The following is a 44,092-nucleotide window of genomic DNA, read 5'->3' as shown; positions in this document are numbered from 1 at the left end:
CAAGCCCTGGCCGCACTTCGCATCAAGAAACCGACCATCGACACCCAACTGACCCTGCTGTAGTGGCAATTCCGAAGGGCCAGCCTATACGGATCAGGCACTTACGGCGGTTGGTGTCGAACTCGGGCTCACTCGTCTTGCGGACCGCGCCGTCGCCGAGCCCGCAGGGGCTCGCCTCGGTGCTCACTCCCCTTGCAGGGCGCGCCGTCGCAGAGCTCCGGCCACTCGTGAGCCGTCGTCGAGCCCGCAGGGGCTCGCCTCGGTGCTCACTCGTCATCGCCGCCCAGGAGGCCGCCGAGCAGGCCGCCGGCCGCAAAGCCGCCCAGCACCGAGCCCTCTTCCTTGTGGCCGCCCGTCTGCGGCGCCGCCGCGAAGATGCGCGAGGCCAGGCGCGAGAACGGCAGGCTCTGCAGCCACACCTCGCCGGGGCCTGTCAGCTTGGCCAGGAACAGGCCCTCGCCGCCGAACAGCGCCGTCTTGATCTTGCCGACGTACTGGATCTCGAAGTTCACGTTGGGCGTGTAGGCCACCACGCAGCCGGTGTCCACCATCAGCGTCTGGCCGGGCTGCAGCGAGCGGCGCACGATGGTGCCGCCGGCATGCACGAAGGCCATGCCGTCGCCGTCCAGCTTCTCCATGATGAAGCCCTCACCACCGAAGAAGCCGACACCCAGCTTCTGCTGGAAGGCGATGCCCAGCGACACGCCACGCGCCGCGCACAGGAAGGCGTCCTTCTGGCAGATCAACGTGCCGCCGAGCTGGCGCAGGTCCATCGGGATGATCTTGCCCGGGTAAGGCGCGGCGAACGCGACGCGCTGCTTGCCCGTGCCGTGGTTGGTGTAGACGGTGGTGAACAGCGACTCGCCGGTCAGCAGCCGCTTGCCCGCGCCCAGCAGCTTGCCGAAGAAGCCGCCCTGGTTCTGCGAGCCGTCGCCGAACACGGCATCCATCCCGATGGCCGAGTCCATGAAGAACATCGACCCCGCCTCGCCGATGGCCGCCTCGCCGGGATCGAGCTCGATCTCGACAAACTGCATCTCGGCACCCTTGATCTCGAAGTCAACAACATCCATGGCCATGTGGCGCTCCCAGGCTGAAAAAACGGGTCGCATGATAGGCAAAGAAGATAGCGGGCCGGGCAGTCGGCGGCGGCACGGGCGAGGATTGGGGGCGGCCGGGGCTCGTGACCGTCGAAGACCCGGCGGCCAGCCCCGAGGACATTCAGCTCAAGCCGATGACCGTTGGCCTGACCGTTGCGACGCGTGGCGGGCAGTGACTTGATTCGACCCTTGGCAGTCTTCGCCTGTGGCGACCTCGCCCCCCTCCCCCCCGAAGCGGCCGTTCAACGTTGGAATTCAGCCGACCGTCCAGCGCAGCTGGACAGGGGCGGCTGCAATGACGGGTTATGGATCAACCGCACGGTCCACGCTCCAGTGAAATACGGAACAGCCCGAAGTATTCAGTGGCCGAACCAGGCAGGCTTAGATAAAACGGAGCTGCCGCCGCCTCGACGACGTAGTACCCGCAGACTAAAGCGCAAAAGAAAACAGCCTTGCGGCGGAGTGAATTTAGCGAATTGCTTGGCAGCAAGAGCGCAGCCCCGACTACGGCAAAAGCGACACCATAAAACATTGTTTTGTGCCAGGCATAGCCACCGCAAGACATCAAGCCAAACCATATGGCGCCGAACAAGACCACGGCGACGGCCGACCAAGGCAGCACGTTGCTTGCGACGGGCTTGACGCCAGTCCGCATATCGGCGGCCTCAGTAGTCCTCATGTCGTTGCGAGCTTGATCCATAACGTGAACGCTCAGCGGACGACGAAAGCCGTCCGCAGCAGAGAAAGGCTGGGCGTCAAGTGCCTGACTGCCCGCTTGGAGAGCGCGATTGAGCTGTGCATTGCTATGGAGAAGCGAACTGTCCGCTAAGAACAATGACCCATTGGACGCCAACGAAGAAACAAAACAGACCAAGCGCACGAAGAAGTTTGGCCCGATATACGTTGCCTTCACTGGTGAAGAATGACGGCATGAAGAGGGAAAAAGGAAGGTACTGCCCCCACCGGCGCTCGGGATGAAGGCGGCGAATGGTCTTGATCATGTAGTAGGCGGCGAAGCACCAACTGAGGAATGTCCCGACCCAAAACAGCGCGAGCAGAGAGATAGCGACGTAGCCTAAGAGCACATGCGGTTCCATGACGCTCAACGTTTGACGTTTGACGTAAGGGGCTGGCCACAGGCCGGCCCCCTTGACGAAGCGGTTAGGCGACTCGTGAAAGAGGAACTCCATAGCTATAGCCCCAGAGCAGCGTTTGCATGGCTTCGCCGAACGACCCATGCAACTGGTACAGGCGTTCGTCGGGATCGGTGAAGACAAAGTATGTGCCCGTGTCATTGACAAACAGAATCATGTGATCGTTGTGTGCTGTGCCAAAGGCTGCGCATTCACCGACTTGCGGCTTCCAGGGCAAAACAAGCGCGCTGACCTCCGGTCGATGCGACGAATAGAAGCTGACATCGCTTGCCACCTGCTCCGTGCCCGCGCCACTTTGCCCGACCCGCAGCCCACCGAAGTGCTTGAGGATCTCCGTCACTATGCGTTGAGCCGACATCAAATTCGATTCGTCGACTTCCTCGGACCCTGGCTTCCAGCCGGCATTCACGAAAAGCGGTTCAATCAGTTGCGGTAATGGAAACATGGCTCTCAAGCCGCCTAACAGTCAGCGTTTATCTGCCGCAGCTCGGTAGGTTGGGCCAAACGAAGTGAAGCCCAACAAATTTCGTCAGCCCAGCTGCTGGCATTCCCCTAGCCTGCCGAGCTAATGCTGCGATTCAGGCCATGCAATCGTTGGCGGCAGATTTAATCCCACCCCACAAATCTTGAGCCCTCACAAAGAACCGCCCCACCAAAATCAACAAATAACAACAAGGCCGCCAAGACCCACTGGTTCAATCGAGCAACACACAAAGACGAGCCTCGAAAAACAAGAAGCCCTCAGGTCATTCAATTTTTAACCAATTCCACATCATTTAATTTCATTCTCCACTCAGCCCCCACCTTGTGCGGCGACTCAACCACTTCAATGCGAACATCGTTCACACGCCCCTGAATCTCATGATCGTTGATTCGCAAAATAGGCACATTGACAAACCATTCAGCCAGACGCTGGGGCGTCGCCTCTCGAGAAAAAGACATCACCCCATGGGGATTGACCTTCAACTCAACCCCCTTTGCCACCCACCTACCTATATAAGCTTCATGCCCCTGCAGAACAGGAGCCACTCGATTCATTAATCGATCGCCAACAAACCACACACTCCCAACAATCAACAGCGCGAAAAATATTTTATTCAGCCCCATTAAATACCCTCCCGATGCATTGATTATTTATCCAGCCTGAAAAGCAGCCATCCCGCTGGGATGGGCGAAGTATCACACCGCATGCGGAAGGAAATATTCACCTGACGGAGCACAGACACTGTGCGCCACACCTGGTCCACCGCCACAGCAACGACCACGTGCCGCGAGCACGTTTTCAGAGCATTTCTGCTGTTTTGATGTCGCAACCTCGAAAGAGCCGAGGCTCGATTTGCGCAGCCTGAAGTTGCAAACATTCGCCACCATGCGGTGCCATCCGTTCCACTTAACGATACAACTCGTAGGTCATGCTACCCAGCAACGAATATTTCTGCCTAGCCATCAATTTATCGCCACGAGCGATGTGCTCCCAAACTTCTTTTTCCACGCAAATTCTTCGCGGCGAGGGAATGGCGCGCCCCTCGACTTCCACCGAATAGCTGCAGCGGCGCGCACTCCAACCACCATCACTCTTCCGGACGACAGTCAATTCCTCAACTCGTTCTTGGCCAAACAGTTGAGTAAAAGCGGCTGGCCCGCCGAGGGTCAAACCAACCCACACAAACCCGCACATCATCCCAAACATCAAGATATACATGAGCGCGCGACGAATGATGCCAAGGGACGGGATCTTATTTGCCGGATGCCGATCCCTGAAAAATGGAATAAACAACGCGATGGCGACAGGGATGGCCAAATATCCAGCCACAGACTCCACCGCCGGCTCTGCAACAAAGTGGTTTGAGGTGCCAAAAACAACCAAGCCACACAACCCAACAAGTGTCGACGTGTATATTTTTTCGTATCGAGACGCATTGGAACGGAAAAGCAATGGCATGGGGAGACGGTGAATTTTAGAAAGGCTCAACCCGAGACAAGCCGTTTGAGATCAACAAGCACATCACCAGTGCCCAGTGGTTCGCTTCAAAAAACGGCCAAACTCGGTAGGTTGGGCTGCACGAAGTGAAGCCCAACAAATTTCGTCAGCCCAGCTGCTGGTATTCGCGCACTCATCCCAATGGTTTTTTTGCAAAAACGCTAGCGGCCGCATAACTCATCCCAGCCTGCCGAGCTCAACCCGCATGCTAATCACACAAGCGACCTCAGCGGAGATCATCCCCACGGCAGCCAGCTCGGACAGCTTGATCGATGCCGGACCAAGTGAATTTTACCTCTGGAACTTCATCCGGAATGATCGACGCAGTGCGCCACCAAACACCATCTCTTTTTAGCAAGAGAACTTCACCGCCCTCCCAGCATCTTGCCCTGACTGCAAATGGACCTTCCCCCCGAATTTCGAAATCCCCCTTTCTCTGGGCAAGGTCTTGCTTAATCGTGGTCACAAATATGGTAGGCGCACATTGCGTCTTGTCATTCACAAAACCATCAAGATCAACAGTATTGAAACAGTAGTATGCGCCACCATTCGATGTTTCTTTCTTCACAAGCGATACGATCTTTGTCATTGGCATTGATGCGCCCGTACATGCGCCGACCAAGATTTTCCTTAGTAGCAGAGGCTGAAGTTCCTCATCACCCCTGGCTGAAGCGATGTTTACAACATCCATTTCGTCGGGACATGACATGTGCCCCTGCTTGAGAATGTACGAATCCAGATCAGCACAATGAGCCGAAAAGCAGCATCCAAGAAACAATATACAGGTGACTCCACGAAGTATGGCACACACGTAAGACATAACACAACGCGTCGACAAAATTAAATGTTAAGCGGCGGTGATGAAATCAATCTGGCGCAGTCAAAGCGTGCCATAGATCAATATCCTTTCCAAACTCGATGCAGCTCGGTAGGTTGGGCTGAATGAAGTGAAGCCCAACAAATTTCGTCAGCCCAGCCGCTGGTATTCGCGCACTCATCCCAATGGATTGTTTGCGAAAAAGCTGGCGTTCGTATAACTCACCCCATACATGGACGCCCCGTTTGCCAAGCGATCTTTCGGTGGCGGCGGAGAGGAAAAGATTGCCATACATTCGGGCTTCGAGTGAGCACAGGCGTCCAGCGACCAAAGGGAGCGAGGTTGAGCGCCATGTTAGTAATCACGAAACATGACCGCGAGCGAATCCAAGAAATGATATTTCTCTGGCCGCAGCGTATTGAAACTGCGACCACCATCACTTTCGGTCTTGATATTGAAGTTGCCGGCTCTCAATTCCTCAACCATCCAATCAACAAATGCGCCAACGCTTGGTGCGATCGCAATCTTTCTTTCTTCGTCGCGCCCGAAATTGATGACTTGACCGAAAGTACCTTTTTCATCTGGATCAAGATCCAGGCCTATGTGATTGCCCGCCCCATCATGTGCGAAAGGAATCCATCGATTGTTAGCATATAAACAGCGGACAAAACCCAGTGGAACGGACGTAGAACTATTGTTTAGGGAGGCGAGTGACTCTGGGCTTGACTGGCGAATAACATCCTCCCAAGACAGCCACTCCGATAGGACCCGACTTAACGGCATGAATATCAGCCCATACCACGGACCAGTATGAATTTTCATTTTCTGACCGTTGTGCCATCGATATAGCTCAAGGAACCCAGCCGGCAACGTCACATTTAACGCAGCTGCGAAAGTGCGTAATTCATCCTCAGTAGCGCCCGGATTCAGATCCGAGAGTACCTCGGGAAGGTTAATTGCAAGCCATTCTTCGAGGGCATTGAAAGACGACATTAGATTCCTAACGTGTTGTAGACCGCAGGACGGCACGGTTTATCACGCCAACCCGCGCCGCAACGGGTCGCCCGGCGGCCGGGCCAAGTGCTTGTTGCATATGAATTTCCTCCGCTCCGCCGCGCTGCTAATCGGGTGCTATTTTTCAGACCAAATGCCGCGCTGGGTACAAAGCTGTCGAGGGATGACGCCGGCCTGCGGGCGCAAAGATGTTGCCATTGCCAGTAGCCCGTCGCTCACGCGGAGAACCCTGGTGCCAGGTCGTCGCATCAGGTCGGCTTCGGCGGTGGCGACGCCAACTCGATAGCTGGTGCGCGAGCCGCAAGCCGCGGGGCCGCCATGGAGCAGTCCGTCGTCACCGGCCGCTCCTGGCCGACTGCCGCCCTTCCATCCAGGCACCCTCAACACCACCGCGCCGCGCCGGCTGCCCCGACCTGCACGCTCAGCAAGTCAGAGCAGTCGCCAAAATTTCTCTGTTGACAGAAATTTCAGACGCCGTAAGCTACACGCCATGGAACTCACCGACATCAGCCGCCGCTTCATCGTCCACTGGGGCGAGATGGGCACCAACTGGGGCGTGAACCGCAGCGTGGCGCAGATCCATGCGCTGCTCTATGTGCATGGCCAGCCACTGCACGCCGAGGACATCGCCGACACGCTGGCGCTGGCGCGCTCCAACGTCAGCAACAGCCTGAAGGAGCTGCTGAACTGGCGGCTCATCCGCGTGACCCACGTGCTGGGCGACCGGCGCGATTACTACGAGACGTCGGGCGATGTGTGGGAGCTGTTCCGCATCATCGTGCGCGAGCGCAAGGAGCGTGAGTTCGACCCCACCGTGGCGCTGCTGAAAGACCTCGCCGCCGACCCGGCGCTGGAGAAGGAATCGCCCGCCATGCAGGACCGCCTGCGCAGCACGCTGGAACTCATGCAGACGCTGGGCAGCTGGAGCGACGAGATGCTGCGGCTCACGCCGGCCACGCTGGAGAAGATCCTGCGGCTGGGCGCGCAAGTGCAGCGCTTCGTGCGGCCGGCCAGCCCTGTAGACGCGCCGGAGCCCGCCGCCGCCAGCGTCTTTCCCGTCACGCCGCCCATGCCGCCGATGGGCTGATCTGCCCGGGGCCGCCACGCCGCCCCTTTTTTTGCCTTGCAATTTCTCTTTTTACTGAAACAACCGCAATGACTGCAAACAACCCTACCCTCACGGTCTACTACGACGGCGCCTGCCCGCTGTGCCGCAGCGAGATGGGCCTGCTGATGCGCCACAACACGGCCGGCCGGCTGCGCTTCGTGGACATCGCCCAGCCCGGCTTCGATGCCGCTGCGCTGGGCGTGACCCAGGCCGCGCTGATGGCGCGGCTGCATGTGCAGCAGCCAGACGGCAGCTGGCTGGTGGGCGTGCCCGCCGTGCAGGCGGCCTATGCCGCCACGGGCCACCACCGCATCTCCCGCTTGCTGGCCCACCCCACCGTCGCCCGGCTGGCGCGACCGGCCTACGACTGGCTGGCCGACCACCGCTACCGCCTGCCGCGCTGGCTGCTGAAGGCCGCACACCTGCACACCGGCAGCTGCGCACCCGACGGCGCCTGCCGCAGCCGCTGACTTCAACCCCAGGAGAGCCACCATGTCCGAACTGAACTTCGTCATCACCCTCGCCATCGCCGTGCTCGGCCCCGTCATCGCCCTCAGCTACCTGCGCCCCATCCTGCTGGTGGTGCTGGACTCGCTGTGCGTGGAGCCGCTGCCCGGCAAGGTCGGCGCGCACTTCTGGGTGCGCAGCGCCTACGTCCTCGCCATCGCCGGCACCCTGGTGCTGGCGCTGAGCTTCGGCAACTTCGACGGCAGCCTGCTGGACGCCGTGCACCGCGCGCTGTGGCTGGCAGCGGCCGGCTGCTTCGTCAGCATCGCCGTCATCACGCGCCGCGTGTGGGCGCCCGTGCAGGCGCGGCTGGCCAAGCCCGGGGTGGCGGTGCACCGCGCGCCGGCCAACACCACCGCGGCTGACGACCGGTGGGTGTGAGTCATGAAGATCCTCGTCATCGGTGCCGGCGGCTTCATCGGGCGGCAGGTCTGCCAGGCGCTGGCGGCCAACGGGCACGAGGCGGTGCGCGCCGCCCTTCGCCCGGTCACGGCCTGGGACCAGCCGGCCGCCTGGCAGCCGCTGCTGGCCGGCGTGCAAGGCGTCGTCTACGCGGCCGGCTGCCTGCGCGACCAGGCGGGCGGCGTGAGCGACCTGCTGGACCTGTTGCATCACCGCGCGCCTGCAGCACTGGCCGACGCCTGCGCCGCCGCAGGCGTGCCGCGCCTCGTGCATGTGTCGGCGCTTTGTGGCGGCATCAGCGCCTACGCCCGCAGCAAGCGCGCCGGTGAGGTGGCGCTGGCCGGGCGGGCCTGCATCGTGCGGCCCAGCCTCGTGGTGGGGGTGGGCGGCGTCAGCAGCCGCCTGCTGGACCAGCTCGCCCGCCTGCCCTGGCTGCCGCTGCCGGCCGAGGTGGCGCGCTGCCAGGTGCAGCCCATCCGCGTCGAAGACCTGGCCGACGGCATCGTCGCGGCGCTGGCGGCACCGGAGGCGGCGGCGTCATGGACGGCCGTGGGCCCGGAGGCGGCCCCGGTAGCCGGCTGGATCGCCCGCCGCCGCGCCGCACGCGGCCTGCCTCCCGCACGCGAGCTCGTGGTGCCGGCCGCACTGACCCGCGCCTCGGCCCGCCTGGGCGACCTGGTGGCGCTGGGGCCCTGGTGCAGCACGGCGCTGGAACTGCTGGCCCACGACAGCCTCGCGGCACCCGCCGCCACGCCGCTGGGCCGCCCGCTGCGCAGCGCGCTGGACGGGGCCTGGGCATGAACACCCACCGCTTCGCACAGGCGTCGCTGGTGCTGCTGTGGTGGGGCACGGTCGCGGCCAGCCTGCACGACGGCGGCGCCACCGGGGTCAAGCTGCTGCAGGACGCCACCGGCATGGGCGCCGCCCCCGCCCTGGCCCTGGTGCTGCTCGGTTGCGCCTGGGATGCCGCCATCGGGCTGCTCCTCCTGCTGCGCCCCGGCGCCGCCAGCTACCGGCTCGCCGCCGTGGGCGTGCTGGGCATGACGGCGCTGGCCACGCTGCTCGTGCCGACGCTGTGGCTGGACCCGTTCGGCGCGCTGCTGAAAAACCTGCCGGTGCTGGCGCTGCTGGCCGTGCTGGCGAACAAGGACGCGAAACCATGACAACCTATCTGATCGTCAAATGGCTGCACGTCGTCTCCAGCGTGCTGCTCGTCGGCACCGGCTTCGGGTCGGCCTTCTACCTGTTCTTCGCCAACCGCTGCGCCAGCCTGGAGGCCCGCGCCGTCGTTGCCCGCCTGGTGGTGCGGGCCGACTGGTGGTTCACGACGCCGGCCGTCATCGTGCAGCCGCTCAGCGGCGCCTGGCTCGCCCACACGGCCGGCTGGCCACTCAGCGCGCCGTGGCTGGCCGCGTCGCTGGCGCTGTACCTGCTGGCCGGCGCCTGCTGGCTGCCGGTGCTGGTGCTGCAGTTACGAATGGCACGGGAGCTGGAAGCCGCGCTGCACGAAGGCCGCCCGCTGTCGCCGCGCTACCGCCGCTGGCAGCGCGGCTGGGAGGCGCTGGGCTACCCCGCCTTTGCCGCCATGCTGCTGGTGTTCTACCTGATGGTCGCCAAGCCGATGCCCGGCTGAACACGCCGGCCCAGCCGTTGCAAGACGTCAGCACGGGCCGGCAATCCCGGGCATTTGTTTCGTGATGCGTCAGCCCACGGCAGCGCTGAAGCATCACGATACAGATGGCAGTAGCGCGCGCCGCGATGGCGACCCACACTGCATCCATGGACCTCCAGATCGACTCCCAACTGCCCGCCCTGACGCAAGACCAGGCCCTCACCGGCTGGCGACGCGAGTTCTGCATCGAGCTCCTCGGGGCCGGGCAGGCGCGCGTGTTCACGCGTCTGGTCTTGACCCCCTCGCACAAGGCGGCCGAGCTGCAAAACGGCGTGCTCTTCCACCGTGTGGGTGCTGCCTTCGGCGACCTGAACAGCTTCCTGAAGCTGGCGGCCGAGCCGATGCGGCAGCTGGTGGAGTCCGCGACGCGGCAGCAACCTCGCCGGGACAACCTGTTCGCGGCCGTGGTCTACGACAACCGCGCCTGGGAGCGCGTGATGGACGCGCTGGACCAGTGGCAGCGCCGCCCGCACGCCTCGGCCCGCATCGTCATGGCGCCGCAAGGCCTGCGGGCCACGCCGCGCCAGCTGTCGGTGCTGACCCGCCGCTCAGCCCATATGCAGGCCGCCGTTGCACGAGAAATCAGCGCCCGTCGTGAAGCCGCTGTCCTCGCCGGCCAGCCAGGTCACCACTGAGCCAATTTCCTCCGGCGTGCCCAGGCGCCGCACGGGGATGGTCGCGACGATCTTCTCCAGGATCTCGGGCTTGATGGCCTTGACCATGTCGGTGCCGATGTAGCCGGGGCTGACGGTGTTGACCGTCACGCCCTTGCTCGCGAGCTCCTGCGCCAGCGCCATCGTGAAGCCGTGCATGCCGGCCTTGGCGGCGGAATAGTTGGTCTGCCCGGCCTGGCCCTTCTCGCCGTTGACCGACGAGATCTGGATGATGCGGCCCCAGCCCTTCTCCACCATGCCCGGCACGACCTGCTTGGTCACGTTGAACATGGAGTTCAGGTTGGTGTCGATGACGGCCTTCCAGTCGTCGGGCGTCATCTTCAGGAACATGCGGTCGCGCGTGATGCCGGCGTTGTTCACCAGCACGTCGATGTCGCCATGCTCGCGGATGGCCTTGGCGAAAGCCTCGACCGTGGAGTCCCAGTCCGCCACGTTGCCCACCGAGGCGTGGAACGTGAAGCCCAGCGCCTTCTGCTCGTCCAGCCACTTCTGGTAGTCGCGGCTCGGGCCGCAGCCCGCGATGACCTTGAAACCCGCCTTGGCGAGCTTCTGACAGATGGCGGTGCCGATGCCGCCCATGCCGCCCGTGACGTAAGCAATCTTCTGGCTCATGGATGTCTCCTTGTCGTGGTTGCAGGTTGGGGAATGTGGTTCAACGCTCGATGGTCAGGGCCACGCCCATGCCGCCGCCGATGCACAGCGAGGCGATGCCCTTCTTGGCGCCGCGCCGCGCCATCTCGTGCAGCAGCGTAACGAGCACGCGGCAGCCGCTGGCGCCGATGGGATGGCCCAGCGCGATGGCGCCGCCATTGACGTTGACCTTGCTCGTGTCCCAGCCCATCTCGTTGTGCACGGCACAGGCCTGGGCCGCGAAGGCCTCGTTGATTTCCAGCAGATCGAGGTCGGCGGCCTTCCAGCCCGCGCGCGCCAACGCCTTCTGCGCGGCCGGCACGGGGCCCATGCCCATCAGCGCCGGATCCAGGCCCGCCGAGGCGTAGGACGCGATACGGCCCAGCGGCGTGAGGCCCAGCGCCGCCGCCCGCGCCGCCGTCATGACGACCACACCCGCCGCGCCGTCGTTCAGGCCCGAGGCGTTGCCCGCTGTCACGGTGCCGGCCTTGTCGAAGGCCGGCCGCAGCCCGGCCAGCGCCTCGGCGTTGGACTTGCGGTTGATGAACTCGTCAGCGGCAAACACGACGGGATCGCCCTTCTTCTGCGGCAGGCTGATCGGCACGATCTCGTCCTTGAAGCGGCCGGCGTCCTGCGCGGCGGCGGCCTTTTGCTGGCTGCCCAGCGCCAGCGCGTCCTGCTGCTCGCGCGTGATGCCGTACTTCTTGGCGACGTTCTCGGCCGTGATGCCCATGTGGTACTGGTTGTACACATCCCACAGGCCGTCGACGATCATCGAGTCGATCATCTTCCAGTCGCCCATGCGCTGGCCGTCGCGCGAGTTCGGCAGCACGTGGGGGCTCAGGCTCATGCTCTCCTGGCCGCCAGCGATGACGATGTCGCTGTCACCGTCGCGGATGGCCTGCGCGGCCAGCATGACCGCCTTCAGCCCCGAGCCGCAGACCTTGTTGATGGTCATGGCCGGCACCACCTGCGGCAGGCCGGCCTTGATGACCGCCTGGCGCGCCGGGTTCTGCCCCACGCCGGCCGTCAGCACCTGGCCCAGGATCACTTCGCTGACCTGGTCACCCACCAGCCCGGTGCGGCGCAGCAGGTCCTGGATGACGGCTGCGCCCAGCTCGCTGGCGGGCGTCTTGGCGAGCGTGCCGCCGAACTTGCCGATGGCGGTGCGCGCCGCGGCGACGATGACGATGTCTTGCTGGCTCATGCTTGGGTCTCCTTCAGTGATTGAATATCAGGCGGGAATTTCCTCGGGCCGAGCGCCGGGCCGCCCCAAGCCGGCCCGTCGGGCGATGTGCTTGCGGCTCGATGCCGCAAGCATCGCCGTCCCCTCGGGGGCTGAGGCCGGACTCAGGCCGTCCAGTGGACGGACTGTGCCTGCCGAAGCGTTGCGGCGCGAGCCGCAAGGCGGTCCCAGACTGGGCTTGCCGGCGTTCAGCCGGGGCAAGACCGGGCGAGGGGCTGTCCATGTCATGCCTTCACCTTGACGTAGCGTCCGGGCGCGGGCTCGATCGCCTTGAACTTGCGGTTGCCGGGCGCCTTGGGTGCCGGCTTCAGCGCCCCGGCGTGCGCGGCCAGCCAGGTGGACCAGTCCGTCCACCAGCTGCCCGGGTATTCCGTCGCACCGCGCAGCCAGGCCTCGGGCTCGGCGGGCAGCGCCGGGCTCTTGGCAATCCAGTGGCTGCGCTTGCCCTTGGCGGGCGGGTTGATGACGCCCGCGATATGGCCCGAGGCGCCCATGACGAAGCGCGAGCGGCCCGCGAAGAGCTGCGTGCTGCGGTAGGCCGCCTGCCAGGGCACGATGTGGTCCTCGCGCGAGCCGTAGACGTAGACCGGTGCGTCGATGGCGGTCAGGTCCAGCTTCTCGCCGCAGACGGTGAGCCGGCCCGGCAGCTTCAGCTCGTTTTGCAAATAGGTGTGGCGCAGGTACCAGCAATACATGGGCCCGGGCAGGTTGGTCGAGTCGCCGTTCCAGTACAGCAGGTCGAAGGCCGGCGGCGCCTCGCCGCGCAGGTAGTTGCCGACGACATAGTTCCAGACCAGGTCGTTCGGGCGCAGGAAGCTGAAGGTCGTGGCCAGTTCCTGCCCGTGCAGCAGTTGCGGCCCCTTGGGCGAGTCCAGCCCCAGCGTGGCCTCGCGCAGCCGCACGCTGGCCTCGTCGACGAAGAGATCCAGCACGCCGTTGTCGGCGAAGTCCAGCAGCGTGGTCAGCAGCGTGAGGCTGGCCGCCGCCTGCTCGCCACGCGCGGCCAGCACCGCCAGCGCGCACGCGAGCAGCGTGCCGCCGACGCAGAAGCCCAGCGTGTTGATCCTGTCCTCGCCCGAGATGGACTGCGCGACGCGGATGGCCTGGATCACGCCGCTCTCGACGTAGTCGTCCCAAGTGAGATGACGCACCGACGCGTCGGGGTTGCGCCAGGACACGACGAACACCCGGTGCCCCTGCGTCACGGCGTAGCGGATCAGCGAGTTGTCGGGCTGCAGGTCGAGGATGTAGAACTTGTTGATGCAGGGCGGCACCAGCAGGAAGGGCCGTGCATGCACTTGCGGCGTCAGCGGCGCGTACTCGATGAGCTGGAACAGCTCGTTCTCAAACACGACGCTGCCGGCCGTCGTGGCGACGTTGCGGCCCACCTCGAACGCGCTCTCATCGGTCTGCGACACATGGCCGCGCTGCACGTCGGCCCACAACAGCTGCAGGCCGCGCGCCAGCGTTTCACCGTGGCTGTCGAGCGCGAGCTGCTGGGCCTCGGGGTTGAGCGCCAGGAAGTTGCTCGGCGAGGCCGCGTCCACGAACTGCTGCACGGCGAAGCGGATGCGCGCCTTGGTCTTGTCGTCGGCCTCGATGGCAGCCGCCATCTGCTGCAGCGTGCGGCCATTGAGCAGGTAGAGCTGCGTCATGAAGCTGGCCGCCGGGTTGGCCCGCCAGGCCGGCGCCGCGAAACGCCGGTCGCTGACGGCCGGCGCCTCGCCCTGGCCCAGCGCCGAGTTCCACAGCGCCGTGGCCTGCTTGAGGTAGTCGGACTGCAGATCGGCCAGCGCCGTGGGCGAGATCTGCGGCAGGTGCGCCATCTGCTGCATCAGCTCGGCAAACGGCGCGCTCTCCGTCGCCGGCGGCGCCTCGGTCTTCTTGCGGGTGGCCATCGATCTCCTTCGAATGCGGTCGTCTGCGTGGACCTGCCTAACCGTTGCAATAAGCTTGCCACATCCCGCCGTCCCGGGCTTCTACCTTCGGGCGTTGACGCGCCTATGACATACCCCAAGCACGCCCATGTACCTCATCGCGATCGCCTGGGCCTACGTCGCGCTGATGATGGCCGCCGCTGAAGCCACCAGCCCCCAGGGCTCGCTGCTCGGCGCCGCCATCACGCTGCTGCTCTACGGCATCCTGCCCCTGGGCCTGCTGCTCTACATCCTCGGCACGCCGGGCCGCCGCCGCAGGCAGCGCGCCGCAGCCCTAACGGCCGAGGCTGATGCAGGCAGCCATCCGCCCGCGGGGCCGGCCCAGGGACTCGCCCCGGAACGAGAAGAAGCGTGAATCATCCGTCAGCGTGCACCAGCCGCCACCGCTGATCTGCGAGACCTTGATCGACGTCAAGCGTTCGCGCGCCAGCCAGGCCAGGTCGGCACGCCAGCGTGGCGCCGGATTGGGCCGGTAGAGAAACCCGGGCTGGTCTGCCGTCAACGGCTCCCGGCCGAAGGCGGCCACCACTTCCGGCCCCACCTCGAAGGCCTGCGGCCCGATGCAGGCCCCCAGCCAGGCCTGCACGTCGCCCGGCGCGCAGCCGGTGGCCCGGCACAGCTCGGCCACCGTGTTTTCCAGCACCCCGGCCGCCAGGCCGCGCCAGCCGGCATGGGCGCCGGCCACGCCGCCCGGCGCCTTGAACAGCACGGGCAGGCAGTCGGCCACCAGGATGGCGACGGCCAGATCCGGGTCGGTCGACACGGCCGCGTCCGCCTGCGGCGCGTTGTCGTCGTGCCAGTCGGGGCGCAGCCGCACGGCCGTGGCGCCATGCACCTGGTCCAGGAAGATGGGCCGCGCGCCGAGCCGTTCGGCCAGGTCGGCGCGGTTGGCCTGCACCTGGGCCGCGTCACCGGCCTTGCGGCCGAAGTTGGGGCCGCGCGTCGTCATGAAAGCCGTCACGCCCGGCCAGGCGGGCGTCAGCCAGGTCTCGTCAGGCAGCATCGGGGCAGGCGCTCGGGTGGGTTTGGGCGAAGGCCGGGTGGGCCAGGCAGGCGGCGTTGATGCGCATGACGGTGGGGTACTCGTCCATCGGGCACTCGAAGCGCTGGGCGTTGTAGACCTGCGGCACCAGCAGGCAATCGGCCAGGCCGGGCGTGTCGCCGACGCAGAAAACACCCGCCGTGGCCGCCAGCCGCTGCTCGACGACGGCCAGGCCGGTCGCGATCCAGTGCCGGTACCAGCGGTCCACGGTGTCCTGGCCCTGCCCGAGGTCGTTCTTCAGGTAGCGCAGCACGCGCAGGTTGTTCAGCGGGTGGATGTCGCAGCCGATGTCCTGCGCCAGCGCGCGCACCTGGGCCCGCGCCAGCGGGTCGCGCGGCAGCAAAGGTGGCTCGGGGTGGACCTCATCCAGATACTCCAGGATGGCCATGGACTGGCTCAGCCAGCGGCCGTCGTCCAGCACCAGCGCCGGCACCAGGTGCGAGACCTGCTGGTTGGCGAAGGGCTCGGCGAACTGCTCGTTCTTCGCGAGGTGCACCGCCGCATAGTCGTAGTCCAAGCCCTTGAGGGCCAGCCCGATGCGCACGCGCCAGGAGGCCGACGAGCGGAAGTAGTTGTAGAGCTTCATGGGCCGGATTCTGACCCTCTATAAACTGCCCCGCATGCCCTTCCCCAGCCGCTTCAAGCATTGCCCCCACTGTGGCGCCGCCGTGGACTACCGCGTCCCGCCCGACGACAACCGCGAACGGGCTGTCTGCACGGCCTGCGACAGCATCCACTACCAGAACCCGCTGAACGTGGTCGGCACGCTGCCGGTGTGGGAGGCCGATGGCCGCGTGCTGCTGTGCCGCCGGGCCATCGAGCCGCGCCTGGGCCTGTGGACGCTGCCGGCCGGCTTCATGGAGCTGGGCGAGACCACCGCCGAAGGCGCGCTGCGCGAGACGCACGAGGAGGCCGGCGCCCAGATCGAGCTGCTGGGCCTGTACTCGCTGCTGAACGTCGTGAAGGTGGGGCAGGTTCACTTCTTCTACCGCGCCCGGCTGCTGTCGCCACGTTTCGAGCCGGGCCCGGAGTCGCTGGAGGCGCAGCTGTTCGCCGAGCATGAGATTCCCTGGGACGAGATCGCGTTCCAGACCACCCGCGAGACGCTGACCCGGTACTTCGACGACCGCCGCCACGGCCGCGCCTTCGCGCTGTTCAGCGCCGACCTGCACTGAGCCTCAATAGGCCGTCAGCGGCTGCGTGTCGCCAGCCAGCCGCAGCGGCAGCCGCACGCGGAAGACGGCGCCACCGCCGTGGCGGTTTTCGGCCGAGATCTGGCCGCCATGCACCTCGACGATCTTGCGGCTGATGGCCAGGCCCAGGCCCGTGCCGCCAGAGCCGTCCTTGGTCTGGCTGGACTGCACGAAGGCCTCGAAGATCGACTCCAGCTCCGCCGGCGGAATGCCGGGGCCGCGGTCGGCGACGCTGAGCGTGAACTCCTCGGGCGAGGTCGCCACCGCCTCGATCTCCAGCGGCGCGCCCTCGGGAGAAAACTTGATCGCGTTGGCGATGACGTTGCGGATGGCCTGGTGCATGCGCATCGGATCGACGCGCGCGGTCAGCGGCTCCTCGGCGATGCGCAGCACCAGCCGCAGGTCGCGCTTGGCGAGCAGCGGGTCCAGCTCGCGCAGCACGGCCTGCACCAGCGCGCGCAAGTCGCAGCGCTCCAGGTCGAAGGTGCCGACGGTGCTCTCGATCTTGGAGACATCCAGCAGATCATTCACCAGCGCCAGCATGCGCTGCCCGGAGCGATGGATGTCGGCGAACATCGCCGCCAGCTTGGGCCGTTCGCTGCCGCGCGCCACGCCCAGCTCCGAGAAGCCGATGATGGCCTGCAGCGGCGTGCGCAGCTCGTGGCTGATGTTGGCGACGAACTCCGACTTGGCGCGCGAGGCCTCCTCGGCCGCGTCGCGCGCCTCCCGCGTGGCGCGCTCGGCGTTGCGGAACTCGCTGACGTCCACCAGCGTGCACAGGATGCCGGCCGGCCCGCCTTGCCGGTCGGGCACCAGCACCTTGATGACGACCATGTCGCGGCGCGAGCCGTCGCGGTGCGTGACCTGGGCCTCGTAGCGCAGCCGCCCGCCCTGAGCCAGCAGGCGCGCGTCCTGGTCGGCATGCAGCTGGGCGTCGGCCAGCGACAGGAAATGCCCCACCGGCTCGCCGATGACTTCCGCGCGTGGCCGGCCGGCAAACTCCTCCCAGGCCTGGTTGACCAGCACGTAGCGCCCCTGCGCATCGAACATGGACACCGGCTGCGGGCTGATCTCCAGCAACAGCCCGGAGAACGCGAGCTGGTGCTGCAACTGCTGGTCGGCCGCGACGCGCTCGCTGACGTCCACCGCACTGCCGGCGAAGCCGACGATGCGGCCCTCGCCATGCAGCGGCACCACCGCCAGCTGGAAGTGCCGCGGCCGGCCATCGGCCGCCGGGATGCAGACCTGGGCCTGGCGCACGCCGGCCCGGTCGTCGAGCCGGAACAGCGCCGCGGTGCGCTCGCGATCGGCCGGTGCGGCCATGTCCACGAAGCGCTGGCCGCGCGCCCGCTCCACCCCCTCTTCGCTGATGGCCGCCCAGCGCGCATTGACGAAGGTGATGGCGCCATCGGCGTCGGTGCGGAAGATCAGCTCCTGCACGCTCTTGAGCAGCACGCTGAGCTCACGCTCGCGTTGCGCCACCTGGTCGTGCGCGCCGTCCAGCTCGTGCCGCGCCTGCTCACGGGCATTCATCTCGCGCAGCAGTGTGACCAGGCCGCCGCCGATGGCCAGCAAGGCGAGCAGCCCCAACCCGACCAGCCAGCGCAGCCGCTCGGACCAGGCCCGCAGCACGCTGGACTCGGCCAGCTCGACGACGACCACCAGCGGCCGCGTGCGCGACGCACGGAACGCCACCACCTGCGGCCCCGGCTGCACACCCGCGCCGAGGTATTCGCCGTGCTCGCGCGCCGGCAGCCAGCTGTCGAACACCGGATGGCCCCGGAGCCGGTTGCCCGGGTTCAGGGACAGCCCGTCGTTGGCCGCTACCAGGCGGCCGTCCAGGCTCGCGAGCAGGGCCACGCCACCTTCGTCGGACAGCGCCACCTGCTGGAAGTTGGCCAGCGCACCCGGGTTGATGAGGGCGACCAGCAGCAGCCGCTGCCCGCCCGGCCCACGCACCACGCGCAGCAGCGGCAGCATGTCCACGCCAGCGGCCTGCGGGCGCGCCCCGGGGTTCGCCAGATCGCCCAACGTCCGGCCAGCTACCAGCGGCAGCAGCGCGTCGCGCCCGTCGCGTGGCAACTCGCCCAGCCGCTCCAGCGGCACGCGCTGCCCTTGCTCGGCGGCGATGCTGCTCGCCAGCACGCGGCCTTGCTCGTCCAGCACGGCGGCGCCACGCAGGAAGGGCAGGCTGGTCAGCAGGCTCTGCCCGAGCAGCGGCTGCAGGCGCGCTGGATCGACCGAGGTCTGCCGCGCGACGCCCTCACCCAGCGTCTGCAGGATGAGCGCGGCCGATTCGACGGTACGGGTGACGTGGTCTTCCAGCGTCCGCGCGATCAGCTCGGCGCGGTCCTGTGCGTTCTCCAGCGATTCGCGCCGCTCGAAGCCGGCCAGCGCCGACAGGGCCGCCACCACCGCCAGCGACAGCAGCGCCGCCAGCAGCCGCACCAGCAGACGGGCGCGGCCCAGCAAGCCTCCCGGCTGCCAGGGCTGTGCGGAGCTGTGGTGCTGCGGCATGGCATCAGCGCGTGACGACGATGTCGGCGAGCCCGTGCCGGCGGGCGGCCGCGAGCAACCGGCCATCGTGCTTGATGGCGGCGACGAACTCGTCCAGGCGGGCCAGCCAGCGCGCATCGCCACGCTTGATGGCGTAGCCGTAGGGCAGCACGAAGAACGGCCGCGGCGGCGCGACGAGGCGGGCCCAGTCGGCGTTGTCGAGCAGGCGCCGGCTGTAGGGGTAGTCGGTCATGAAGACATCCACGCGGCCGGCCTCCAGCTCCTGCTCGCGCGTGGCCGGCGGGCGGATGACGACCATCTGCGCCTGCTTGAGCGCCTCGCGCATGACCGGCTCCATGAAGGTGCCGGCCTGCACGGCCACGACGACGCCGGGCTGGTCGATGTCCCCCCACTGCCGCACGGTGCGGCTGGCGCGCGTGGTCACGCCGTAGATGTCGCTCTGCAGATAGGGCTCGGTGAAGGCCAGCTGCTCCTTGCGGCTGGCCAGCATGCCGACGGCGAACATCGCCACGTCGCAGCGGCCACCATTCAGATCGGCCACCAGCTGCGGGAACGACGACTCCACATACTCCGGCCTGACGCCGATATCACGCGCCAGCTCGCCGGACAGGTCGATGTCGATGCCCCCCAGCAACCCGGTGCGCGGGTTGCGGTAGGTGATGCCGTAGTAGTCGGGCCAGATGCAGACGCGCAACGTGCCGGCCGAGCGCACCCGTTCCAGCGTCTGCGCCACGGCACCGGCCGATGCGATCCCAAGGGCCAGGCCAGCCAGGGCACCGGCGAGTCTGCGAAGCAGGGTCATGGATGTTCTCCCGGGGTTCGCGGTGTTCATTCGAGGGCCGCCAGTTCCTCGAAACTCGGCGGCTGGCGGTTGATGCGCTCGCGCAGCTCGATGAGCGCAGCGAGGTTGCCGACGAAGGTGTCGACGATGGCGGGCTCGAAAGCCGCGCCGCGCTGCTCCAGCAACATGGCCAGCGCCACGTCGTCGGGGAAGGCCTTGCGATAGCAGCGGTCCATCGTCAGCGCGTCGAAGAAGTCCACGACCGCCACGATGCGGCCCGAGATCGGGATGCCCTCACCCGCCAGGCGACGCGGATAGCCCAAGCCGTCCCAGCGCTCGTGATGGGTCAGCGCCACTTCCGCCGCCAGCTGGAACAGCGGCACACGCGAGCGCCCCAGGATGTAGGAACCGATCTCGGCATGCCGATTCATCTGCTCGCGTTCCTCGGGCGTGTAGGCGCCCGGCTTCTTGAGCACCGCGTCGGCCACGCCGATCTTGCCGACGTCGTGCATGGGCGCGGCGCGGCGCAGCATGGCCGCGAACGCTGCCGGCTGGCCCAGTGCCAGCGCGAGCGCCTCGGCCAGATAGCCGATGCGCACCATGTGCACGCCGGTGTCGTCGTCGCGGAAATCGGCCGCCATCGCCAGCCGCAGCAGCACCTCGTGGTGGGCCCGGGTCACCTCGCGCAGCGCCTCGTTGCGCTCGTGGTACATGCGCCCCAGGTCGTGCACGAAGCACTCCATCTGCGCCGTGGCGGCGGCGTCGAAGCGGTGGTCGGTGCTGGTGGGGGCGGCGCGCCGGCGCATGGCCCGCTCCTCAGGCCGCTGCCCAGAGGCCCGAAATGCAGTCGATCAACTGCAGCGGGCTGAACGGCTTGACGAGATAGACGTCAGCCCCCGCCTGCAGCCCCGCCTCACGGTCGCTGGCCTGGCCACGGGCGCTGAGCATGATGATCCGCGGCGGCTGCCCGGCCGGCACGCCCTGGCGCAGGCGCTGGCAGACGTCCAGCCCGTTGAGTTGCCCCGGCATCATGACGTCCAGCAGCACCAGATCCGGCCGGAACTCCTGGGCGATCGCCAGGGCGGTCTCGCCGTCAGACGCCTCGCGGATGTCGTACTCCTCGAACTCGAGGGTCAGGCGGATCAGCCGGCGGATGTCGGCATGGTCGTCGACGATCAGGATGGATTTCATTGTTTCAGTCCCCGTGAAGTCGGGTATCGACAATGAAATTATCATTTATATCGAATAAGAACTCCAGCTTCGCGGGCCGACTGCAGCGGCCGGGCAGGCAAAAGTTCTCGCTCGCAGCGGCGGAAAGTGCCCAGGCGGCGCCAGCAGCGGCAACGCCGGCCGCGAGCAGCCGGCACGACGCCTCAGCGTTCGAGGCATATCAAAAATATCATCTGAATTCGATCAAGACGATGATCGTTTGAGTGGCCGCACTCACCCGGCCTACCGGCCGCCCAGCAGCCGCGCCGGCAGCATGACGAGGGCTCGCAGCAACGCAAAGACGCCCTCCACGGCAATGCCCAGCACGCGAAAAGGCAGCGTCACCAGCCACACCAGGGGCCACAGCAACAAGGCCAGCAGCGCCAGCGGCCAGCAGACGATGAAGAGGACGACCCAGAACAAAAAGGTGAGCATGGCGGGCTCCGTTGAGCGATGCCGCCACCTTAGGCGCCGCCGCCGCGCGCCGCCCGCGCCATGCGACGGAGCGGCGTTCGGCCGGCATGAAGCGTCGCGGCCGTGTCAGACGCGCTGGCGCCCCGCCACGTAGCAGGCCGCCAGGTTGCGCTCGTCGGCCAGCGTCATCCAGGCGAACACGCGCTCGTGCAGCTCGCGGGCCACGGCGTCGCGCGCCTCGGCCACGCCGCCGCGCGCCCAGTCCCACACGCAGATGTCGGCGGCCTGCCCTACCGACAGCCCGCCGATCTCGTCGCCCAGCCGCAACGCCTCGGCTGCGCCGCGCGTGGCGGCATGCAGCGCCACCCAGGCGGTGAGGCGCTCGCCGCGCAGCGCCTGCACCTTGTAGGCGTCCAGCATGTTGCGCGGCAGGTTCAGCGACGTGCCCCCGCCGACGTCCGACGCCAGGCTGACGTTGAAGCCCGCGCCGGCCCAGTCGAACAGCCCGCTGCCGAGGAACAGATTGCTCGACGGGCTGTGCGCCACCTGCGCGCCCCGTGCAGCGATGAGCTGGCGGTCGTGTTCGTCGAGGTAGATGCCGTGGGCCAGCACGGCGCGCTCGTGCACGAGGCCGACACGCTCGTAGACATCCAGGTAGCTGCGCGCCTCGGGAAACAGCTGGGCCACCCAGGCCACCTCGGCGCGGTTCTCGGCCACATGGGTCTGCATGTAGAGGCTGGCGTCGGCCCGGCACAGCGCGCCGGCCATGGCCAGTTGCTCCGGCGTGCTGGTGGGCGCGAACCGCACCGTCACCGCGTAGGCCAGGCGGTCACGGCCATGGAAGCGCCGGATCAGGTCCAGGCAGTCCTGCTCGGCCTGCACGACGTCGTCTCGCAAGCCGTCGGGCGCATGCCGATCCATCAACACCTTGCCGGTGATGAGCCGCATGCCGCGCGCCGCCGCGCCCTCGAACAAGGCCTCGGCCGAGGTCTTGTGCACGGTGGCGAAGACGACGGCCGATGTCGTGCCGCTGGCCAGCAGCGCGTCCAGGAAGACCTCCGCGCCCGCCCGGCTGCGCGCCGGATCGGCAAAAGCGCATTCGCTCGGGAAGGTGTAGCGCTCCAGCCAGTCCAGCAGCTCGGTGCCATAGGAGCCGATGACCTCCAGCTGCGGGCAGTGGACATGCGTGTCGATGAAGCCCGGCAGCACCAGCTGGCCGGCATGGTCCTTGCGCACCCAGCTGTCATCCGGCGCCTGCGCCTGCCGCTCGACGATGCGCCCATCTTCGATCAGCAGCCAGTGGTCGCGATCGAAGCGCACCACTGGCGACTCGGTCTCGCCCCAGCCTGGTGCAGCCGTGAAATCCAGCAGATCGCCCCGCAGCGCCCAGCGGCGCGGCGAGTCCGCAAAGTTTTTCTGGTTAGTAAAACTCATATGGCAATTCTGAGGCAAGGTCAGACAATCGAGCCCAGCATGAATACCCGACCCATCCGTTTCTTCCACCGCGGCGAGGTCGTCGAGGTGAGCGACCTGCCGACGACGACGACCGTCCTGCAATACCTGCGCGAGCACGCCGCCTGCACCGGCACCAAGGAAGGCTGCGCCGAGGGCGACTGCGGCGCCTGCACCGTCATCCAGGGCGAGCTCGACGCCGATGGCCGGCTGCAGCTACGCAATGTCAATGCCTGCACGCAGTTCCTGCCCACGCTGGACGGCCGCGCACTGCTGACGGTCGAAGACCTGGGCGGCCCCGAGGCCCTGACGCCGCCGCAGCAAGCCCTCGTCACCTGCCATGGCTCGCAGTGCGGCTTCTGCACGCCGGGCTTCGTCATGACGCTGACGGCCTGCTACGAGGCTCACCAGGCCGCCGGCACCCGCCCCAGCCGCCAGGAACTCGCCGACGACCTGGCGGGCAACCTGTGCCGCTGCACCGGCTACCGGCCCATCCTGGATGCCGGCGAGCAGATGTTCGACGCCCCCACCCGACTGATCGACCGCGAACCCATCGCCGCCGCGCTGCGCCAGCTCGCGCAGGACGAACCGCTGGCCTACGCCCACGCCGGCCAGCGCTTCCACGCACCGCAAAGCCTGCCCGACCTCGCGCTGCTGCTGCAGACCTATCCACAGGCCACGCTGCTGGCGGGCTCCACCGATGTCGGGTTGTGGGTCAACAAGCAGTTCCGCGTGCTGCCGGAGCTCATCTACACCGGGCGCGTCGAGGCGCTGCGCGAGATCCGCGCCGAGCCCTTCCACGGCGAGCCGGGCCTGTGGATCGGCGCGGCCGTGTCGCTGGAAGACGCCTGGGCCCAGCTGGCCGAGCTGGCGCCGTCGCTGGCCGAGCTGTGGCGGCGCTTCGCCTCGCCGCCGGTGCGCCACGCCGGCACGCTGGGTGGCAACGTGGCCAACGGCTCGCCCATCGGCGACGGCGCCCCGGCCCTCATCGCGCTCGGCGCCGACATCATCCTGCGCCGCGGCGAGCAGCAACGCCGCCTGCCGCTGCAAGACTTCTATCTCGACTACATGAAGAAGGACCTGCAGCCCGGCGAGTTCGTCGAGGCGCTGCACCTGCCCCGCCCCGACACAAGCTGGGCCATCTCCGCGCACAAGGTCTCCAAGCGCCACGACAGCGACATCTCCGCCGTCTGCGCCGTGCTGGCACTGCAGCTGCGCAACGGCACCGTGCAGCAGGCCCGCTTCGCCTTCGGCGGCATGGCCGCCACCGTGCGGCGCGCCGCGCACGCCGAGGCTGCCACCGTGGGCCAGCCCTGGGTGGAAGCCACCGCCGAGGCCGCCGCTGCGGCCCTGGCGCAAGACTTCCAGCCACTGACCGACATGCGCGCGTCGCGCGACTACCGCTTGCGCGTCGCACAGAACCTGCTGCGAAAGTTGTGGCTGGAAACCCTGGAACGACGCACGCTGACCGTCTGGCGCCCCGCGAGGCTGGCCGCATGAACAAGCCCGAAACCCTGCTCGCCCCCGAGCCCGTCGTCGGCACGTCGCGGCCGCATGAGTCCGCGCACCTGCACGTCAGCGGCGCCGCCCCCTACACCGACGATCTGCCGGAGCCCGCCGGCACGCTGCACGCGGCGCTGGGCCTGTCGCCGCTCGCGCATGGCCGGCTGGTCGGCATCGACCTCGACCGCATCCGCCAGCAGCCGGGCGTGGTGGCCGTGCTCACGGCCAGCGACATCACGGGCGAGAACAACTGCGGCCCGCTGCTGCATGACGACCCCATCCTGGCCCGCGACGAGCTGCGCTACGTCGGCCAGCCCGTGTTCGCCGTGATCGCCCGCACCCGCGACCACGCACGGCGCGCCGCCGCGCTGGCGCGGCACGTCATCCAGGCCGAGGCGCTGCCGGCCGTGCTCACGGCGCGCGACGCCCATGCGGCCGGGCAATACGTGCTGCCCCCCATGCACCTCACGCGCGGCGAGCCCGCGCAACACCTGGCCGCCGCCCCGCACCGGCTGCAGGGCACCTGGAGCCTGGGCGGGCAGGAACAGTTCTATCTGGAAGGCCAGATCAGCCTGGCGCTGCCGCAGGACGGCGGCGAGGGCCTGCTGGTGCATTGCTCCACGCAGCACCCCAGCGAGATGCAGCAGCTCGTCGCCCACGCCGTGGGTTGGCAGGCGCATCGCGTCGTCGTGCAGTGCCGGCGCATGGGCGGCGGCTTCGGCGGCAAGGAGTCGCAGTCGGCGCTGTTCGCCTGCGTGGCTGCCCTGGCCGCGCTGAAGCTGAAGAAGCCCGTCAAGCTGCGCGTGGATCGCGACGACGACTTCCTCATTACCGGGCGCCGCCATGGCTTCGACTATCGCTGGGACGTGGGCTTCGACGACGACGGCCGCATCCTGGCCGCCGACATCGACCTGATCTCCAACGCCGGCCACAGCGCCGACCTCTCCGCGCCGGTCATGGCCCGCGCGCTGTGCCATTTCGACAATGCCTACTGGCTGCCGCATGTGGCCATGCACGGCTTCTGCGCCAAGACCAACACGCAGAGCAACACGGCCTTCCGCGGCTTCGGCGGGCCGCAGGGCGCCCTCGCCATCGAGATGATCCTCGACGGCATCGCGCGCCGGCTCGGGCTGGACGGCACCGAGGTGCGGCGCCGCAACTTCTACACGGCGGGTTGCGACATCACACCCTACGGCCAGCAGGTCGACGAGCTGCACGCCCAGGCGCTGACCGACCAACTGCTGGCCAGCAGCGACTACCAGGCACGCCGCGACGCCATCGCGGCCTTCAACGCGACGAGCCCCGTGCTGAAGAAGGGGCTGGCCTTCACGCCGGTCAAGTTCGGCATCTCGTTCAACGTGGCCCACCTGAACCAGGCCGGCGCGCTGGTGCACGTCTACACCGACGGCTCGGTGCTCGTGAACCATGGCGGCACGGAGATGGGCCAAGGCTTGAACACCAAGGTCGCGCAGGTCGTGGCCCACGAGCTGGGCTTGCCGCTGAGCGCCGTGCGCTGCTCGGCCACAGACACGAGCAAGGTGGCCAACACCTCGGCCACGGCGGCCTCCACCGGCAGCGACCTCAACGGCAAGGCCGCGCAGGACGCCGCACGCAAGATCAAGGCGCGACTGTCGGCGCTCGCGGCAGAACGCTTCGGCTGCGCGGTGGAGCTGGTCGCCTTCGAAGCCGGCCAGGTGAGCGGCGGCGGACAACAGCTGCCGTTCGCGGAGCTGGTGGCCGCCGCCTATCTGCAGCGCGTGCAGCTGTGGAGCGACGGCTTCTACGCCACGCCGGGCCTGCACTGGGACCGCCACCGGCTGCAGGGCCACCCGTTCTACTACTACGCCTGGGGCGGCGCCGTTTGCGAGGCGCTGGTGGACACGCTGACCGGCGAGAGCCGCATCACGCGGGCCGACCTGCTGCACGACGTGGGCACGTCGCTGAACCCGGCACTGGACATCGGCCAGGTGGAGGGCGGCTTCATCCAGGGCATGGGCTGGCTGACGATGGAAGAGCTGGTGTGGCACCCCGTCACGGGCCTGCTGACCACGCATGCGCCGAGCACCTACAAGATCCCGACCGCCAACGACTGCCCGCCCGAGCTCAACGTCCGGCTGTTCGGTGTGGCGAATGCGAACGAGACCATCCACCGCAGCAAGGCCGTCGGCGAGCCGCCGCTGCTGCTGGGCTTTGCGGCGCTGCTGGCCATCAAGGACGCCTGCGCCGCCTGCGGGCCCGAGCGCTGCGACCCGCCGCTGCGCGCCCCAGCCACGGCCGAGGCCGTGCTGGACGCCATCGACGCGCTGCGGCACGGCCCGCAGCCGTAAGTCACGCGGACAGCGGCCTAGCGCTTCTGCGTCGCCACGACGACGGCCTGGGTGCGCGAGCTGACGCCCAGCGCCTTCAGCACGGCGGCAACATGGTCCTTGACCGTGTCCACGCTGACGCCCAGCTCACGCGCGATGAGCTTGTTGGAGAGCCCCTGCGTCAGCAGATGCAGCACATGCTTCTGGCGCGGCGTCAGCGGCAGATGCGCCCAATCCGGCTGCGCCTGCTCCACGCGCGGCGCGGGCGCTTCGTCGACCAGGCGCTTCAGCGGCGGCACATAAGTGCCACCGGCCAGCACCAGTTGCAGCGCCTGCACCAGCGTGTCCAGGTCGCAGCGCTGGGGCACATAGCCCATCGCGCCCGCACCCAGGGCCTGCAGCGCGTCCTCGGTGTCGTCGCTGCCAGACACCACGACGACCGGCAGCAACAGATGCTCGCGGTGGATCTGCTGCAGCAGCTCGAAGCCGCCGTCCACCTTCAGGTCCAGCAGCACCAGCCGCGGCATCGCCTGCGCCAGCGCGGCGCGCGCGGCCGCCACGTTGTCGACGCCCTGGACCTGGGCACCCGAGAAATGCTGCTCGATCAACCCGGTGAGCGCTGCGCGCACCATGGGGAACGCATCGACCAGCAACACCCTCATTTCCGCTCCCCTCAAAGTGGCAGCATGATAGTCAAGAGAGTAAGCACTTAGCGTGTCAATGGGCCTCCTCCCAGTTGGCACCCACACCTAATTCCGCCAGCAGCGGCACTTTCAGCTGCGCCACGCCCGCCATCAGGCGCGGCACTTCGGCGCGCACCCAGTCCAGTTCGTCCTGCGGCACCTCGAACACCAGCTCGTCGTGCACCTGCATGACGATGCGGCTTTGCATGCCGCGCCGGTCCAGCTCGGCCTGCACGGCCAGCATGGCCAGCTTGATGAGGTCGGCCGCCGTGCCCTGCATGGGCGCGTTGATGGCCTGGCGTTCGGCACCGGCGCGGCGCTGACCGTTGCCGCCACGAATTTCCGGCAGGTAGATGCGTCGCCCGAACAGCGTCTCCACATAGCCGCGCTCGGCAGCGCCGGCCTTGGTCTCGTCCATGTAGCGCTTCACGCCCGCAAAGCGGGTGAAGTAGCGGTCGATGTAGTCCTTGGCGGCCTTTTGCTCGATGCCCAGCGACGCCGCCAGCCCGAAAGCCCCCATGCCGTAGATCAGCCCGAAATTGATGGTCTTGGCATAACGGCGCTGCTCGCTTGTGACCTCTTCCAGCGCGATGCCGAACACTTCCGACGCCGTCGCGCGGTGCACGTCCTGGCCCTCCTGGAAGGCCTTGAGCAGGCCGGGGTCCTCGCTGATGTGGGCCATGATGCGCAGTTCGATCTGCGAATAGTCGGCACTGACGATGCTGCAGCCCGCCGGCGCGACGAAGGCCTCGCGCACACGCCGGCCCTCGGCGGTGCGGATGGGAATGTTCTGCAGGTTGGGCTCGTTGCTGGACAGCCGCCCCGTCACCGCCACGGCCTGCGCGTAGTTGGTGTGCACGCGGCCCGTCTGTGCATTGATCTGCAGCGGCAGCTTGTCGGTGTAGGTGCTCTTGAGCTTGGCCAGCCCACGGTACTCGAGGATCTTGGCCGGCAGCGGAAAGTCCGCCGCGAGCTCGGTCAGCACCTCTTCATCGGTCGAGGGCGCCCCGGTGGCCGTCTTCTTCACGACGGGCAGGCCCAGCTTGCCGAACAGGATCTCGCCGATCTGCTTGGGGCTGCCGATGTTGAAGGGCTGGCCGGCGATGTCATAGCACTGCTGCTCCAGCAGCACCAGGCGCTGGCCGATCTCGTGGCTTTGCTGCTTGAGCTTGTCGGGATCGATCAGCACGCCCTGGCGCTCGATGCGCGCCAGCAGGTCGGCGGTGGGCATCTCGATGTCGCGGTAGATGCGCGTCAGGCCCGCCTCGGCCTCGATCTGCGGCCACAGCACCTCGCTCAGGTGCAGGCACATCTCGCTGTCCTCGCCCGAGTAGGTGGCTGCCTTGGCCACGTCCACCTGTGCGAAGGGAATCTGGTGCGCACCCTTGCCGCACAAGTCCTCGTAGCTCAGGCCCTTGCGGCCGAGATGCCGCTCGGCGAGCGCTTCGAGATTGTGCGTCTTGTGCGCCTCCAGCACATAGCTCTGCAGCAGCGTGTCGTGCTGCACGCCGGCCAGGTGGATGCCGTGGTTCAGCAGAACATGGCGGTCGTACTTGAGGTTCTGCCCGATCTTCTTGGCGGCGTCGTCCTCCAGCCAGGGCTTGAGGCGCGCCAGCACCTCGTCCAGCGGCAGTTGCTCGGGCGCGTCCGGGCCACTGTGGCGCAGCGGCACATAGGCCGCATGACCAGGCTTGTCGGCGAACGAGATGCCCACGATGCGCGCGGCCATCGGGTCCAGCGAATCGGTCTCGGTGTCGAGCGCGCACAGCGATGCGGCGCGCAGGCGGGCGATCCAGGCGTCCAGCTGCTCGAAGCTCAGCACGGTGTCGTACTGGCGGGCGATGTCTGCGGCACCGGCCGGTGGCTCGGGCTCGTCGAACAGGCCGGGGTTGGCCGCCGGCGCCTTGGCCTTGGCGGGCGCCGCCTCGCCGGTCAGCTCCTCCAGCCAGGCCTTGAAGCCGTTGCGCTTGTAGAACTCGGCCAGCGGCGCCTTGTCCGGCGTGCGAAAGGCCAGTTGCTCCAGCGCGGGCCAACCTTGCACGTGCTCGGCGAGCTCGCAGTCCAGCTTCACGGTGACCAGCTTGCGGCCCATGGGCAGCCAGTCCAGCGCGGCGCGCAGGTTCTCGCCGGCCTTGCCCTTGACGGTGGGCGCGGCCGCAATGACGCCGTCCAGCGAGCCGTACTCGGCGATCCACTTGGCCGCCGTCTTCGGGCCCACGCCGGTCACGCCGGGCACGTTGTCCACCGTGTCGCCCATCAGCGTCAGGTAGTCGATGATGCGGTTCGGCGGCACGCCGAACTTCTCGAACACGCCGGCCTCGTCAAGCCGCTCGTTGCTCATCGTGTTGATGAGCTCCACGTCCGGGTTGACGAGCTGCGACAGGTCCTTGTCGCCGGTCGACACGATGACGCGGTGCCCTTGCTCCGCGCCGACGCGGCACAGCGTGCCGATGACGTCGTCGGCCTCCACGCCCGGCACGGTCAGCGTCGGCCAGCCCAGCAGCTTCACGACTTCATGGATGGGCTCGATCTGCGCGCGCAGCTCCGGCGGCATCGGCGAGCGCTGCGCCTTGTATTCGGGGTACCACTCGTCGCGGAACGTCGGGCCGGACGCATCGAACACGCAGACCGCGTGTTCGGCGCCCACATCGGTCTGCAGCTTCTTCAGCATGGCGACCATGCCGCGCACCGCCCCGGTGGGCTGGCCCTCGGGGCCGCGCAGGTCGGGCATGGCATGGAAGGCGCGGTACAGGTAGCTGGAGCCGTCGACCAGCAGCAGGATGGGTTTGCTCATGGCGCAGGATTCTCGGACACCTCCCGCCTAGAATCGGCAGCATGTTCCGCCCCGCTGCCCTTCTGCTGCTCGCCGCCTGGTGCACGGGTGCGCTCGCCGATCCGCCGCCCGAGCCCAAGGTCGAGCGCAAGGTGTCGGAGGACGATCAAGTCCGCATCGAGGAGCTGCGGGTGCGCGGCGAGACCAAGAAGGTCACCGTCAAGAACAAGAACTCCAAGGCGCCCGATTACGAGATCGTCGTCAACGACGCGGGCCGCGAGTCTGCCGGCGGCAGCGGCACGGGCCTGAGCAAGAGTGGCTCGGGCACACGTGTCTGGCAAGTCTTCAAATTCTGATCCCGCGCGGCCGCTGGGCTGCCCTCCTTCCAGACCCATGGCCGTTTTCACCGAAGTCAGCCGCGCGCAGGCCCAAGCCCTGCTGGACCACCTCCAACTCGGGCAGCTCAGCTCGTTGCGCGGCATCGGTGCCGGCATCGAGAACACGAACTACTTTGTCGACTGCACGCAGGCCGACGGGCATCTGCACCGCTACGTGCTGACGCTGTTCGAGCGGCTGACGGCGCAGCAGTTGCCGTTCTATCTGCGGCTGATGCAGCACCTGGCCCAGCGCGGCGTGCCTGTGCCCGAGCCGCATGCCGACCGCAACGGCGAGATCCTCTTCGAAGTGGCCGGCAAACCGGCTGCCATCGTGGACCGCCTGCATGGCGGCCACCAGATGGCGCCCGACGACTTCCATTGCCGGCAGGTCGGCGCGACGCTGGCCCGCATGCACCTGGCCGGGCAGGACTACCCCCTGCATCAGCCCAACCTGCGCGGCCTGGCCTGGTGGCAGGCCGTGGTGCCACAGCTGCTGCCCTTGCTGGCGCCTGCACAAGCCGAGCTGCTGCGCAGCGAGCTGGCCTACCAGGAGCAGCTCGCCGCGTCGGCGCCGTACGCCGAGCTGCTGCAGCACCATTCCGGCCCCATCCACGCCGACCTGTTCCGCGACAACGTGATGTTCGAGCCGGGCGAGGGCCCAGGCCGCGAGCGGCTGACCGGCTTCTTCGACTTCTACTTCGCCGGGGTCGACACCTGGCTGTTCGACCTGGCCGTGTGCCTGAATGACTGGTGCATCGACCTCGCCGATGGCCGCCTCATCGAGGACCGTGCGGCCGTCTTCGTCGCGGCTTACGAGAGCGTGCGTCCGCTGTCCGGCACCGAACACCGGCTGCTGCCGGCGCTGCTGCGTGCCGCGGCGCTGCGCTTCTGGGTGTCGCGCCTGTTCGATCTGCATCTGCCCCGTGAGGCCTCGCTGCTGAAGGCGCATGACCCGGGCCACTTCGAGCGTGTGCTGCGCGAGCGCATCGCCAATCCCTGGCACGCGCTGCCGCTCGAGACGGCGGCGCCGGCTGGAGCACGGCCATGACGATGCAGCTGCATCTGCAGCAGGTGCCCGCCCGCAACGGCCGGCTGTGGATCCGCCATGGCATCAAGGTGTTCCAGCGCCAGCCGCTGGCCTTCACGGGCCTGATGGGCCTGGCGTTGCTGGCCTCCATGCTGCTGAGCGCGCTGCCGCTCGTCGGCCCCGTGCTCGGGCTGATGGCCATCCCGCTGTGCTCGCTGGGCTTCATGCTGGCCACCCATCTGGTGCTGCAGAAGAAGACGCCCACCGCCACCGTCTTCGTGGCGCCGCTGAAGCTCACGCGTGAGCGGCGCAACCACCAGTTGCTGCTCAGCACCAGCTTCGCGCTGAGTGCGCTGGTCATCCTGCTCGGGGCCAACGCCATCGACGGCGAGGCCACGCAGGCCGTGCTGACCTTGATGAAGGAAAACGGCACGCCGGAGGAGTTCGCGCGAGTGGCCGGTGACTCCCGCATCATCATCGGCGCGCTGGTCCGCTTTGGCGGGCTGACGCTGCTGGCCGTGCCCTACTGGCACGCCCCCGCCCTCATTCACTGGGGCGGCCAGGGCGTGGGCCAGGCGCTGTTCTCCAGCACGCTGGCGCTGTGGCGCAACAAGGCGGCTTTTGCGCTCAACGGGCTGCTGTGGGTGGCCGGCTTCCTCGCACTGTCCACCCTGGTCACGCTGGCATTCACGTTGCTGGGCCTGATCCAGGTCGCCCCCGTCGTCATGCTGATGCTGGGGCTGCTGATGTGGTCCGTCTTCTACGCGTCTCTGTACTTCAGCTTCGTCGACTGCTTCATGTTCGGCGCCCCGCAGGATCTGCTGGACAGCAAGCACTGACCCCGGCCGGCGTTGGCGCCAGCGGCGGTTTTTCACATGGACGACATGCAAGCTGCATAGATTGCCGAGCTTTCCACAGCACGGGCAGTCCGCCGCTTCCATGTCGCATTCCAACGCTCTCCAACGCCGCCAAGCCCTGAAGTTCCTGGGTGCGCCGATCATGCTTCCGCTGGGCGGCACGGCCCTGGGCAGCCTCCTGACCGCCTGTGGCGGCGGCGGAGATGACGATCACCCGGTCAACATGACGACGGCCAGCTTCACCGCCATGGCCGCGCCCTCGCTGTCGGTCCCGGCCGACATGGCCAAGACGCTCGTGGCGTCCAAGCTGTCCGTGAGCTTCACCGACGGCAGCACGCAGGACTACGCACTGTCCTACCAGCCCTTCTTCACCACCGGCGACCTCGTGCCGGACGGCAAGGGCGGCACCATCCTGGCTGGCGGTTATGTAGACTTCGCCGGCAAGGCCATCATCGACACCACCGTGGCCGGCAAGGAACGCCAGTTCTTCAGCGATTCGCCGGACGGCACGTCACTGCTCAAGCTCGCCACCACGACGACGGTCACCGGCGTCAAGGGCAACACCGTGTTCGCCGTCGTGCAGTTCGAATACACGACCTGGGCCCAGGACGGCAAGACCGACATGTACGGCCGCCTGCCCTCCCCCATCGCCGTGCTGACACTGGACCAGGACCCCGCCACCGGCAAGCTGTCGCTGGTCAAGTACCACAACGTCGACACAGCGCCCGCCATGGGCCTGTGGATCACCTGCGGCGCGAGCCTGTCGCCCTGGGGCACCCACCTGTCCAGCGAGGAATACGAGCCCGACGCCTTCACCATCGCCAGCAACGCGCAGTTCCAGGCCTACAGCCTGAACCTGTTCGGCGACGCCACGAAGGCCAACCCCTACCACTACGGCCACCTGCCCGAGGTGACGGTCAACCCCGATGGCACCGGCACGATCAAGAAGCACTACTGCCTGGGCCGCATCTCTCATGAGCTGATCCAGGTCTTGCCCGACCAGCGCACCGCCCTCATGGGCGATGACGCAACCAACGGCGGCTTCTTCATGTTCGTCGCCGACAAGCAGGCCGACCTCTCCGCCGGCACGCTCTACGTCGCCAAGTTCGGCACGGGCTTCTCGCTGGACCCGGCCGCTGCCGGCGCCGCCGTCACGTGGATCAAGCTCGGCTCCGCCAACAGCGCCGAGATCAAGTTGCTGGCCGACACGCTCAAGCCCACCGACATCATGGACGTGTCCACCACCGACCCGTCCGACGCGACCTACACCAAGATCTGGTTCAACGGCGCCGTCCAGTGGGTGCGTCTGAAGAGCGGCATGGACAAGGCCGCGGCGTTCCTGGAGACGCACCGTTACGCCGCGCTGAAGGGCGGCTCGATGGCCTTCACGAAGATGGAAGGCACGACGGTCAACGCCCGCGACAAGATCGCCTACTCCGCGCTGCAGAACATGCAGAAGTCCATGGTCAAGGGCAATGCCGCGTACAACGCCGCCTACAACATCGGCATCGACAAGGCGCTGAACGCCGGCGGCATCCTGGCCCACACGCTCAGCAGCGGGCAGAAGGACGCGGCCAACATGGCCATCGACAGCGAATGGGTGCCGTCCCTGACCAAGACGCTGCTCATCGGCGAAGACCTGGCCACGGCCGACGCGCTCGGCAACACGGCCAACCCGGACAAGGTCGGCGCGCCCGACAACCTGAAGTTCTCGGAGCGCCTGCGCACCCTCTTCATCGGTGAAGACAGCGGCTACCACGTCAACAACTTCATCTGGGCCTACAACGTCGACACCAAGGTGCTGAGCCGCCTGGCCTCCATGCCCTCGGGCGCGGAAGCCACCGGCCTGGGCGTCGTCGACGACCTCAACGGCTGGACCTACATCACCGCCAACTTCCAGCACCCGGGCTACTGGGAGAGCATCCACGGCGTCGTGAAGAGCACGCTGGAGCCGCTGATCAATGCCAACTACAAGAACAGGTTCGGCGCCCAGGTGGGCTATCTGACCAGCACCAGCACCAGCATGAAGCTGGCCAAGACGAGCGCCTGAGTCAGGCCCGCTCGCGAGGGATCGAATACGTGCCGGTGGCGTGCGCCACCGGTTCTTCGTCCCCCTCGGAGAAGATCCACACCTCCCCGACCGCAAGCGCGCGGCCGAGCTTCATCAGCCGGCAGCGCGCCAGCAAGCGCCGGTCGGCGCGCGGTTTGCGCAGGAAGTTGATCGACAGCTGCGTCGTCACCGCCAGCGGCACGATGCCGATGCGCGCCAGGATGGCGACATAGAGCGCGACATCTGCGAGGGTCATCATGACCGGGCCAGACACCGTGTTGCCCGGCCTGAGTTCGGCGGCGCCGACTGCATGCGCCAACACGACGCTGCCGTCGGCATCAAGCGCTTCCAGCGTGCAACGACTCTGAGGAAACTCTGCCTGGAGGAAGGCAGTCAGCTCGGCCTGCGACGGCGCGCGAAAAGTCATGGGGCGGCGGCATGAAGCATTGAAGGCCGCCAAGCATCGCACGCCCGCTTCACAGCGGGCGCTGAACACCACTTCGCATCGAAGCGCGCCCGCCGAATCAGGCCAGGTCGCCTCATCGACAGCGGTTCGTGAAGCAGAAAAAGCAAAACCCGCACGAGGCGGGTTTTGCTGCTTGTTTTGGTGGGCCCTGAAGGATTCGAACCTTCGACCAACGGATTAAGAGTCCGCTGCTCTACCAACTGAGCTAAGAGCCCTGATTCAGTTCAACTTGCGTCTTGCTGAGCCAATGATTGTAGCACAACTTTTTTAGATCGTGCCAGAAAATCTGGTGGGATGTGCAGGATTCGAACCTGCGACCAACGGATTAAAAGTCCGCTGCTCTACCGACTGAGCTAACATCCCGCGTCAAGCAGAGCCTGCCATTATAGGCATGTTTTTAAGGGGCTCGCAAGAATTTTTGTGTTTTCGTCAAACCGGCGTGCGGCTCAGGTGCAAGCGCTGCAATTCTGCCGCCGCGCACAGCCCGAACGTGGCCGTCACGGCCACGCTGGAGCCGTAGCCATGGCAATTGAGACTGCCATCGACATCACAGCTCTCGCCTGCTCCCATCTGCGGGAGATGCACGGGTTCACGGGAGTAGACGCAGGACACGTCCATGCTGCCCGCCCGTGGCGCGCCATGGTGCTTGCGAAGCCGCTGGCGCAGCGACGCCAGCAACGGGTCATGCGTCGTGGCGCTGAGATCGTCGAGCTGCACGCGGTGTGGCTCGCGCTTGCCGCCTGCAGCACCGACCGTCACGAAGGGCAGGCGCTGCTCTCGCGCCCATGCGGCCAGCGTCGCCTTGGCACGCACCTGATCGCAGCAGTCGATCAGGCCGTCGAGCCCGGTACTGCCGATCAGCGACGGCCAGTTTTCCGGCGTCACGAAATCCTCGACCACGTTCACCGTGCAGCCGGGGTGGATGTCCGCGATACGCAGGCGCAGCGCCTCGGCCTTGGCCATGCCGACCGTGGAGCCTAACGCCTGGATCTGGCGGTTGATATTGGATTCGGAGACCTGGTCCAGGTCGATGAGCGTCAGTTGCGCCGCGCCACTGCGCGCGAGCGCTTCGACGGCCCAGGAGCCGACACCACCCAGGCCCACCACCGCGAATCTCGCGGTGCGCAGGCGCTGGTAGGCGTCATCGCCGTGAAGGCGGCGCAAGCCACCGAATCGGCGCTCCAGATCAGCCTCGAGCTGATCTCCCGTCAAGTTCATTTGACGGTCGCGAGTCGTTCCTTGGCCGCTTGTGCAGCCTCGGTGCCGGGATAGCTCTTGACGACGTCGTCGAAGGTGCGGCGCGCAGCCTTGTTGTCCTTCAACTCGACCTGGCAGTTGCCCAGGGCGAGCAAGGCCTCTGCGGCACGGGGATGATCCGGGCTGCCAGCGATGAAGGCCTTGAAGGTGGCAATCGCGTCCTTGTAGTCGCGCTTGCCATATTGGGCGTTGCCCAGCCAGAAGCGGACCGAGTCGGTGTAGCCGCTGGCCGTGTAGCGCTTCAAGAAGGCGTTGAGGGCTGCCACGGCCTCGGCGAAGTCGCCACGGCGCACGAGGCCGATGGCGGCTTCGTACTGGTTGCGCTCGTCCGGGGCGACCTGGAACTCGCGTCCGTCCAGCGTGACCTTCTGCGGTTCCAACGGCTTCAGCCGCGCCTCGACAGCCTGCGACTGATCCGTCAGCTTGCGCTGCGTGTCAGCCAGGTCGCGGGCCAGCCGCTCGTTGGCGCCACGCAGGCTCGCGACCTCAGCCCGCAAAGCCTCGATCTGGCTGTTCAGCTCCAGCATGCTGCGGCGCAGCGGCTGGAGCTGATCCTGGATCAGCGTGTTGAGCTGATCCGCGCGCTGCTTGGCGGCGTCCTCGTTGGCCTGGATCTTGGTGCGCAAGTCGAGGATGGCCCGGCGGGCTTCATCATCCTCGAACAGGCCGGCGCGAGCCGGCTGCAGAAAGGCCACGCCCGTGGCAAACGCCACCAGCGTCAGACGCACGCCACGCATCACTTGTCCTTGAGCTCGACGCGACGGTTCTTGGACCAGGCTTCTTCGTTGCTGCCTTGTGCAGCCGGGCGCTCCTTGCCGAAGCTGACGGCTTCGACCTGGGTGCCGGCGACGCCCAGCAGCGTCAGCGACTTGGCAACGGCTTCGGCACGACGCTGACCCAGGGCCAGGTTGTACTCACGGCCACCGCGCTCGTCGGTGTGGCCTTCCAGCGTGAGGGCCAGCTTCTTGTTGTTGTTCAGGCGCTTGGCGTGCAGGTCGACCAGCGGACGGAACTCTTCCTTGACGACGTCGCTGTCGAAGTCGAAGTACACGACGCGCTTGTCACGGACTTGTTCGGTGTATTGGGCGTCCAGATCAACCGTCTTGACGGCGGTCTGAGCGGGGGCGGGAGGTTGCGGTGCCGGAGCCGGAGCCGGGGCGGGCTCGGCGGTAGCGACCGGTGCCGGCGCGTCCAGCTTGGTGGTGGAACCACAGCCTGCCAGAGCAGCAGCGGCAATCAGGGTGAGCGCGTAGCGGGTCAGCTTCATTCGAATAATCTCCACAAGGGGACGGGGGAAAAGAGCACGGCCGGCTGCGACGCCGGCCCGTTATTGTCCAACATCGCGTGAGCCGTCAAGTTACTGAGATGAAAAAGGACCCCAGGTCGGTTCACGAACTTCGGCCGTCGTGATGAGCAACGGCGTCTTGATCTTGCCATCGAGCGTCGTGGTCATCAGCACCTCGCGGCCGCCGGCACGGCTGGCGTAGACGATGAGCTTGCCATTGGGCGAGAACGCCGGGCTCTCGTCTTCACTGGCATCGCTGATCTGCTGCGAATCGCCCGACGCAATATCCATCACGCTCAAACGGAAGGCACCGTTGGTGCGCGTGATGTAGGCCAGCGTGCGGCCATCCGGGCTGATGGCCGGGCTGATGTTGTAGGTGCCGTTGAAAGTGATGCGGTCCGCGCCGCCGCCACCCGCCGACATGCGGTAGATCTGCGGGCCGCCGCCACGGTCGCTGACGAAGTAGATCTGCGTGCCGTCGGGCGAGTAGCAGGGCTCGGTGTCGATCGCGCTGCTGCGCGCCAGACGCCGCACGCCGGAACCGTCGCGGTTGATCGCGAAGAGCTGGGTGCCGCCTTCGCGCGACAAGCTCAGCGTCAGTTGCGAGCCGTCAGGCGCCCAGGCCGGCGCGCTGTTGGTGCCTTTGAAGTCAGCCAGCACCCGACGCGAGCCCGTCTGCACGTCCTGCACGCGAACGGTGGCCTTGCCGCTTTCGAAGGAGACGTAGGCCAGTTCGCGGCCGTTCGGCGCCCAGGCAGGCGAGATGATGGGTTCGGGGCTGGTCAGCGCGACCTTGGCGCCCTCGCCATCGGCGTCGGCGATGACCAGGCTGTAGCGGCGGCCTGTCTTGGTGACGTAGGCCATGCGCGTGGCGAACACCCCCTTGTCGCCGGTGAGCTTTTCGTAGATCAGGTCGGCGACGCGATGGGCCGCGAGGCGGGCGTCGTCCGGGTGCACGGCCTGGGCCTGGCCGATGAGCTCGGTGCCCTTGACGACGTCCCAGAGCTTGAAGCGAATGTCCAGGCGGCCATCGGCCAGGCGGTTGACCGTACCCGCCACGAGCGCGTCGGCCTGCTTGGAACGCCACTCGGGAAACGCGGGCACGCTGGTCTCGTTGAGACCCGCCGGCGCATCGACGCTGCGGAACTGACCGCTGCGTTCCAGGTCGGCACGGATGATGGCGGCGATGGGCTGCGGCGATTTCGCCTCGTCACGGAAGTCGACGATGGCCACCGGGATGCGTGAGCCGCCGACACCGGAGATGTCGATGCGCACCTGCGCCAGGGCCGGAACAGCACCCAGCGTCGCACCAAGGGCGGCAAGTGCCGCAAGGCTGCGGCGGCGAGAGACAGATACGAGCATGGCGCGCGATTCTGCCGCACCTGGGCGACTTGCGGCGTCAGACGGCGCCGCATGTCGCCCGCGGGGCTTACAGCAGCACGATGTCGTAGTGCTCGGTCTGGTTGGTCGGCTCGGCGGTCAATGAAATGGGTTTGCCGATGAAATCCGACAGCCCGGCCAGATGCGCGCTTTCCTCGTCCAGCATCATCTCGACGACGTTGGCCGCCGCGACGACACGGAACTCGCGCGGCGAGAACTGCCGCGCCTCGCGCAGGATCTCGCGCAGGATGTCGTAACAGACCGAGCGCGCGGTCTTGACCTGCCCTCGCCCCTCGCAGGTTGGGCAGGGCTCGCACAGCATGCGCGCCAGCGATTCGCGCGTGCGCTTGCGCGTCATCTCCACCAGGCCCAGCTGCGTGAAGCCGCCGACGGTGACCTTGGTGCGATCACGGTTGAGCTGCTTCTTGAACTCGGCCAGCACCGCGGCCTTGTGCTCCTCGCGCGTCATGTCGATGAAGTCGACGATGATGATGCCGCCCAGGTTGCGCAGCCGCAGTTGCCGCGCGATGGCGCCGGCCGCCTCCAGGTTGGTCTTGAAGATGGTGTCGTCGAAGTTCCTCGCACCGACGAAGCCGCCGGTGTTGACGTCGATGGTCGTCATCGCCTCGGTCTGGTCGAACACGAGCGAGCCGCCGGACTTCAGCTCCACCTTGCGCGCCAGTGCACGCGCAATCTCGGCGTCGACATTGCACAGGTCGAAGATGGGCCGCTCGCCGCGGTAGTGCTCCAGCTTTGCGGTGGCGGCGGGCATGAACGTCTCGCCGAACTGCCGCAGCACCTCGTACTGCATGCGCGAGTCGATGCGGATATGGCCGGTACGCTCGTTGGTCAGATCACGCAGCACGCGCTCGACGAGGCTCAAATCCTGGTGCAGCAGGCTGGCTGGCGGCGTGTTCAGCGCCTTGTCGCGGATCTGGTGCCAGGTCTTGCGCAGGTAGGCGATGTCGGCAGCGAGCTCCTCGTCGGACGCATCCTCGGCATTCGTGCGCAGGATGAAGCCGCCGCCCCCGCCCGATTCCCGGCTGCCTACCAGCGCCTGCATGCGCAGGCGCAGCGACTCGCGCGCCTCCGGCGAACCGATCTTCTGGCTGATGCCGATGTGCTCGTCCTGCGGCAGGTAGACCAGCATGCGCCCGGCAATGCTGACCTGGCTGGACAAGCGCGCGCCCTTGGTGCCGATCGGGTCCTTGATGACCTGCACCGTCAGCGGCTGGCCCTCGAAGACCAGCCGCTCGATGGGCGTGGGCGGCGTGTCGCCACTTTGATGCCGGCCATGGCCGAACTGCGCGGCACTGTGCAGGTCGGCCACATGCAGGAAGGCCGCGCGCTCCAGGCCGATGTCGATGAAGGCCGACTGCATGCCGGGCAACACCCGCACGACCTTGCCGAGATAGACGTTGCCGACGAGGCCCCGCTCCAACGTGCGCTCGATGTGCAGCTCCTGCACGGCACCGTTCTCGACCACAGCCACCCGCGTCTCCTGCGGCGACCAGTTGATCAGGATGTCTTCCATCTCTCATCCTTGAATGCTGACGGTTGAGCGCGGGCATGCGCGCAACCGTCAGAACTCGACGCGGCCTCCACGCCGCCCCGGGCGCCCGCGGCGCTCAAGGCGCCAGGCCGAATTTCCCCAAGAGCTGCGCCGTCTCAAAGAGGGGCAGCCCCATGATGCCCGAGTAGCTGCCCGCAATGTTCATGATCCACGCCGCCGCCTGGCTCTGGATGGCGTAACCACCCGCCTTGCCGAACGGCTCGCGGCTGGCGACATAGCGGTCGATCTGCGCCGCCGACAGCGGTGCGAAGTCGACCTGCGACACATTCAGCGCCGCCTCGCGCCGCAAGCCGTCGCTCACCGCCACGGCCGTGATGACCCGGTGGCCGCGCCCCGACAGCAGTGCCAGCATGCGCCGCGCGTCGGCCTCGTCTGCGGGCTTGCCGAGGATGAGATCGTCCACGGCCACGGTCGTGTCCGCGCACAGGATGGGCGCACTCACCAGCGTACGCGCAGCCCGCCGCGCGAGAGCAGCGTCGAGCTTCGCGCCCGTCACGCGGGCGCAATAGGCCTCGGGCCGCTCGCCGGGCAGCGTGGCCTCCAGCGCCTCGGCATCCTCGTCGGCGCCAGGCAGCAGCAGCTCGTGCCGCACGCCCAGCTGGTCCAGCAACTGGCGCCGGCGCGGGCTCTGCGACGCCAGATAGATGAAGGCCGGAGCAGTCATGTCATTCGCGGTGGTAGGGGTGGCCGGTGGTCACCGTCCAGGCGCGATACAGCCCTTCAGCCAGCAGCACGCGCGCAAACGCATGCGGCAGCGTCAGGTCTGACAGCCGCAGCGTCTCGTCCGCGGTCGCCTTGAGGTCCGGGTGAAGGCCGTCCGGCCCACCGATGACGAGGGCGGCATCACGCCCCTCGCCCATCCAGAGCCGCAGGCGCTCGGCCAGTTGCACGGTCGTGCGGCGCTCGCCGCGCTCGTCGAGGATGATGCGGCGAACGCCCCGCCCGCAGGCCTGCAGCGCAGCCTCGATGCGGGCCGCCTCGGCCGACATCAGCTGCTCGGCCGTCTTGCTGCCGCGCGTCTCGGCCTTGACGACCTTGAGCTCCAGCCGCATCTCGGGCGGGAAGCGCTTGGCGAAGTCTTCGTAAGCAGCGTCGGCCCAGGCCGGCTGGCGCTGGCCCACGGCCACGAGGAACAAGCGCATCAGGCCTTCTTGGAGGCGGCCTTCTTGGCCGGCGCGCTCTTGACGGGTGCGCTCTTGGCCGGCGCCTTCTTGGCGACGACATTCTTGGCCGCCACCGGCTTGGCGGCAACCTTCTTGGCAGCCGGCTTGGCTGCCGCCTTCACGGCCGTCTTGGTGGCGGTCTTGGCAGCCGTCTTGGCGGGCGCGGCCTTCTTCACGCCGACCGTCGTCTTCACGGCTGCCTTCTTGGCGACCGTCTTCTTGGCTGCAGGCTTGGTTGCCGGTTTGGCGGCACCGACCTTGATCGTCTTGGCTGCCGGTGTCTTGGCATCAACGACACGCGCCGGCGCCTTCTTGGCGGCCGGCTTCTTGGCAGCGGGCGCGGCCTTCTTGGCCGGTGCGGCGGTCGCCTTGGCGGGCTTCTTCGCCGACTTGGCCTTGGCCGGTGCGTCGTCCTCGGACGCCTTCACGAGCTTGACCTCTTCCGAGCCGAGCTTGAGCTTGACCGGCTTGTCACCCCAGATTTCCTCGAGGTGGTAGTAGTCGCGGATGGCGGGCTGCATGACGTGCACGACGGCTGCGCCGCAGTCCACGATGATCCATTCGCCGTTGTCCTCACCCTCGGTGCGCATGACCTGCATGCCGCGGCCCTTGACGGTCTCGCGAACGCTGGAGGCCAGGGCTTTGGTCTGCCGGTTGCTGGTGCCCGACGCGATGATCACGCGCTCGAACAGTGGCGACAGATGCTCGGTGTTGAACACGACGATGTTCTGCGCCTTGACATCTTCCAGACCATCGACGATGGCGCGTTGCAGTTTGCGAATATCCATTCAGGGCTTCTTCCCGTAGAGACGGTGCGAGTCAATATAGCTCGCCACGTCGGCGCCCACCAAGGGGCTGATGTCGTCACCATGCGCGATGGCATCGCGCACGGCAGTGGATGAAATGGGGGTGTTCGGCAGATCCAGCACCTGCAGCCGGTGCGCCGGCATGCCCGGCGGCGTGACAACCGCCTCGCCGGCACGCGGCACGACCACCAGCGTCGCCAGCGCAGCCACGGTCTCCGCTCGGTACCAAGTCGGCAGACGCGCGTATTGGTCCTGGCCGATGAGGAACATCAGTTCGGCGCCCGGGTCCTGCTGCGCAAACTCGTTGAGCGTGTCTGCCGTGAAGCTGGGCCCGCGGCGGTGCAGTTCGCGGTCGTCGACGGCGAAGCGGGGCTCACCGGCGATCAGGCGCTGCAGCATCTGCACGCGATGCTCGCCTGCGGCCATGACCTGGTCAGGCTTTTGCCACTGGCGGCCGGCCGGCATCCACAAGAAACGGTCGGGCGCCAGCGCATCCAGCGCAAGCCGCGCGAACGCCAGATGGCCGAGATGAGGCGGGTCGAAGCTGCCGCCGAAGAGCGCGAGCTTCAACCTGAACCCCATGGTTGGGCGCGCCCGACGGGCAGGCGCGGCGAGCCGCTGCCAAGGCACGCCAACGCCGTGGGCTCGCACCCACGCGGAGCAGCAACGCCGCCAGCGGTGGGCAGCGCATGACCAGCGGGCGTGCAGCGCAAGCGACCCACCGTGGGGCCCAGGGTCATAGCCACAACGACGTCGGCGTTTCGTCGGCCCAGTCGCGCGGCCGCAGAAAGTCGGTGTACAGCCGGGCCTCGGGCGTGCCGGGCTCGGGCGCCCAGTCATAGCGCCAGGTCACCTGCGGCGGCATCGACATCAGGATGGACTCCGTGCGGCCACCGGACTGCAGGCCGAACAGCGTGCCGCGGTCCCACACGAGGTTGAACTCGACATAGCGGCCACGCCGGTAGGACTGGAAGTCACGCTCGCGCTCGCCGTAGGCATAGCCCTGGCGGCGTTCGACGATGGGCAGGTAGGCGGCCAGGAAGGCGTCGCCCACCGACTGGATCAGCGCGAAGCCCTTGTCGAAGCCCCCTTCGGCGAAGTCGTCGAAGAAGATGCCGCCGACACCGCGCGGCTCGTTGCGGTGCTTCAGGAAGAAGTACTCGTCGCACCAGGTCTTGAACTTGGGATGCAGCGCGTCGCCATGCGGCTGCAGCGCATCGCGGCAGACGCGGTGGAAGTGCTGGGCGTCGCGCTCGTAGCCGTAATAAGGCGTCAGGTCCATGCCGCCGCCGAACCACGTCACGGCCGGCGCGTTGGCCGGCAGCGCCGCGAACATGCGCACGTTCATGTGCACCGTCGGCACGAAGGGGTTGTGCGGGTGCAGCACCAGCGACACGCCCATGGCCTCGAACGGCGCGCCGGCCAGTTCGGGCCGGTGTTGCGTGGCCGAAGGCGGCAGCACGCGCCCCTTCACATGCGAGAAATTGACCCCGCCGCGCTCGAACACCGAGCCGCCCTCGATGAGGCGCGACAAGCCATCGCCCTCCAGCCGGCCACCGGGCTCCCGGCTCCAGCCATCGCTGACGAAGGCATTGCCATCGACGCCCTCCAGCGCGCTGACGATGCGCTGCTGGAGATCGAGCAGATAGACGCGAACGGCTTGTGAATTCATGAGCGCAGTCGGGTGAGGCGGGCCGGGGCGGCGGGAGCGGTCGTCACCGCTTGATGGCGCGGTG

General features: G+C 67.2%; 48 protein-coding genes and 2 tRNA genes (1 of these 50 cut by a window edge). 15 read left to right on the top strand and 35 right to left on the bottom strand.

The window, feature by feature from the left end; translation table 11 throughout:
* Positions 1–266: 266 nt before the first annotated feature.
* The 8 genes from ACG00X_RS20745 to ACG00X_RS20710 form a co-directional block, all read right to left on the bottom strand.
* The gene (locus ACG00X_RS20745; protein WP_394491080.1) at positions 267–1,079 is read right to left on the bottom strand and encodes a TIGR00266 family protein; all 813 of its coding nucleotides are present in this window, start codon (positions 1,077–1,079) and stop codon (positions 267–269) included.
* A gap of 331 nt (positions 1,080–1,410) precedes the next feature.
* On the bottom strand, positions 1,411–1,800 hold the full coding sequence (locus ACG00X_RS20740; RefSeq protein ID WP_394491078.1) for a hypothetical protein: 390 nt from the start codon (positions 1,798–1,800) through the stop codon (positions 1,411–1,413).
* 103 nt (positions 1,801–1,903) lie between these two features.
* Positions 1,904–2,290, bottom strand: a complete 387-nt coding sequence (locus ACG00X_RS20735; protein WP_394491076.1) for a hypothetical protein — start codon at positions 2,288–2,290, stop codon at positions 1,904–1,906.
* Positions 2,262–2,699: an SUKH-3 domain-containing protein gene (locus ACG00X_RS20730; RefSeq protein ID WP_394491074.1), complete on the bottom strand. Its 438-nt coding sequence runs from the start codon at positions 2,697–2,699 to the stop codon at positions 2,262–2,264. Before ACG00X_RS20730 ends, ACG00X_RS20735 begins: the two co-directional genes overlap by 29 nt.
* A gap of 305 nt (positions 2,700–3,004) precedes the next feature.
* Positions 3,005–3,361, bottom strand: coding sequence for a hypothetical protein (locus ACG00X_RS20725; RefSeq protein ID WP_394491072.1), 357 nt, complete (start codon positions 3,359–3,361; stop codon positions 3,005–3,007).
* Between the two features lie 283 nt (positions 3,362–3,644).
* The gene (locus ACG00X_RS20720) at positions 3,645–4,196 is read right to left on the bottom strand and encodes a hypothetical protein (RefSeq protein WP_394491070.1); all 552 of its coding nucleotides are present in this window, start codon (positions 4,194–4,196) and stop codon (positions 3,645–3,647) included.
* A gap of 265 nt (positions 4,197–4,461) precedes the next feature.
* Positions 4,462–4,944, bottom strand: a complete 483-nt coding sequence (locus tag ACG00X_RS20715; RefSeq protein ID WP_394491068.1) for a hypothetical protein — start codon at positions 4,942–4,944, stop codon at positions 4,462–4,464.
* Between the two features lie 462 nt (positions 4,945–5,406).
* Complete coding sequence (locus tag ACG00X_RS20710) at positions 5,407–6,045, bottom strand: SMI1/KNR4 family protein (RefSeq protein ID WP_394491066.1); 639 nt, start codon at positions 6,043–6,045, stop codon at positions 5,407–5,409.
* Between the two features lie 511 nt (positions 6,046–6,556).
* Between ACG00X_RS20710 and ACG00X_RS20705 the strand changes: the two genes are divergently transcribed.
* The 7 genes from ACG00X_RS20705 to ACG00X_RS20675 all read left to right on the top strand — a co-directional run bounded on the left by ACG00X_RS20705 (position 6,557) and on the right by ACG00X_RS20675 (position 10,390).
* On the top strand, positions 6,557–7,153 hold the full coding sequence (locus ACG00X_RS20705) for a GbsR/MarR family transcriptional regulator (protein WP_394491064.1): 597 nt from the start codon (positions 6,557–6,559) through the stop codon (positions 7,151–7,153).
* 68 nt (positions 7,154–7,221) lie between these two features.
* Positions 7,222–7,644 carry a thiol-disulfide oxidoreductase DCC family protein gene (locus ACG00X_RS20700; protein ID WP_394491062.1) on the top strand — a complete coding sequence of 141 codons (423 nt, stop codon included), beginning with the start codon at positions 7,222–7,224 and terminating at the stop codon, positions 7,642–7,644.
* A 22-nt stretch (positions 7,645–7,666) separates the two neighbouring features.
* Positions 7,667–8,062, top strand: coding sequence for a hypothetical protein (locus ACG00X_RS20695; protein WP_394491060.1), 396 nt, complete (start codon positions 7,667–7,669; stop codon positions 8,060–8,062).
* Positions 8,063–8,065: 3 nt separating this feature from the next.
* Positions 8,066–8,884, top strand: coding sequence for an NAD-dependent epimerase/dehydratase family protein (locus ACG00X_RS20690; protein ID WP_394491058.1), 819 nt, complete (start codon positions 8,066–8,068; stop codon positions 8,882–8,884).
* Positions 8,881–9,246: a DoxX-like family protein gene (locus ACG00X_RS20685; RefSeq protein WP_394491056.1), complete on the top strand. Its 366-nt coding sequence runs from the start codon at positions 8,881–8,883 to the stop codon at positions 9,244–9,246. The genes ACG00X_RS20690 and ACG00X_RS20685 overlap by 4 nt, the downstream gene beginning before the upstream one ends.
* Positions 9,243–9,716, top strand: coding sequence for a DUF2269 family protein (locus ACG00X_RS20680; RefSeq protein WP_394491054.1), 474 nt, complete (start codon positions 9,243–9,245; stop codon positions 9,714–9,716). Before ACG00X_RS20685 ends, ACG00X_RS20680 begins: the two co-directional genes overlap by 4 nt.
* Positions 9,717–9,862: 146 nt before the next feature.
* Positions 9,863–10,390, top strand: a complete 528-nt coding sequence (locus ACG00X_RS20675) for a hypothetical protein (protein ID WP_394491052.1) — start codon at positions 9,863–9,865, stop codon at positions 10,388–10,390.
* Here ACG00X_RS20675 and phbB read toward each other — a convergent pair.
* From phbB to phaC, 3 genes are all read right to left on the bottom strand, one after another.
* Positions 10,304–11,041 (bottom strand): acetoacetyl-CoA reductase, encoded by a 738-nt coding sequence (phbB, locus tag ACG00X_RS20670; protein WP_394491050.1) that lies wholly within the window; start codon positions 11,039–11,041, stop codon positions 10,304–10,306. The two genes, ACG00X_RS20675 and phbB, sit on opposite strands and share 87 nt — an antisense overlap.
* Before the next feature lie 40 nt (positions 11,042–11,081).
* On the bottom strand, positions 11,082–12,266 hold the full coding sequence (locus ACG00X_RS20665; RefSeq protein ID WP_394491048.1) for an acetyl-CoA C-acetyltransferase: 1,185 nt from the start codon (positions 12,264–12,266) through the stop codon (positions 11,082–11,084).
* A gap of 263 nt (positions 12,267–12,529) precedes the next feature.
* Complete coding sequence (gene phaC, locus ACG00X_RS20660; protein WP_394491046.1) at positions 12,530–14,203, bottom strand: class I poly(R)-hydroxyalkanoic acid synthase; 1,674 nt, start codon at positions 14,201–14,203, stop codon at positions 12,530–12,532.
* Positions 14,204–14,330: 127 nt separating this feature from the next.
* Between phaC and ACG00X_RS20655 the strand changes: the two genes are divergently transcribed.
* The gene (locus ACG00X_RS20655; protein ID WP_394491044.1) at positions 14,331–14,597 is read left to right on the top strand and encodes a hypothetical protein; all 267 of its coding nucleotides are present in this window, start codon (positions 14,331–14,333) and stop codon (positions 14,595–14,597) included.
* Here the strand turns inward: ACG00X_RS20655 and ACG00X_RS20650 are convergent.
* On the bottom strand, positions 14,517–15,245 hold the full coding sequence (locus ACG00X_RS20650) for a purine nucleoside phosphorylase YfiH/LACC1 family protein (RefSeq protein WP_394491042.1): 729 nt from the start codon (positions 15,243–15,245) through the stop codon (positions 14,517–14,519). The two genes, ACG00X_RS20655 and ACG00X_RS20650, sit on opposite strands and share 81 nt — an antisense overlap.
* Positions 15,235–15,870, bottom strand: coding sequence for a maleylacetoacetate isomerase (gene maiA, locus ACG00X_RS20645; protein ID WP_394491040.1), 636 nt, complete (start codon positions 15,868–15,870; stop codon positions 15,235–15,237). The genes ACG00X_RS20650 and maiA overlap by 11 nt, the downstream gene beginning before the upstream one ends.
* A gap of 34 nt (positions 15,871–15,904) precedes the next feature.
* Between maiA and ACG00X_RS20640 the strand changes: the two genes are divergently transcribed.
* Positions 15,905–16,459, top strand: coding sequence for an NUDIX hydrolase (locus ACG00X_RS20640; protein ID WP_394491038.1), 555 nt, complete (start codon positions 15,905–15,907; stop codon positions 16,457–16,459).
* A gap of 3 nt (positions 16,460–16,462) precedes the next feature.
* On the opposite strand, the gene ACG00X_RS20635 is transcribed toward ACG00X_RS20640, so the two are convergent.
* From ACG00X_RS20635 to guaD, 6 genes are all read right to left on the bottom strand, one after another.
* On the bottom strand, positions 16,463–18,994 hold the full coding sequence (locus ACG00X_RS20635) for a sensor histidine kinase (RefSeq protein WP_394491036.1): 2,532 nt from the start codon (positions 18,992–18,994) through the stop codon (positions 16,463–16,465).
* 4 nt (positions 18,995–18,998) lie between these two features.
* The gene (locus ACG00X_RS20630) at positions 18,999–19,796 is read right to left on the bottom strand and encodes an ABC transporter substrate-binding protein (protein WP_394491034.1); all 798 of its coding nucleotides are present in this window, start codon (positions 19,794–19,796) and stop codon (positions 18,999–19,001) included.
* 26 nt (positions 19,797–19,822) lie between these two features.
* A complete protein-coding gene (locus ACG00X_RS20625) occupies positions 19,823–20,581 on the bottom strand; it encodes an HD-GYP domain-containing protein (protein WP_394491032.1) in 759 nt (252 codons plus the stop codon).
* Between the two features lie 10 nt (positions 20,582–20,591).
* Positions 20,592–20,966, bottom strand: coding sequence for a response regulator transcription factor (locus tag ACG00X_RS20620; RefSeq protein ID WP_394491030.1), 375 nt, complete (start codon positions 20,964–20,966; stop codon positions 20,592–20,594).
* 261 nt (positions 20,967–21,227) lie between these two features.
* Positions 21,228–21,419, bottom strand: a complete 192-nt coding sequence (locus ACG00X_RS20615) for a hypothetical protein (protein WP_394491028.1) — start codon at positions 21,417–21,419, stop codon at positions 21,228–21,230.
* Positions 21,420–21,524: 105 nt separating this feature from the next.
* Positions 21,525–22,832, bottom strand: a complete 1,308-nt coding sequence (gene guaD / locus ACG00X_RS20610) for a guanine deaminase (RefSeq protein WP_394491026.1) — start codon at positions 22,830–22,832, stop codon at positions 21,525–21,527.
* 39 nt (positions 22,833–22,871) lie between these two features.
* Between guaD and xdhA the strand changes: the two genes are divergently transcribed.
* Positions 22,872–24,350, top strand: coding sequence for a xanthine dehydrogenase small subunit (xdhA, locus tag ACG00X_RS20605; RefSeq protein WP_394491024.1), 1,479 nt, complete (start codon positions 22,872–22,874; stop codon positions 24,348–24,350).
* Positions 24,347–26,680: a xanthine dehydrogenase molybdopterin binding subunit gene (gene xdhB / locus ACG00X_RS20600; RefSeq protein ID WP_394491022.1), complete on the top strand. Its 2,334-nt coding sequence runs from the start codon at positions 24,347–24,349 to the stop codon at positions 26,678–26,680. Before xdhA ends, xdhB begins: the two co-directional genes overlap by 4 nt.
* A 17-nt stretch (positions 26,681–26,697) precedes the next feature.
* Here xdhB and ACG00X_RS20595 read toward each other — a convergent pair whose 3' ends face one another.
* Positions 26,698–27,321: a response regulator transcription factor gene (locus ACG00X_RS20595; RefSeq protein ID WP_394491020.1), complete on the bottom strand. Its 624-nt coding sequence runs from the start codon at positions 27,319–27,321 to the stop codon at positions 26,698–26,700.
* A gap of 55 nt (positions 27,322–27,376) precedes the next feature.
* Positions 27,377–30,136, bottom strand: a complete 2,760-nt coding sequence (polA, locus tag ACG00X_RS20590) for a DNA polymerase I (protein ID WP_394491018.1) — start codon at positions 30,134–30,136, stop codon at positions 27,377–27,379.
* A 41-nt stretch (positions 30,137–30,177) separates the two neighbouring features.
* On the opposite strand from polA, the gene ACG00X_RS20585 reads away from it, so the two are divergent.
* The 4 genes from ACG00X_RS20585 (at position 30,178) to ACG00X_RS20570 (ending at position 34,426) form a co-directional block, all read left to right on the top strand.
* On the top strand, positions 30,178–30,471 hold the full coding sequence (locus ACG00X_RS20585; protein WP_394491016.1) for a hypothetical protein: 294 nt from the start codon (positions 30,178–30,180) through the stop codon (positions 30,469–30,471).
* A gap of 37 nt (positions 30,472–30,508) precedes the next feature.
* Complete coding sequence (locus tag ACG00X_RS20580) at positions 30,509–31,540, top strand: homoserine kinase (protein ID WP_394491014.1); 1,032 nt, start codon at positions 30,509–30,511, stop codon at positions 31,538–31,540.
* Positions 31,537–32,358 carry a BPSS1780 family membrane protein gene (locus ACG00X_RS20575; protein ID WP_394491012.1) on the top strand — a complete coding sequence of 274 codons (822 nt, stop codon included), beginning with the start codon at positions 31,537–31,539 and terminating at the stop codon, positions 32,356–32,358. Before ACG00X_RS20580 ends, ACG00X_RS20575 begins: the two co-directional genes overlap by 4 nt.
* Before the next feature lie 100 nt (positions 32,359–32,458).
* Positions 32,459–34,426, top strand: a complete 1,968-nt coding sequence (locus ACG00X_RS20570; RefSeq protein WP_394491010.1) for a PhoX family protein — start codon at positions 32,459–32,461, stop codon at positions 34,424–34,426.
* 1 nt (position 34,427) lies between these two features.
* On the opposite strand, the gene ACG00X_RS20565 is transcribed toward ACG00X_RS20570, so the two are convergent.
* From ACG00X_RS20565 to purD, 14 genes are all read right to left on the bottom strand, one after another.
* Entirely contained in the window at positions 34,428–34,853 is a 426-nt protein-coding gene (locus ACG00X_RS20565) for a PaaI family thioesterase (RefSeq protein ID WP_394491008.1), read from the bottom strand.
* A 178-nt stretch (positions 34,854–35,031) separates the two neighbouring features.
* Positions 35,032–35,107: transfer RNA gene (locus ACG00X_RS20560), tRNA-Lys, on the bottom strand.
* A 72-nt stretch (positions 35,108–35,179) separates the two neighbouring features.
* Positions 35,180–35,255, bottom strand: a tRNA-Lys gene (locus ACG00X_RS20555).
* 66 nt (positions 35,256–35,321) lie between these two features.
* A complete protein-coding gene (locus tag ACG00X_RS20550; RefSeq protein WP_394491006.1) occupies positions 35,322–36,110 on the bottom strand; it encodes a tRNA threonylcarbamoyladenosine dehydratase in 789 nt (262 codons plus the stop codon).
* A complete protein-coding gene (ybgF, locus tag ACG00X_RS20545) occupies positions 36,107–36,886 on the bottom strand; it encodes a tol-pal system protein YbgF (RefSeq protein WP_394491004.1) in 780 nt (259 codons plus the stop codon). Before ybgF ends, ACG00X_RS20550 begins: the two co-directional genes overlap by 4 nt.
* Entirely contained in the window at positions 36,886–37,416 is a 531-nt protein-coding gene (gene pal, locus ACG00X_RS20540) for a peptidoglycan-associated lipoprotein Pal (protein WP_394491002.1), read from the bottom strand. The genes ybgF and pal overlap by 1 nt, the downstream gene beginning before the upstream one ends.
* A 90-nt stretch (positions 37,417–37,506) precedes the next feature.
* On the bottom strand, positions 37,507–38,796 hold the full coding sequence (gene tolB, locus ACG00X_RS20535) for a Tol-Pal system beta propeller repeat protein TolB (protein WP_394491000.1): 1,290 nt from the start codon (positions 38,794–38,796) through the stop codon (positions 37,507–37,509).
* Positions 38,797–38,863: 67 nt separating this feature from the next.
* Positions 38,864–40,348 (bottom strand): ribonuclease G, encoded by a 1,485-nt coding sequence (gene rng / locus ACG00X_RS20530; protein WP_394490998.1) that lies wholly within the window; start codon positions 40,346–40,348, stop codon positions 38,864–38,866.
* Between the two features lie 94 nt (positions 40,349–40,442).
* Positions 40,443–41,051: a Maf family protein gene (locus tag ACG00X_RS20525; RefSeq protein ID WP_394490996.1), complete on the bottom strand. Its 609-nt coding sequence runs from the start codon at positions 41,049–41,051 to the stop codon at positions 40,443–40,445.
* 1 nt (position 41,052) lies between these two features.
* Positions 41,053–41,529, bottom strand: a complete 477-nt coding sequence (gene rlmH, locus ACG00X_RS20520) for a 23S rRNA (pseudouridine(1915)-N(3))-methyltransferase RlmH (protein WP_394490994.1) — start codon at positions 41,527–41,529, stop codon at positions 41,053–41,055.
* Entirely contained in the window at positions 41,529–42,338 is an 810-nt protein-coding gene (gene rsfS / locus ACG00X_RS20515; protein WP_394490992.1) for a ribosome silencing factor, read from the bottom strand. The genes rlmH and rsfS overlap by 1 nt, the downstream gene beginning before the upstream one ends.
* A complete protein-coding gene (gene nadD / locus ACG00X_RS20510; RefSeq protein ID WP_394490990.1) occupies positions 42,339–42,926 on the bottom strand; it encodes a nicotinate (nicotinamide) nucleotide adenylyltransferase in 588 nt (195 codons plus the stop codon).
* 166 nt (positions 42,927–43,092) lie between these two features.
* Positions 43,093–44,028 (bottom strand): oxygen-dependent coproporphyrinogen oxidase, encoded by a 936-nt coding sequence (hemF, locus tag ACG00X_RS20505; protein WP_394490988.1) that lies wholly within the window; start codon positions 44,026–44,028, stop codon positions 43,093–43,095.
* 43 nt (positions 44,029–44,071) lie between these two features.
* Positions 44,072–44,092 carry the final stretch of a phosphoribosylamine--glycine ligase gene (gene purD / locus ACG00X_RS20500; RefSeq protein WP_394490986.1) on the bottom strand. The gene runs 1,266 nt beyond the window's last position, so only the last 21 of its 1,287 coding nucleotides appear in the window; the start codon falls outside the window, past its right edge; its stop codon occupies positions 44,072–44,074.

This window comes from Pelomonas nitida (assembly GCF_043555975.1).
In the GTDB taxonomy this organism is placed as follows: Bacteria; Pseudomonadota; Gammaproteobacteria; order Burkholderiales; family Burkholderiaceae_C; genus Pelomonas; species Pelomonas nitida.
Note: the sequence above shows the minus strand (reverse complement) of the source record. Positions and strands in the feature narration are given on the sequence as shown.

Coding starts and splice junctions, on each gene's coding strand:
- maiA (WP_394491040.1), bottom strand. CDS start 15,870: ATGAAGCTCTACAACTACTTCCGCTCGTCGGCCTCCTGGCGCGTGCGC.
- ACG00X_RS20690 (WP_394491058.1), top strand. CDS start 8,066: ATGAAGATCCTCGTCATCGGTGCCGGCGGCTTCATCGGGCGGCAGGTC.
- ACG00X_RS20635 (WP_394491036.1), bottom strand. CDS start 18,994: ATGCCGCAGCACCACAGCTCCGCACAGCCCTGGCAGCCGGGAGGCTTG.
- rng (WP_394490998.1), bottom strand. CDS start 40,348: ATGGAAGACATCCTGATCAACTGGTCGCCGCAGGAGACGCGGGTGGCT.
- ACG00X_RS20580 (WP_394491014.1), top strand. CDS start 30,509: ATGGCCGTTTTCACCGAAGTCAGCCGCGCGCAGGCCCAAGCCCTGCTG.
- ACG00X_RS20655 (WP_394491044.1), top strand. CDS start 14,331: ATGTACCTCATCGCGATCGCCTGGGCCTACGTCGCGCTGATGATGGCC.
- ACG00X_RS20640 (WP_394491038.1), top strand. CDS start 15,905: ATGCCCTTCCCCAGCCGCTTCAAGCATTGCCCCCACTGTGGCGCCGCC.
- ACG00X_RS20570 (WP_394491010.1), top strand. CDS start 32,459: ATGTCGCATTCCAACGCTCTCCAACGCCGCCAAGCCCTGAAGTTCCTG.
- xdhA (WP_394491024.1), top strand. CDS start 22,872: ATGAATACCCGACCCATCCGTTTCTTCCACCGCGGCGAGGTCGTCGAG.
- ACG00X_RS20700 (WP_394491062.1), top strand. CDS start 7,222: ATGACTGCAAACAACCCTACCCTCACGGTCTACTACGACGGCGCCTGC.
- hemF (WP_394490988.1), bottom strand. CDS start 44,028: ATGAATTCACAAGCCGTTCGCGTCTATCTGCTCGATCTCCAGCAGCGC.
- tolB (WP_394491000.1), bottom strand. CDS start 38,796: ATGCTCGTATCTGTCTCTCGCCGCCGCAGCCTTGCGGCACTTGCCGCC.
- ACG00X_RS20550 (WP_394491006.1), bottom strand. CDS start 36,110: ATGAACTTGACGGGAGATCAGCTCGAGGCTGATCTGGAGCGCCGATTC.
- rlmH (WP_394490994.1), bottom strand. CDS start 41,529: ATGCGCTTGTTCCTCGTGGCCGTGGGCCAGCGCCAGCCGGCCTGGGCC.
- ACG00X_RS20665 (WP_394491048.1), bottom strand. CDS start 12,266: ATGAGCCAGCAAGACATCGTCATCGTCGCCGCGGCGCGCACCGCCATC.
- ACG00X_RS20675 (WP_394491052.1), top strand. CDS start 9,863: ATGGACCTCCAGATCGACTCCCAACTGCCCGCCCTGACGCAAGACCAG.
- ACG00X_RS20725 (WP_394491072.1), bottom strand. CDS start 3,361: ATGGGGCTGAATAAAATATTTTTCGCGCTGTTGATTGTTGGGAGTGTG.
- ACG00X_RS20565 (WP_394491008.1), bottom strand. CDS start 34,853: ATGACTTTTCGCGCGCCGTCGCAGGCCGAGCTGACTGCCTTCCTCCAG.
- ACG00X_RS20720 (WP_394491070.1), bottom strand. CDS start 4,196: ATGCCATTGCTTTTCCGTTCCAATGCGTCTCGATACGAAAAAATATAC.
- phaC (WP_394491046.1), bottom strand. CDS start 14,203: ATGGCCACCCGCAAGAAGACCGAGGCGCCGCCGGCGACGGAGAGCGCG.
- ACG00X_RS20575 (WP_394491012.1), top strand. CDS start 31,537: ATGACGATGCAGCTGCATCTGCAGCAGGTGCCCGCCCGCAACGGCCGG.
- ACG00X_RS20695 (WP_394491060.1), top strand. CDS start 7,667: ATGTCCGAACTGAACTTCGTCATCACCCTCGCCATCGCCGTGCTCGGC.
- rsfS (WP_394490992.1), bottom strand. CDS start 42,338: ATGGATATTCGCAAACTGCAACGCGCCATCGTCGATGGTCTGGAAGAT.
- ACG00X_RS20740 (WP_394491078.1), bottom strand. CDS start 1,800: ATGGATCAAGCTCGCAACGACATGAGGACTACTGAGGCCGCCGATATG.
- pal (WP_394491002.1), bottom strand. CDS start 37,416: ATGAAGCTGACCCGCTACGCGCTCACCCTGATTGCCGCTGCTGCTCTG.
- ACG00X_RS20685 (WP_394491056.1), top strand. CDS start 8,881: ATGAACACCCACCGCTTCGCACAGGCGTCGCTGGTGCTGCTGTGGTGG.
- ACG00X_RS20705 (WP_394491064.1), top strand. CDS start 6,557: ATGGAACTCACCGACATCAGCCGCCGCTTCATCGTCCACTGGGGCGAG.
- ACG00X_RS20735 (WP_394491076.1), bottom strand. CDS start 2,290: ATGGAGTTCCTCTTTCACGAGTCGCCTAACCGCTTCGTCAAGGGGGCC.
- ybgF (WP_394491004.1), bottom strand. CDS start 36,886: ATGCGTGGCGTGCGTCTGACGCTGGTGGCGTTTGCCACGGGCGTGGCC.
- ACG00X_RS20625 (WP_394491032.1), bottom strand. CDS start 20,581: ATGCGCCGGCGCGCCGCCCCCACCAGCACCGACCACCGCTTCGACGCC.
- ACG00X_RS20710 (WP_394491066.1), bottom strand. CDS start 6,045: ATGTCGTCTTTCAATGCCCTCGAAGAATGGCTTGCAATTAACCTTCCC.
- ACG00X_RS20620 (WP_394491030.1), bottom strand. CDS start 20,966: ATGAAATCCATCCTGATCGTCGACGACCATGCCGACATCCGCCGGCTG.
- phbB (WP_394491050.1), bottom strand. CDS start 11,041: ATGAGCCAGAAGATTGCTTACGTCACGGGCGGCATGGGCGGCATCGGC.
- ACG00X_RS20585 (WP_394491016.1), top strand. CDS start 30,178: ATGTTCCGCCCCGCTGCCCTTCTGCTGCTCGCCGCCTGGTGCACGGGT.
- guaD (WP_394491026.1), bottom strand. CDS start 22,832: ATGAGTTTTACTAACCAGAAAAACTTTGCGGACTCGCCGCGCCGCTGG.
- ACG00X_RS20680 (WP_394491054.1), top strand. CDS start 9,243: ATGACAACCTATCTGATCGTCAAATGGCTGCACGTCGTCTCCAGCGTG.
- ACG00X_RS20525 (WP_394490996.1), bottom strand. CDS start 41,051: ATGACTGCTCCGGCCTTCATCTATCTGGCGTCGCAGAGCCCGCGCCGG.
- xdhB (WP_394491022.1), top strand. CDS start 24,347: ATGAACAAGCCCGAAACCCTGCTCGCCCCCGAGCCCGTCGTCGGCACG.
- ACG00X_RS20715 (WP_394491068.1), bottom strand. CDS start 4,944: ATGTCATGTCCCGACGAAATGGATGTTGTAAACATCGCTTCAGCCAGG.
- ACG00X_RS20630 (WP_394491034.1), bottom strand. CDS start 19,796: ATGACCCTGCTTCGCAGACTCGCCGGTGCCCTGGCTGGCCTGGCCCTT.
- ACG00X_RS20745 (WP_394491080.1), bottom strand. CDS start 1,079: ATGGCCATGGATGTTGTTGACTTCGAGATCAAGGGTGCCGAGATGCAG.
- ACG00X_RS20595 (WP_394491020.1), bottom strand. CDS start 27,321: ATGAGGGTGTTGCTGGTCGATGCGTTCCCCATGGTGCGCGCAGCGCTC.
- ACG00X_RS20650 (WP_394491042.1), bottom strand. CDS start 15,245: ATGCTGCCTGACGAGACCTGGCTGACGCCCGCCTGGCCGGGCGTGACG.
- ACG00X_RS20615 (WP_394491028.1), bottom strand. CDS start 21,419: ATGCTCACCTTTTTGTTCTGGGTCGTCCTCTTCATCGTCTGCTGGCCG.
- ACG00X_RS20730 (WP_394491074.1), bottom strand. CDS start 2,699: ATGTTTCCATTACCGCAACTGATTGAACCGCTTTTCGTGAATGCCGGC.
- polA (WP_394491018.1), bottom strand. CDS start 30,136: ATGAGCAAACCCATCCTGCTGCTGGTCGACGGCTCCAGCTACCTGTAC.